Source organism: Allobosea sp. P4_H5, from assembly GCF_056400825.1.
Genome location: NZ_JBFUKM010000005.1, coordinates 337774 through 395444, shown reverse-complemented (window position 1 = coordinate 395444; position 57671 = coordinate 337774). Strand labels below are relative to the sequence as shown.

Sequence of the window (57671 nt, the reverse complement as noted above, 5' to 3'; positions counted from 1 at the left end):
GTTTGCTCGGCCGCCGCGAGAGCTTCGCCGACATCGCCGCAACGCTCGGAGATTGGCTGAAGCTTGGTGCGACCGGCCCCGGCCGCGCCTGGTAGTCGGAGCACTCCAATTTTGCGCCGAACCACGCCGTCATTCCGGGGCGGGCCGATAGGCCCGAGCCCGGAACCCACGAACACGGCAGCCCATCAAAGGACACCGGTCGGACGAGCCTTCCCGTCTGCTTTCCGTGTTCATGGGTTCCGGGCTCTTCGCTGACGCGAAGCCCCCGAATGACGGTGTGGGTCCGCCGAAACTCGCTGCGCCTCAGGCGGCCGCGACGCGCTCACAGAACTCGGCGACTTCGCGGCGGATGCGCTGGGCCTGCGTCGCCAGATCGCTGGAAGAGCTCTGCAGGCTGCCGGCGGCGGCGTAAGTGCGCTCCGTCACCGTCTCGAAGCTCTGCAGGCTCTGGGCACTGCGACTGACGCCGTCGGAGGAGATCTGGACCTCCTTGGCGATCTCCGCCGTGGCGCGATCCTGCTCGCCGACCGCATAGGCGATCGCGACCGAGACAGTCTCGACCTTGCCAATCGCCGCGACGATCTCGCGGATCGACTTGAGCGAGCGTTGCGAGGCGGTCTGGATCGCTTCGATCGAGCGCGCGACCTCGTCGGTTGCGCTCGCGGTCTGGGCCGAGAGCGTCTTCACCTCGCTGGCGACGACGGCAAAGCCCTTGCCCATAGCGCCGGCGCGGGCCGCCTCGATCGTCGCGTTCAGAGCCAGCATACTGGTCTGCGCTGCGATTCCGCGAATGATCTCGACGACAGCGCCGACGCTTTCGCCGGTGCGCGCCAGCGCCTCGATCTCGGTGCTGGCAGCACGCGCCAACCTTGCCGCCGACTGCGAGCTGTCGGCGGTCTGCGAGACGTTGCGGCCGATCTCAGCGATAGAAGAGGCGAGTTCCTGGCTGGCGGCCGCCGTCTGTTCGATACTGGTCGTCATCTCGTTCGAATTGCGCGAAACGGACGCGATCTGCTGCCGCGCCCGTTCGGACGCGCCAGTGAGACCGCGGGCATCGACCTGCATCGCCTCGGACGCCTTGTCGAGAATGGCCATGGCGCCATCCATCTCGTCGCGGAAGTTCTCGACCATGGCGCGCAGGCGCCGGGCCCGGGCCTCCGCATCGTCGGCAAGCGCCCGTTCGCGCTCGCCCGCCAGACGCTCGCGCTCGGCAACCTCCTCGGCGCGATGCAGGTTGGCCTCGGTCTGCGCGAAGATGCGCGCGGTCATCAACGCGATCACCGCGAGGAAGGCGGTCTCGACCACCACGATCACCGCGTGCAGCAGCACCCGCAGCAGATTGCCGCCCTGGTAGAAGACGGCGGCAGGCAGGACGAATTGCAGAACCAGGTGATGCGCCGCCGTGAGTGCAGCGCCGAGGATAATCGGCCGCCAATCGCAAAAGCCGGCGAGCAGCGCCAGCACGGCGAAGTAATACATATGCATGTCGGGCTGCCAGGGATGCCCGGAGAAGACCGCGACCAGGATCGAGACCTGGCCGATCAGGGCAATCGCGATGGCGAATTGCGCGATCAGCGCGGCCCCGGCACTGCGATAGGCGATCAGCGCCGCAAGCGCGAGCATCAGCGCGCTGAGCCCGGGTATCAGGCCGTCGCCGGTCTGGGCCAGAGACGCCAGTGCGAGCAGCGGGACATGGAGGAAGGCAAGGCCGAGGAGGCAGCGCGCAACCAGGTCCCGCAGACCGGGCAAAGTCAGTGTCATGAGCGGCTCGCTTCGGCCTCGGGTGAGATGATGCAGCCGGCAAGGCCGTCGAGGCGCAGCATCAGCAGGGCTCCGACGGGCCTTGCTATCGTCTCCGGCGCGAGAACGACGACGAAGGGGACAGCCCCCTGCCGCAGGATCCTGGCGCCGGTCGCCAGGCTGCGCGCCACGGCCTCCTCGCCCCCAACCCAGGGCGGAAAGATAGCAGCCAGCGGAGCGGGCGGCCCCGCGACGGGCCCGGGCAGGCTCGCGAGGGCCAAGAGGCCGGAGCAGAGCGCCAAACCTGCGATCAGGCCGATGTCACGCCATTGCCGGAGCCGAAAACGGGATGCGGTCGATATCGCGACGGGGCTCATCCTCGGCTCTCAGCATGGCTAACGCAACGTTGCCTTCAGCAATGTTCCTGATCTGCGTTTCTTAAATTTCTGTTAAGCGCCTGCGCTGGCTTCACAATCTGGAACGGGTCGAGAGTACAACTTTTACGTTTCGTCAATCGCTCATCTCTACAACTTATAGTTGTTAAAATGATGAGCAGCACGCCATGCGCCATGATCCTCTTGCGTTCGGAACCAACCAATCGGCCAGCACGGCGGTCGAGTTCGCCTTCATCGCTCCCATCCTGCTGATGCTGCTGTTCGGGATCATCGGCTACGGCCACGCCTTCGGCGTGTACCACGGCGTGCAGCAGCTTGCCGCGGAAGCAGCACGGGCTTCCGTCGCCGGCCTCGATGATGCCGAGCGCGAGCGGCTGGCCCGCTCCTTCATCACCCGCAACATCGGCTCCTACGCCTTCCTCGAACCGAGCAAGCTGACGGTCCGGACGACCGCCCTGGGCGCCCCGGCGCCAAGCTTCGAGGTCACGGTCGTCTACGACTACTCGGACAGCGTCTTCAACCGGCTGAGCTCGATGGTCGCGCTACCGATGCCGATCGTCGAGCGCCGCGCCGTCGTCCAGCGCGGCGGCTACTGATGCGATCCCCGAACCGACCGGACAGGAGGCCATCATGATCCGCTCGTTCCGGAAGCTCCTGGCCGACCGCCGCGGCCTCTCGACCATCGTCTTCGCCGGCACCTCCCTGGTCCTGTTCGGATTCGGTACCATGGCGGTCGATGTCGGGAGCCTCTTCTACCAGAAGCGCCGGCAGCAGACTGCCACAGACCTTGCGGCGCTCGCTGCTGCGGCCGATCTCGAACGTGCCACGAACGCGGCCCGGGCCAGCGCGAGCCGCAACGGCTTTCCGGCCGGCGCCGTCGGCACCGTCCAGACCGGCACCTATACGCCCGATGCGCGACTGGCTCCGACAACGCGCTTCCAACAAGGCTCGGGACCCGCGGCCAACGCGGCCCGGGTTGAGATGCGAGCGACCACGCCGTTGATCCTCGGCCGCGTCCTGGCCTCCAGCCTGGGCGGCGAGAGCGGCGAGGTCGCCATCGTGACACAAGCCATCGCCGCGCAGGATGCTCAGGCGGCCTTCGCCATCGGCTCGCGGCTGCTCCGCATTGAGAACGGCGCCCTCAACGGCCTGCTCGGCAGCCTGCTCGGCACGAGCCTGTCACTGTCGGTGATGGACTATGAGGGACTGGCGCGAGCGCGGATCGACCTGTTCGGCTTCGCCCGCCGGCTGGCGACGCGTGCCTCGATCTCCGCCTTGACCTTCGAGGAGGTCCTCCGCGCCAATGTCCGCATCGGCGACATCGTTCTGGCCGCCCAGGATGCGGCTCGCGATCAGGGAGCCGGCAGCGATGCGATCGCGGCGCTGGGGCGCCTCTCCAGCGCCCTCGGCAGCTCGGGCCAGCGCATCAACCTGCAGAGCCTCGTCTCGTTCGGCGTCTACGGTGGCCGGCAGCTGGGCGAAGAGGTGCCGCTCAAGGCCTCGCTGGCGGCGCTCGACCTGATCTCGGCCGCGGCCCAGATTGCCAATGGCTCGCGCCAGCTCGATCTCGGCCTCGCGGTCAACGTGCCCGGCCTCGCGGCAGTCTCGCTCAAGCTCGCCATCGGCGAACGGCCGGTAGGGACCAGCCTCGTCCGGATCGGCCGCGCCGGAGCGAGCGTCCACACCGCCCAGACACGTCTGCTGCTCACGCTCACCCTGGTCGGCAGCGGCCAGGCCTCGCTGGTGAAGCTGCCGCTCTATCTGGAGCTCGCTTCCGCGACCGCCCGACTGACCGCGATCTCCTGCGGCGCCGGCGAGGTCACCAGCTCGCGCGTGACGCTCGGCGTGACGCCGGCCGTCGTCGATGCCTGGATCGGGCAGGTCTCCAATGCCGAGTTCAGCAATTTCAGCACGCGGCCGAATCCACCGGCTGCAACGGTGCTCGACCTGCTCGGTCTGGCCAAGGTCACGGCTCGGGCGCATGTCACGATCAGCAACACCAGCGAGACCCCGGTTAGCTTCAGCTATGCCGAGATCCAGCGAGCCGACAAGAAGACGACCTCGACGCAGAACTTCGTCGCAAGCCTGCTGTCACGGCTGGTCGGGGATCTCGACCTGCGCGTCGAGCTGCTCGGGCTGGGTCTTCCCATACCCGGACTCGACGGCGCCGTTTCCGGCGTCATCGCCGGCGCCGCGGCCCCGCTCGACCAGGTGCTGACGAGCCTGCTCAACACGCTCGGCATCGGCCTCGGCCAGGCCGACAGCTGGGTCAGCGGCGTGCGCTGCGGCGGCGCGGTCCTGATCCAGTAGGGTTCAGGACCGCAGCCGCACCTTGATCCGCTGCATCAGCCCGTCGCGAACGGCGCGATAGGCGTCGAGCACCTGTTCGCGGGAGCCCTGGATGATGGTCGGGTCCGGGGTCGGCCAGTACTCGACCTCGGCGGCGAGGGTGCGGGTGAGTTCCAGCGCCTTGTGGTGCGCCTCGGGCGAGAGTGAGACGATCAGGTCGAAATTGAGCCCCTCCCATTCCTCCAGCTCCTCGACCGTCTTCGGCTTGTGCTTGTGCGCATCGATGCCGATCTCGTCGAGGACCGACAGTGCGAAAGGGTCGAGCTCGCCCTTGCGCTTGCCGGCGGCGGACTGGACATAGATCGACTTGCCGAAGAAGTGCTTGGCCAGCGCCTCCGCCATGGGCGAGCGCACCGCGTTGTAGGCGCACATGAACAGTACGCTCTGGAGCTTGCGCGGTACGGGCGACTCCAAGCGTTCAGCCCTTCCAGTGCAGCGCGTAAATCAGGGTGAACAGGCGCCGGGCCGTCTCGTTGTCGATCTCGACCTTGTTCGACAGCCGCTCGACCAGCAGAACCGCGGCCTCGTCGTGCAGGCCGCGACGGCCCATGTCGATCGCCTCGATCTGGGCAGGCGTCGCCGTGCGGATGGCGGCGTAATAGCTGTCGCAGACCAGCTCGTAGTCCTTGATGATGCGCTTGAACGGCGTCAGCGAAAGATGATGGGTGACGAGTGCCGCTCCCTCGGCGCTCCTGACCTCGAAGGCGAGGCGCCGCTCTACCAAAGCGAGATGGACGGCATAGGGACCGCCATCGAACTCCGGCAGGGCGAAGTGGTTGCGCTCGATCAGATCGTAGATCGCAACGGCCCGCTCATGCTCCTGGTCGGCGCTGCCGCGCCCGAGCGAGGCTTCGTCGAGCGTGACGGCGACCAGATGGCTGCGTTCCGACATATCCCCTCCGCCAGCTCCGTGCAGGCGCAGAATCGCCAGCCTGCCGTCAGCCGTTGAGTCGGATCGTCACGGAACGCGCATGCGCCTGCAAGCCCTCGGCTTCAGCGAGCTCCGTTGCGGCGCCGGCAAGCGCCCGCAACGACTCGGGATCGCATTTCAGCAGCGAGGTGCGCTTCATGAAATCGAGGACGCCGAGCCCGGAGGAGAAGCGGGCCGAGCGCGCTGTCGGCAGGACATGGTTCGAGCCGCCGACATAGTCGCCGATCGCCTCGGGCGTGTGCCCGCCGAGGAAGATCGCACCGGCATTGCGGATACGCCCCGCCAGCCCTTCAGCATCGGCGGCGATGATCTCGAGATGCTCCGGCGCCAGCCGGTCGACCAAAGAGATCGCGCTGACGAGCGCCTCGACCAGGATGACCGCACCGAAGTCGCGCCAGCTTGCGCCCGCGATCTCGGCCCGCGGCAGGGTGCGGAGCTGGCCTTCGACCGCGCGCTCGACCGCGTCCGCCAGCGCGGCGTCGTCGGTAATCAGGATCGACTGGGCGGCGGTGTCGTGCTCGGCCTGGGCGAGCAGGTCGGCGGCGATCCAGTCGGGATTGGCGTCGGCATCGGCCAGGACCAGCACCTCGGAGGGGCCGGCGATCATGTCGATGCCGACCGTGCCGAAGACACGACGCTTGGCCGCGGCGACATAGGCGTTGCCGGGGCCGACGATCTTGGCGACCGGCGCGATCGTCGCGGTGCCATAGGCGAGCCCGGCCACGGCCTGCGCCCCGCCGATCCTGTAGATCTCGTCGATGCCGGCGAGCTTCGCCGCGGCGAGCACCAGCGGATTGCCGTCGCCACGCGGAGTCGGCGCGACCATGACGAGGCGCTCGACCCCGGCGACCTTGGCTGGCACCGCGTTCATCAGCACGGAAGACGGATAGCTCGCCGTGCCGCCCGGTACGTAGAGGCCGACGGCCTCGACCGCGCTCCAGCGCCAGCCGCTCTCGACGCCAAGCGCATCGCGGGACCAGGAATCGGCCGGCTTCTGACGCAGGTGATAAGCCTCGATCCGGGCGCGCGCCGTCTCCAGCGCGGCGAGTTGCTCGCGCGTGCAGGCCGACTGCGCCGCCTCGATCTCGCTTTGCGTGACGCGCAGGGTCTGCGGCGTCAGGGAGAGCTTGTCGAAGCGCTCGGTGTAGTCGATCAGCGCCTCATCGCCACGGGCTCGGACATCGGCGATGATCGCGGCCGCGACCTGGTCGACATCCTCGGAAACCTCGCGCTTCATCGCGAGCAGGGCAGAGAACTCCCGCTCGAAATCGGCATCGCGTGCGTCAAGCCTGATCGGCATGGTGCTATCCTGACTGCAGATGTGGTTCAGCCGGCGTCCGGGTGGGCCGGCGTCGCGACGGCTTCCCAGATCGGGCCGAGATCCTTCATCTGCGCCTCGATGCACTCGACATCGAGGCGGATGGCGGCGCCGTCGGAGAAATGCAGGGTCACCTGCCCGGCAGGGCCGTCGGTCTCGGCGAAGGTAACGGCGAGCAGACTGAGCACCACATCGCCAGCCGCGACCTTGCTGCTGCGCGCGGCCGTCACGCGTTCGAAATGGAGAGCGGCGAGCCGCCGGCGCTTTTGCCCTTGCGCCGCGCCTTCCCAGTCGAAACGACGCAGCGCCAGGGCAAAACGCTTCTCGGCGGGCCTATAGGCGATGTCGCCGCGCTTCAGCACCGCGTCCTGCAGATGCGCCGAGATCACCGACAGATCGTCGGCGTCCAGGGCGATCAGTTTCAGCGGCTCGGCGGCGGGATCGGACATAGAGACTCTTGTCTTATCGCATTTTCTTCACGCGAACCGGTGTCCACTTCGCTCGAAAATGCTCTAGATCACGTTCTATGATTTTGGATCGAGCCGATCCAAAATCATAGAACGTGATCGATTCCAATAAACTAGAGCAGGATTCCTGCGAAAAACCGGTTCCCACTTTTTCGCATCCCGCTCTAGGCCCTATCTGGCGAGGCTGTCGCCTATCGTCAACCGCTGATGCGCTCGACCTGGGCGCCGCACCGACTGAGCTTGGCCTCGAGCGCCTCGAAACCGCGGTCGAGATGGTAGACGCGGTTGATCATGGTCTCGCCCTCGGCGACGAGGCCACCGATCACGAGCGAGACCGAGGCGCGCAGATCGGTCGCCATGACCGGGGCGCCAGTGAGCTTCTCGACGCCGTCGACATAAGCCGCATCGCCGTCGAGGCGGATCTTGGCGCCGAGCCGGGCGAGCTCCTGCACATGCATGAAGCGGTTCTCGAAGATGGTCTCGCGGATGCGCGAGGTGCCCTTGGCCTTGGTCATCAGCGCCATGAGCTGGGCCTGGAGATCGGTCGGGAAGCCCGGGAACGGATCGGTGGTGACGTCGACCGGCTCCAGCGCGGCGCCGTTGCGGCGGACGCGGATGCCCTCATTGGTCTCGGAGACGTCGACGCCGGCCTGGCTGATCACGTCCAGCGCCGCCTGCAGCAGATCGGCACGCGCGCCTTCGAGCAGGACGTCGCCGCCGGCCATCGCCACCGCCATGGCATAGGTGCCGGTCTCGATCCGATCCGGCAACACGGCATGATGCGCGCCGCCGAGGCGCGAGACACCGCGGATGGTGATGGTGGAGGTGCCGGCGCCCTCGATCTTGGCGCCCATCTTCTCGAGGCAGACGGCGAGATCGACCACCTCGGGCTCGCGCGCCGCGTTCTCGATCACCGTGGCGCCGTCGGCGAGGACAGCGGCCATCAGCGCGGTATGGGTGCCGCCGACCGTGACCTTCGGGAAGACGATCTCGGCGCCCTTGAGCCCCTTCGGAGCCCGCGCCAGCGCGTAGCCGCCCTCGATGGTGATGGTGGCGCCGAGGCGCTCCAGGGCCATCAGCAGGAGGTCGACCGGGCGCGTGCCGATGGCGCAGCCGCCGGGCAGCGAGACCTTGGCCTCGCCCATGCGGGCCAGGATCGGCGCGATCACCCAGAAGCTCGCCCGCATGGTCGAGACCAGCTCGTAGGGCGCGCAGGTGTCGACGATCTGGCGCGCGGTCAGCGCGACGGTCTGGCCGGTTTCGGCGCTCTGGCCGATGCGCTTGCCGGCGACCGAGCGGTCGACGCCCTGATTGGAGAGGATGCGCGAAAGCGCGCTGACGTCGGAGAGCCGCGGGACATTGGTCAATGTCAGCGTCTCGTCGGTGAGGAGGCTCGCGATCATCAGCGGCAGGGCTGCGTTCTTCGCGCCGGAAATCGGGATCACGCCATTGAGGCGCTGGCCGCCGGTGATGCGGATACGGTCCATCGGGCTCGTCCTGCAGGACGGCCGGCGGGAGGCGCCGGCCGGAAAGGGTGGGGATCAGGACCGGGGAGGTTCGGCCTGGGCGGGCGGTAGCATGTCCTCGGCCGCCGTGTCCGAGGCACGCCGGGCCCTTGCCTGCGCCTTGCGGCGCTTCAGGTTCTCGCGGAGGGCGGCGGCGAGGCGCGCCCTTCTCTCATCCTCGGCTTCGGTCTGGCGGCTCAAGGCGTCAGCTCGTCGGAATGCCCGCAACCTTGCGGCGGCGGGCGTTGGTTCATGGTTAGCCGCTCAACCCGGCCCGGACAAGACCAGAGCGGCGGCACAACATTCCTTGCACGGTCGATTGCGGCACAACTGCGGCGTCGCCGGTCTCCGGATGAAACAGCCCTGCTCCAAGGCGGCCTGCAGCCGCATCGGCCCACCCGATCGACAGGCTGCGCCGCTCCGGCCGGGAGAGGCCGCAAGGTCCTGCTGCGATTGGTAAAATTTTTATTATCTCGGCAACCCTGACCGACGAGTGTTATGCTGGCACGCCCATTGCGTGCATCGACGGCAACGACAGCGGCGACGGCAGGACAACCGATGGATGCGTTTCCAGACCGTGAGCCGACTTCGGCATTAACGAATAAAGCCTAACGAAATTAACCATTTCCGGCAGTTTGCGTTTACAGATTATTAACTTTCTCTACCCTCGGCGGCGTCGAGGGGTGCGGGACTAGGCGGAGACGACACGATGTTTCAGAGCTATGCACCGACGGTGGGCGGCCAGGCCGCTGCCGAGCTCGCCGACGGAGAGGTGATCGAGACGATCCGCCGTCACGCCGGCTTCCTGCCGGAGGTCCAGCTCGCCTATGAGCAGGAGCTGCGCCTGCTCTGGGTCACCATCAAGCCGGAGCTGAAGCCGGTCTTCACGCTGCAGCTGCTCGAGAGCCTCGGCAAGGTGCAGCAGGCGATCATCGATCTCTGGGGCGCGCCGGAGCAGTACCATAACGCGCCGGTGCGCTTCCTCGCCTTCCGCGGCACCGGGCCGTTCTTCACCCTCGGCGGCGATCTCGACTTCTATCTCGACTGCCTCGCCAAGAACGACCGCCCGGCCCTGGCGGAATATGCCCGGCTCTCGGTCGAGGGCGCGCTGCGCAATGCCAGCGGCCTCAACGGCATGGCCGTGACGCTGTCGACGATCCATGCCAAGGCGATCGGTGGCGGCATCGACGCGCCGCGCTCATGCAACGTCATGATCGCCGAGGAGCAGGCCTCGTTCGTCTACCCCGAGATCAAGTTCAACCATTTCCCGATCACCGCCGTCGGCGTGCTGTCGCGCCGGATGGGCCCGCGGGCCGCCGAGCACATGCTGCAATCGGGCGAGGAGATGAGCGCGGCCGAGTTCCTGGCGGCGGGCGGGCTGGAAGCGGTGGTGCCGACCGGCACGGGCGAGGACTGGATCCGCAAATACGCCTCCGACTCGCTGCCGATCCACGCAGCCCGCACCGCGCTGTTCTCGGCCTTCAACCGCCGCGCCGGCAATTTGCGCGAGGAGCTCGAATATCTCGGCCAGCTCTGGACCGACTGCATGCTGCGCCTGCACCCGAGCGCGATCTCCAAGCTGCAGCGCATCGCCCAGACGCAGGACCGCATGCTGGCCCGCGTCTACCAGCGCGGCCCCGAGGAGGCGTTCGCCCGCGCCGGCGCCGGCGCCGCCTGAGCAGACAGCGGAAAGCCCCGGCACGGTCGGCGTTCGCGTCGATCGTGCGACTCCGCCGCGTAACCCTCATGAAACTTTTACCTTTCCCTCTTAAAGCCGTTAGATGATGCGGCAAAGGAAGGGGTCGTACACCCGCCTCTCCAGTGACCGTCACAAGGCAGGAGTGGATGGCGGGAGTGGCGAACCGGTTGCATAGCGCCAGCGCCGATAGAGCGATCGCAGAGCAGCCGGCCGGACATGACGGCCGGAGCGCGGTCGATCTCGCCGATTATCGCCTGCTGGTCTCCTCGCTGTTCTCCTCGCCGGGCTCGATCATCCCAGGCGGCATCGCCGGCATTCTCACGCCTTTCCTGTGCTGGGTCTCGACGAGGGCCGAGCTGTTCATGGCGCTGACGATCTGCGTCGCGCTGGTCGTCGTCATGCGGATCATCACCGTGGTCCGCTATCGCCGGCTAGACCATGCCGAAGACACGCTCGCCCAGACCACGCGCTGGGACCGGGAGTATTTCTTCGGCGCGACCGTATTCAGCGCCGTTCTCGGCTTCAGCTGCTATGCCGCGCTGGCCTGGACGGACGACCCTGCCGCCCACATCACCTCGGTATCGTCGACGATCGCGCTTGCCTCCGGCTATGTCGCGCGCAATGCCGGGCGGCCGAAATTCGTCGCCGTCCAGTTGCTGACCTTCTGCGTGCCGATGGCGGTCGGCCTGATCCAGGCGCACAATCCCTACTACCAGTACATCGGCTATTTCGCCTTCCTCTATGTCGTCGCCAATATCGCGATCACCAACTCGCTGCACCGCAACCTGCTGGCGCTGAGCGACGCGATGAAGCAATCCAAAGCGCTGGCGACGGCCCTACGCTCGCAGAACCTGACGCTCGACGCCGCGCTCAACACGATGATCCATGGCCTGGCGATGTTCGACCGCAAGCTCGACCTCGCGGTCTCGAACGCGCCGCATGCAGCCCTTTACGGCATTCCCGAGACACTCGCCTTGCCAGGCACGCCGATCAGCGCGATCGCGCGTTTCCTGGTCGAGCGGCAAGTGATGACGCCGGAGCAGGTCCGCGACATCAAGGCGGCCCTCGACGGCGTCCAGGCGACGCAGCAGGCAGCCATCTACGAATTGCAGTCGCGTAACGGCCGCATGCTCGTCGTCACCATCGCGCCCGCGGCCGAGGGCGGCGTGCTGATGCTGACCGAGGATGCGACCGAGCGGAAGGCGACCGAGGCGCGGATCGAGCAGATGGCGCGCTTCGACGAGCTGACCGGACTCGCCAACCGCTTCGAGTTCAACTCGCATCTCGCCGAAGCTTTCCGCCGGCAGGAGCGGACCGGCGAGACCTTCGCGCTGCTCTATATCGACCTCGACGGCTTCAAGCAGGTCAACGACAATCTCGGCCACGACATCGGCGACCGGGTGCTGGTCCAGACGGCAGCGCGGCTGAAGAGCGCGATCCGCCACAACGACCTTCTCGCCCGCTTCGGCGGCGACGAGTTCGTCCTGATCCTGCCGGCGACCGATGTCGCGACGGTCAGGATGATCGCGCAGCGCATGATCGAGGCGATGGACCGCGCCTTCGAGCTGGAGACCAAGACCGTCTACGTCACGGCCAGCATCGGCATCGCGCTTGCCCCGGTGGACGGCGCGACCCCGGCCGACCTGCTGCGCCATGCCGACACCGCGCTCTACAAGGCCAAGGCAGCCGGCCGCAACACAGCGACCTTCTTCGACCCGGCCATGGCCGAGGAGATGCTCGAACGCCACGAGATCGAGGTCGACCTGCGTCAGGCGACCACCGAAGGCGCGCTGGAGCTTTACTATCAGCCGATAATCGACCTGCGCACGCAGGAGATCGTGACGCGCGAGGCGCTGATGCGCTGGCGGCACCCGACCCGCGGCATGGTGCCGCCCGGCGTCTTCATCCCGATCGCCGAGCAATCCGGCCTGATCGCCGGCATGGGCGACTGGGCCATCCGCCAGGCCTGCCGCGACGCGGCGAAATGGCCTGGCGGCATCGGCGTCTCCGTCAACATCTCGCCGCTGCAGTTCCGCGAGCCGCGCCGGATCGTCGAGACCGTCAAGAATGCGCTGCTGCTCGCCCATCTCGCGCCGGGCCGCCTGACGCTCGAAGTGACGGAATCGCTGCTGATCGAGGACAACAAGACGACGCTCGAAGTCATCAACGAGTTGCGCGCGATCGGCGTGAAGTTCGCGCTCGACGATTTCGGGACGGGCTATTCCTCCCTCGCCTATCTCTCGACCTACCCGTTCTCGCAGGTGAAGATCGATCAGAGCTTCAGCCGCGACGTCAACAGCGACGAGGCCTCCAAGGCGGTGATCGAGGCGGTCTGCCAGCTCGCCCGGCGCCTGTCGATGAACGTCGTCGTCGAGGGTATCGAGACCGAGGCGCAGCGCATGGCGGTGCAACTGCTCGGCGCCCAGCGCGCCCAGGGCTATCTGTTCGGCCGGCCGCAGCCGGTGTCGGAGTTCAGCAAGGGCGACGAACCGCGCAAGATCGCCTGAGCACGGCTCGACCATCGTCCCGCCCGAATTGACTGCTTCCACCCGGTTATCGCAGCAGCGAGCTTGATTCCGCCGCAACGGCAACGCATCTGCACGAGCAAGACAGCGACCGGGAGATGCGGCGTGAGCCAAACCGCCAGCCCTGCAGCCAGCAAGGAGCCGTTGACGCCGGATATCTGCGTCATCGGCGATACGCCCGGCGGGCTCGCAGTTGCGACCGCGGCCACTCTATTCGGCGTCCGGACGGTACTGGTCCGGCAGGGTGGGAATGCGTTTTCCCTCAACGAGGGCGCACGTGGCCAGGCTCTGCGGGCCGTGGCCCAGCGCGCACAGGCCATCGCGGATGCCGAGGCCTTCAGCCTCGTACGGGATGTCGGCGAGATCGATTACGGGCGCGTACGGGCCCATCTCGACCAGGTGTCAGAGAGACTGGCCGCAAACGACTCGGATGAACGCCTCGCCGCCTTGGGCGTGCTCGTGCTCAAGGGCGAGACGCGTTTCCAGAATCGCCGCCAGGTCGCCGTCGGCGAGAGCGTGATCAAGGCGCGGCGCTTCGTCGTCGCGACCGGCTCACTGCCGGCAATGCCTGAGCTTCCCGGCCTGGCCGAGCTGCCCTGCCTGACCGAGGACAGCATCTTCGAACTCGCGAAGCGACCGGAGCGGCTGATCGTGCTCGGCGGCACGGCGGCTGCCGTCGAGCTGGCGCAGGCGATGCGCGCGCTCGGCAGCGAGGTCGCGCTGATCGCGCGGGAAGGCCTGTTGCCCGACGAGGATCCGGAAGCGGTCGGGGTGCTCCGTCGCGCCCTGCTCGGCGACGGCATCGCGTTGCATGAGGGCCGACCGATCCTGCGGGCCGAGAGCCATCGCCAGCGCCCTCGCCTTGTCCTCGACGGCGAGATCAGGATCGACGGCACGCATCTGCTGGCCACGAACGGGCGTCGGCCGAACATCGCAGGCCTTGAGCTCGACCTCGCCGGTGTCCGCAGCGACGAGACCGGGATCGTCGTCGACGCCTCGCTGCGGACCGCCAATCGCAGCATCTACGCCATCGGCGATTGCGCCGGTGGAGCCGCGAGCGGGATGGCGTCCCGCCATGCCGCCCAGCATCAGGCCGGCCTCGTGCTCCGCAACGCCCTGTTTCGCCAGCCTGTCCGCTTCCGGCGCGAAGAGGTACCGCGCACCGTCCATGGCCGGCCGGAACTGGCGAGCGTCGGCCTGAGCGAGCCGCAAGCGCGCGCGCAAGGCGAGATCCGGGTGCTGCGCTTTCCCTTCGCCGAGAGCGGGCGCGCCCAGGCCGAGCGACAAACGGAGGGGCTGGTCAAGCTGCTGACCGACCGCAAGGGTGGCATTCTCGGCGTCGTCATCGCCGGGGCGCAGGCGTCCGAATTGATCGTGCCCTGGGGGCTCGCCATCCAGCAGCGGATGAACGTCAGGGAGATGGCCGGGCTGATCGCGCCAGCCCAGAGCCTGTCGGAGCTGTCGCAGAAGGCGGCGCTCTCCTTCCAGGCACCGCTTGCGGCAAAGCCGGGCATCCGCCGCCTCATCGGCTTCCTGCGCCGTTTCGGATAGACTGGCTGTTGATGTCAGTAAGACGGTTCGATCCCAACACTTTGTCGATCAGCGTAGCGCGCGGGCCGACGCAGCTCGGCCTGTCGGCCAAGCTGCTCGTGCTCACCATCCTGTTCGTGATGCTGGCGGAGGTGCTGATCTATCTGCCCTCGGTCGCGAACTTCCGGCGCAACTGGCTGAACGACAGGCTGGCGGCGGCTCAGATCGCCGTGCTCGTCCTGGAAAATGCCCCGGCCGAAGGCCTGCCCGAGGGCAGCGAGGAGCGGCTGCTGGCTGGCGTCGGCGCCTCCGCCATCGCTGCACGCGTCGGCGGTGCGCGCCGCCTGCTCAGCCTCGATTCGATGCCGCACGAGGTCGCCAGGACCGTCGACCTGCGCGATCAGAGCTGGATGCAGTCGATCGTCGAATCAGTGGCGACGCTGGTCAGCCCCTCGCATGAGATGCCGATCCGGGTTGTCGGGCAGGCGGTCGGCGCCGCCGACTTCGTCGAGATCGTCATCGACGAGCGGCCGCTGCACCGCGCCATGCTGAAATTCTCGGTCAACCTGACGCTGGTCACGCTGATCATCTCGATCCTGACCGCCGGGCTGGTCTATCTCTCGCTGAACTGGCTGATCGTGCAGCCGATCCGGCATCTCGCCGCCAATGTGATGGAGTTCGAGCACGATCCGGAGAATCCGCGCCGGATCATCGAACCGACGCAGCGCGCCGACGAGATCGGCGAGGCGCAGCGGGCGCTGGCACGCATGCAGGCGACGCTCGCCGACGACCTCAGGGCCAAGAAGCACCTCGCCGAACTCGGCCTCGCCGTCAGCAAGATCAATCACGACCTGCGCAACATGCTGGCGGCGGCGCAATTGATGTCGGACCGGCTGACCGAGACGCGCGATCCGAAGATCCGGCGCTTTGCGCCGCGGCTGATCGCGACGCTCGGGCGCGCCATCGATTTCTGCCAGGCGACGCTGGCCTATGGCCGCGCCACCGAGGCGACGCCGGCATTGCGCGATGTGGCGCTGCGCCAGCTCGTCGCCGAGCAGGCCGAACTGCTCGGCCTCGGCGAGAACGGCGCGATCGCCTTCGCCAACGAAATCCCGGCCGAGGTGATCGCCCCTTGCGATCCCGACCAGATGGCACGGGTGCTCTCCAACCTGATGCGCAATGCGATCCAGGCGCTCGACGGCATCATGGAAGCCGGCGAGCGCACCCCGATGCTCCGGATCAGCGCCGGCCAGCGCCATGAGGAGATCGTCCTGCGCATTGCCGACAATGGGCCGGGCGTGCCGCCACGGGCGCGCGACAACCTGTTCCAGGCCTTCCGCGGCTCGGTCAATCCCGGCGGAACCGGCCTCGGACTCGCCATCGCGGCCGAGCTGGTGCGGCTGCATGGCGGCATGATCGCGCTGGAACCGTCCGAGATCGGCGCGGTGTTCACGGTGTCGCTGCCGGCGCAGCGCACAGCTGCCTAGCACCTCGCAGCCTGCCGGAAACGAGTCGCCTACTGGCTCGCCCAGATCACCCGCGCCATGAAGGCGATCTCGGCGAGCGCTAGCACTCGGTCGGCATGCTCCGGATTGAGCGAGGCGAGCTCGACCGTCTTCGCCGTCTGGCGCCGGAGCTGCTTGGCCAGCACCTCGCCCTCGACGGTCTTGACCACGACCCGGTCGCCGCGGCGGATCGCAACACCAGGCGAGACGATGATGGTGTCACCGTCGCGATAGAGCGGCAGCATCGAATCGCCGGCGATCTCCAGCGCATAGGCCTTCTCGTCCTGCAGGCCGGGAAAGGCGACCTCGTCCCAGCCTGAGCCGACCGGAAAGCCGCCATCGTCGAAGAAGCCGCCGGACCCGGCCTGGGCGAAGCCGATCAGCGGAATCGTATGGGCCGGCGGCACGCCGCGGCGCAGCACGTTCATGAACTCATCGAAGGAGGCGCCGGTGGCGGAGAGGATCTTGGCGATCGATTCGGTCGAGGGCCAGCGCTCGCGCCCGTCGGCGCCAATGCGCTTCGAGCGGTTGAAGGTGGTGGCGTCGAGCCCGGCCTTGCGGGCGAGGCCCGACGGCGTCAGGCCATAACGCTGGGCGAGCGTGTCGATCGCGCTCCAGATCTGGTCATGGGACAGCATCGCGGAGAGGCCTCGTTCCTGATGGTGCCGGCGCGGCGCAAAGCGGGATCGAAATAGGAAATATCCCCTATTCGATAAGAATTCAATCTGATTCGCGTTTGCAATCGGCCGCTGACTGAAGAAATCCGGGAGCCGGCACGGTGCGGCACGGTTTCCGCTTTTGCCGACGGCCGTCAGGCGATATGTCCGGCACCATGCCGCTCATCTACAAGATCTGTCCCGAGGCGCTCTGGCGCGAAGCCGAGGCCGCAGGCCTCTTCCAGGGAGCGCCGGTCGACCTCGCCGACGGCTTCATCCATTTCTCGACCGGCGCGCAGGCCCGCGAGACCGCCACCAGGCATTTCGCCGGCCAGGATGGGCTGCTGCTGATCGCCATCGACGATGCCGTGCTTGGCGAAGCCTTGCGCTACGAGCCATCGCGCGGCGGGGCGCTGTTCCCGCATCTTTATGCCTCGTTCGACCCGAAGCAGGCGCGCTGGATCGCGCCGCTGCCTTCAGGCGAGAGCGGCCATGTCTTTCCAGAGGATATCTTCCCGGAGGATGTCGCGTGATCGGAGCGCTGTTCGGCCTGGCGCGGCCGCTGATCCACAAGCTCGACGCCGAGCAGGCTCACCGGCTGACGATCGCGGCGCTATCCGCCGCGCCGCCGCTGCGACCGGCGGCCGATCCGCCATCGCTGGCGGTCGAGGCCTTCGGCCTGCGCTTTGCCAATCCGGTCGGGCTCGCCGCCGGCTTCGACAAGCATGCCGAGGCGATCGACGGCGCGCTGGGCCTCGGCTTCGGCTTCGTCGAGGTCGGCGGGGTGACGCCGCTGCCGCAGCCGGGCAATCCGCGCCCGCGCGTCTTCCGCCTGCCGGAGGACGAGGCAGTGATCAACCGCTATGGCCTCAACAGCGAGGGCATGGAGGCGGTCGCCGCGAGGCTCGCCGCGCGGCGCAGGAAAGGCGGCATCGTCGGCGTCAACCTCGGCGCCAACAAGGACTCGGCCGATCGCAGCGCCGATTATGCGGTGCTGGCAGGAAGGCTCGCGCCGCTCGCCGATTTCCTCACCGTCAACGTCTCCTCGCCGAACACGCCCGGCCTGCGCGACCTGCAGGCCGAGAGCGCGCTCGACGACCTGATCGCGCGCACCCTCGCCGCCCGCGACGAAGCCGCCGCCGGTGGCAAGCCGACGCCGGTCCTGATCAAGATCGCGCCCGACCTCTCCATGGCCGAGCTCGACGGCATGGTCGCGGTCGCCCGCCGCCGCAAGGTCGACGGCATGATCGTCTCGAACACCACGATCGCGCGACCAGACAGCCTGCGCAGCGCAAGCAAGACCGAGACCGGCGGCCTCTCGGGCAAGCCGCTCTTCTCGGCCTCGACGCGGATCCTCGCCGAGACCTTCCTGCGAGTCGAACGCCAGTTCCCGCTGATCGGCGTCGGCGGCATCGATTCGGCGCAGACCGCCTTCGCCAAGGTCCGGGCCGGGGCGAGCCTGCTGCAGTTCTATTCGGCGATGGTGTTCAAGGGTCCGGGGCTGGTCGGCGAGGTCAAGCGCGGGCTCGACATGCAGATGCGCAAGGCCGGTCTGCCGCGGCTCGACGCGCTGGTCGGACGCGATGCGGAGGCGATTGCGCACGGCGAGATGGGCTGAAGCTGCACGTTCGGCTGACCGCAGTGGATCGTGAGCAGACTCAGTGGATCAACATAGCCTTTACCGCGGTGTCAGCGATCCGTGTACCAAGGCCACCACCTCCGGTGCGATCAAAGCGAAAGCAGGGCCGAAGGAATCGACCACATCGAAGTGATCCATGCCCTCGGGCTTCAGGAGCCGAACGACATCGCCGGACCGTTTCGCAGTTTCAGCGTAGGCACGGGTCATCTCGATCCGCCAATCATCCTCCAGCGTGCCCAGAATGAGAACCTGCGGAACGCCAAAGGGTAAGAGGCGCAGGGGCGAAGTCTCGTTAAAGAGCGAGGCTGCCTCTGTCGCCGAGGTCGCGCCTAGCAAGGTCAGAATGTCCGCTCGCCCCCCGAACTCGAGGGAGTGTTCGAGATCGTTGACGCCCCCAAGCGAAATGACGCCCTTCAGAGGCAGCGGATCGGGGACGAAGAGCGGGCTTTCGGGGCGTAAGTTGTGCCGGCCAGTGAGCCAGAGGGCGAGGTGACCGCCGGTGGAATGGCCCATCGCGACCACTCGATTGAGGTCGAGCGGGTAAGATCGCGCGACCTCGCGCAAATGGTCGGCTGCAAGACCGACATCTCGGAAAGTCTCGGGATAGCCGCCATTTCGGTTGCCCATGCGGCGGAACTCAAGGTCCCAGGTCGCGAGCCCGGCTCCGGTCAGGGCCTCGACAAAGGGTGCGGCATAGTCCTTCGTCCAGTCCGCGAGCCAGCCGCCCCCGTGCACGAAGACAGCGACCGGGAAGCCGCCAGGGGGCGGCGGCGTGCGTGGCAACCGGAGGTCCGCGAACTGAACGGGGCTCGCCTCCCCGTAGCGAATGCGAGCATCGGGAAGCGTCTTGGGCAGCGAAGCCGCCAAGGCATGCGGGTGCGGGTGGCGGGCCATTGGGGCGTTAGACATGCCTCACGATAGGGATAAGCCCTGAGGCGGTGCAATCTTGACCGCCGAGGAACTGCTACAGCTAGAAAGCCTGCGCCGGTCTCTGCTCCTGCCTCTACCGCTTCGAGGCGAACAGGCGGCTGAGCAGCCAGAGCGGTACGACGACCAGTGCGCCCGCGAGGGCCCAGCCGCCGACCTCGCGGACCGCGTCGAAGCCCATATCGGTGATCGAGCGGACGAAGCGCAGCGCCGAGTCGAAGAGGCCCCGCGGCGACAGGCCAAGAAAGGCCATGGCCGCGCCGACCAGGAGCGAGATGAAGAACAGGCGCACGAGGACGCTGAGGAGAGAACCGCCCAGGAAGCGCTCGGTGCCACCGCCATTGGCCATGGAAATTCCCTTCGGATCGACAGCGATAGACAAATCAGACCCTGCTTGAACCGGGCCTGAACGCCGCCGTCAACCGCCAAGCGTTCAGCTCGTCGCCGAAGCGCCCTGCGCCGCCCAGCCGGCGCCGGCGATCTTGGCGGCGGCGATCACGGCCTGGGTGCGGCTGTCGACGTTGAGCTTGGTCAGGATCGCCGAGACATGCGCCTTGACCGTCGCCTCGGAGACGCCGAGCTCATAGGCGATCTGCTTGTTGAGCAGCCCTTCCGACAGCATCATCAGCACGCGCACCTGCTGCGGCGTCAGCGTGGCGAGACGCCGGACCATGTCAGCGGTCTCATGGTCGACCGGGGCAGAGAGATCGACGCCCGGCGGGGTCCAGACGCCGCCGTCGAGCACGGCCTGGATCGCCTCGCCCATCTGCGCGACTTCGGCGGTCTTGGGCAGGAAGCCGAGCGCGCCGAACTCGATGCAGCGGCGGATCACGGCCGGATCGTCATTGGCCGAGACGACGATCACCGGGATCTCGGGATAGGATGCCCGCAGGAAGAGCAGGCCGGAAAAGCCCTGCACGCCCGGCATGGAGAGATCGAGCAGGATGAGGTCGATGTCCGAGGCTTCGGCGAGCGCCTGGCCGAGCGCCTCGAGCGAGCCGACCTCGCTGACCTCCGAGCCGGCGAGTGCATGCGAGACCGCCTGGCGCAATGCGCCGCGGAAGAGCGGATGATCGTCCGCGATCACGATCCGTGTCATCATGCCCTCCGCGCGCCAAAGCCCGGCAAGATGCCGCGCGATTCCCCCTTGAAAGTTCAAGCGCCGGGCATCCTGCGCTGTCAATCTCCAATCGCCGGGAGACACAGGCGATCGCTAGCTTGCCGGCAGCAGCGCCTCCAATGTCTCGATCCGGTCGGCCTCGCCCGGCGGCTTGTCCCAGCGGATTCGGTTGATGCGGGGAAAGCGCATGGCGACGCCGGATTTGTGCCGCGTCGAGCGCTGCAGCCCCTCGAACGCCACCTCGAAGACGAGACCTCTCGCGAGGGTATGCGTCACCTCGCGCACCGGGCCGAAGCGGTTCAGAGTGTTCTTGCGGACATAGCGGTCGATCTCGATCAGTTCCTCGTCGGTGAACCCGAAATAGGCCTTGCCGACCGGCACCAGCTCGTCCGCCCCCGCCTCCCCCACTCGCCAGACACCAAAGGTGTAGTCGGAATAGAAGGAGGAGCGTTTGCCGTGGCCGCGCTGGGCGTACATCAGCACGCAATCGACCAGCCGGGCATCGCGCTTCCATTTATACCAGTAGCCCTTGGGGCGGCCCGGCAAATAAGGCGAATCGAGCCGCTTCAGCATGCAGCCCTCGACCGCCTCGGCATCGGCCCCAGCCCCCGCAGAAGCCGGATCGGCACGGGCCTCGGTCAGTTCCTCCCAGCTCGAAAAGGCGATGCGCGGCGAGAGATCGAAACGGGCGCTGTCCAGCCGGGCGAGGAAGGCCTCAAGCCTGGCGCGCCGCTCGGTATAGGGATGGGCACGAAGATCATCGTCGGCTTCGGCCAGGAGATCGTAGGCGCGGATATGGGCCGGGAATTCGGCCAGCATCTTCGGCGTCACCTGCTTGCGGTTGAGCCGTTGCTGCAGCGTGTTGAAGCTCTGGACGATGCCGTCGCGCATCACCAGCAGCTCGCCGTCGATCGCACCGTCCTGCGTGAACGCCTCGGTGAGGTCGGGAAAAGCGGCGCCGATGTCCTCGCCGGTGCGGGAATAGAGTCGGACGGTCCGGCTGCCATCAGGGCGCGTGCCCGCGACGGCCTGGACGCGGATGCCGTCCCATTTCCATTCGGCGGCGAATTCGTCGGCGTTCAGCTTGCCGAAATCGCCGTCCTCGATCGCATGCGAGAGCATGACCGGGCGGAACGGCGCCGGATCGGTCGCCTCCGGCCGTGCGCCCGCGCCCTCCAGCCAGGCGAAGAGTGCGGTGTAAGGCGGCTCCAGCCCATGCCAGACCTGCTCGACCTCATCAGCTGGAATACCGCCGAGGCTCGCGGCTGCGGTCTTGGCGAGGCGGGCGGAGACGCCGATGCGCAGGGCGCCGGTGATCAGCTTGAGCAGGGCCCAGCGGCCAGTTTCGTCGAGTGCATCGAGCCAGGAGGCAATCAGGCGCGGCATCTCGGTCTTGCCGGACTTTTGCAGGCCGGCGACGACATCCGGCAGATGCGGCACGTCGTTCGCACCATGCCGGGCCGGCCACATCAGCGCGACCGTCTCGGAGAGGTCGCCGACATAGTCATAGGAGAGCGCGAACAGGACCGGGTCGGTGCGTTCGGCGATCAAGGCGCGGATCAGGCCGGGCTTGGCATTCTGGAACACCAGCCCGCCGGTCATCGCCGCCAGCGCATAGCCGCGGTCGGGATCGGGCGTGGTGCGCAGGTAATCGGCGATCAGCGCGAGCTTGCCGTTGCGGCGCGGCTCATAAGCGAGGCGGTCGAGCAGCCAGGCGAAGCGGTTCATGGCAACGCCTCAATCGATTTGGCCTCCGCCGGCTTTGCGTCCGGCTCGGCTTCGCCCTCGTCGCCATAGCCGACGAGGTGGAGCGGCATGCCCTTGAGGCCGACCGTACCGCACCAATGCGCCAGCGCCTCGGCCTCGCCATGGGTGATCCAGATCTCGTTCGCCTGGACCTCGCGGATCGTCGCCTGCAGGTCGTCCCAGTCGGCATGGTCGGAGATGATCAGCGGCAGCTCGACGCCCTTCTGGCGCGCTCGTGCCCTGACCCGCATCCAGCCCGAGGCGAAGGCCGTGACAGGATCGGGGAAGCGGCGCGACCAGAGGTCCTGGATCGCGCTCGGCGGGCAGATGACGATCTCGCCGGCAAATGCCTTGCGTTCCTCGGCCTTGCGCTCGCTTGGCTCGATCTTGCGGATCTCGCCGAGCGGGATGCCTTCAGCCTGATAGAGCTCGGTGATCTTCTCGACCGCGCCGTGGATGTAGAGCGGCCGCTCGTAGCCGGCCTCGCGGATCAGCGCCATCAATCGTTGCGCCTTCCCCAGCGAATAGGCGCCGACGATATGGGTGCGATCGGGGAAGAGCCGGACGGAATCGAGCAGCTTGTCCGTCTCGGCATGGGCCGGCGGATGGCGGAAGACCGGCAGGCCGAAGGTCGCCTCGGTGATGAAGACGTCGCAGGTCACCGGCTCGAAGGGCGCGCAGGTCGGATCGCGCTCGCGCTTGTAGTCGCCGGAGACGACGATGCGCAGACCCTTGTGCTCGACCACGATCTGGGCGGAGCCGAGGACATGGCCGGCCGGTACGAAGCGGAAATCGACCGCGCCGATGCGGACCACCTCACCGGGAGCGGCCACCTGCTGCGAGCCAGTGAAAGCCTCGCCATAGCGCAGCGCCATGATCGCCAGCGTCTCTGATGTCGCCAGCACGGCGCCATGGCCCGCACGCGCATGGTCGGAATGGCCATGGGTGATCAGCGCTCGCGCCACCGGACGGACCGGATCGATGTAGATATCGGCCGGTGGGCAATAGAGCCCGGCCGGCGTCGGCGTCAGCAGATCGGAAGGCTTCATCGTCTGGCCAGTGTCATTTGGCTCGGTTAAACCCGCAGCATGATCGAAAAGGGCAGCAGCGTGTACTCCGCCAGTTCCGGGGATGAGCGTCTCGACCGTCGCTACGCCTGGGCCGAGGCGGCGCTCAAGGATGGCGACCCGCAGGCGGCGATCGACATCCTCGATCAAACGCTCGCCGAGAACTACGGTTTCACCGCCGCCTGGCATCTCTACGGGCTGGCCCAGGAGGCACTCGGGCACAATGAGGAGGCCGCGACCGCCTGGCGGCAATGCCTCGACCTAGACCCGAACGACCATGTCGGCGCCAAGCTCGACCTCGCCCGCATCGGCGCGCTCGCGGCCGAACAGGCCACCTCGGAGAACTTTTCAGGCGCCCTGTTCGACGGCTATGCCGAGCGCTTCGACAGCCATCTGGTCGGGACGCTGCAGTACCAGGCGCCGGCGCTGCTGAAGGAGGCGCTGGCGAGGCATTGCGAACAAACCGGCCGCCCCTTCCATTTCGGGACGGCCCTCGATCTCGGCTGCGGTACGGGGCTGATGGGCGAGGCGATCCGCACCGAGGTGCAGTTCCTCGCCGGCTGCGATCTCTCGCCGCGCATGATCGCCAAGGCGCAGGCCAAGACGCGCGAGGACGGCGGGCCGCTCTACGACAAGCTCGCGACCGCCGGCCTCACGGCCTTTCTGGCGAGCCGGCCAGACGCCTCGGCCGATCTCGTCATCGCCGCCGACGTCTTCGTCTATCTCGGCGACCTCGCCCCCTGCTTCCATCAGAGCGCGCGGGTGCTCAAGGCGGGTGGGCTGCTCGCCTTCACCGTGCAGAGCCATGACGGCGAGGGCATCACCGTCGGGCAGGACCGGCGCTTCGCCCATGCCGAGAGCTGGATCAGGGACGCGCTCGCCGAAACCCGGCTGAGGCCAGCGCTGATCGAGCCACGGAGCACCCGCATCGACCGCGGCCAGCCGGTGCCGGGGCTGCTCGTGCTGGCGGAAAGCGGCTGAAGAACCAGACTGGCCTAAGCCGTCTCCGGACGTATATCTCCGGCATCGACCCCGTCCACGGCGCGCAAGGCCGGGATGGCGAAATCGGTGAAGGCGCGCACGACCGGGCGCATGAAGCGTACCGAGGGGAAGGTCCAGAAGGCCTCCGTCGGCTTGACCTCGTAGTCCGGCAGGATGCGGACGAGCCGACCTGAAGCGAGCTCATCCGCGACGAGAAGCTGCTGCACCGGTCCGGCGGCGCGTCCCGACAGCAGGGTCGCGACGATCGTCTCGGCGGCGTTCGTGCGCATGATCGGCCGCACCGGCACGTCGATGCTCTCGCCTCCTCGACGCAACGGCAGCACATCGCGCGGCGAGAGCAGCGTCGGCGTGGTCACGATATCGATCTCGGAGAGACGCGCCGGCGTCTCAACCGGACCCGAGCGCTCGAGGAAACTCGGCGCCGCCACCAGGATGCGGCGTACCAGGCCAAGGCGCCGGACAATCAGTTCCTGTCCGTCCGGACGGCCATATCGGAGCGCGAGATCGAAGCCCTCATGGATCAGGTCGACCGCGCGGTTCTCCAGCACCAGATCGATGGTCACGCCGGGATAGCGCTCCTGAAAGGCGAGCGCGATCGGATGGAGGTGCCTTGCGCCGATGCAGGACGGCGCGTGCACGCGCAGCAGCCCTTCGACCGCCCCCATCTCATGGCGCACGCCCTCAAGCGCCGCATCGATGGTGGAAAGCGCGTTCCGGCTGGCCTCGTAAAGCGCCTTGCCTTGCACGGTCGGCCGGACCATGCGGGCCGAGCGCTCCAGCAGACGGGCGCCGACATGCCGTTCGAGATTGCGCAAGTGCTTGGTGACGGCCGGTTGCGACACGGAGAGATCGCGCGCGGCGGCGGTGACCGATCCGCGCTCGACGGTGCGCACGAAAGCCCTCAGGGCAGCGGCGATATCCATGCATATCCATTGGTTATGATATCCATCACCTCATAACGGATCGACGCTATTCCAGCAAATTGCTCTATCGCCTCACCAATTCCGTTATGCGAGCCGATAGACCGAATGCCCATCGACAGACGCAGCCTGCTGCTCGGCAGCCCGTTCCTGCTATCCGGTTGCGTGACGAGACCCGCAGCCGAGCTTTCCGGCCAGTCGTTGGCCAAGCGCCTCGACATGTTCGAGGCCGACTACGCTTCGATCTACGCCGCCGCCGATGGCGAGCCCTTTCCGGTACCGGCCGTCGATCTCAGCGAGATCGAGCCCGAATTCCTACGGCGCGAGGTCGGCTATCGCACGGCCGAGCGGCCGGGAACCGTCGTCGTCGATCCCGGGGAACGCTATGCCTATCTGGTTAGCGAAGGCGGTCGCGCGATCCGCTACGGGATCGGCGTCGGTAAGGAAGAAGGCTTCAACTTCCGCGGTGCCGCGACGATCGCGCGCAAGGCGCAATGGCCGCGCTGGACGCCGACGCCGGACATGATCCGTCGCGAGCCGCAGCGCTATGGTCGCCATGCTGGCGGCCTCGCCGGCGGCTCCGGCAACCCGCTCGGTCCGCGCGCGCTCTATCTCTATCGCGACGGGCGCGACACGCTCTACCGGCTGCATGGCACCGTCGAGCCCTGGACGATCGGGACAATGGTCTCGTCCGGCTGCATCCGCCTGCTCAACCAGGACATCATGGACCTCTATCGGCGCGTGCCTGTCGGCAGCAAGGTCGTCGTGCTGGGATCGAGCGCCGGCTCGTCCGTGTGAAAGAGGCAAACCCGCCGTTCCCTTTTCGTTCGGCAGAGCCTATCTCTGTCGGTCGATGGATGCGCCCTCGCCTCTTCCCCTCGCCTTCTCCGCCTGGTTCGCCAGCCGCGGCTGGAGTGTGCGGACGCATCAGCTCGCTCTGCTGGAAGAGGCCCGGGCCGGACGTTCAACTTTGCTGGTCGCGCCGACCGGCGCCGGCAAGACGCTCGCTGGCTTCCTGCCCTCGCTGGTCGAACTGACCCAGCGCGGCGGCGAACGCGACGGGCTGCACACGCTCTATGTCTCGCCGCTGAAGGCGCTCGCCGTCGATATCGCCCGCAATCTTGAGACGCCGATCCGCGAAATGGCGCTCTCCGTCAAGGTCGAGACCCGCACCGGCGACACCTCCCCCGCCAAGCGCGCCCGCCAGATCGAGCGCCCGCCGGACATCCTTTTGACGACGCCGGAGCAGCTCGCGCTGCTGGTCTCGCATCGCGATGCCAAGCCGTTCTTCGCAAACCTACGCCGCGTCGTGCTTGACGAATTGCACGCGCTCGTCACCTCCAAGCGCGGCGACCTGCTCTCGCTTGACCTCGCGCGCCTGCGTGAGCTCGCTCCTGATATGAGCGCGGTCGGCCTCTCGGCGACGGTGCGCGAGCCGGCCGATCTGCAGGCCTATCTCGGAGGCGCCGGCACGCCGTCCGGCCTCGTGACCGTCAAGGGCGGGGCGAAGGCTGAGATCGGCATCATGGCGACCAGCCGCCGGCTGCCGCTGGCGGGGCATATCACAGCCCATGCCGTCGACGACATCTATGCCGCGATCCGGGCGCACAAGCTGACGCTGGTTTTCGTGAACACCCGCATGCAGGCCGAGTTCATGTTCCAGGCGCTGTGGAGCGTGAACGAGGAGACCCTGCCGATCGCGCTGCATCACGGCTCGCTCGATGTCAGCCAGCGCCGCAAGGTCGAGGCGGCGATGGCTGCGGGCAAGCTCAAGGCCGTCGTCTGCACCGCGACGCTCGATCTCGGCATCGACTGGGGCGATGTCGATCTCGTCATCAATGTCGGCGCGCCCAAGGGCGCGAGCCGCCTGATGCAGCGTATTGGCCGCTCCAACCACCGCATGGACGAGCCCTCGCAGGCGCTCCTGGTGCCGTCGAACCGCTTCGAATTGCTCGAATGCCGGGCCGCGCTCGATGCGGTGGCGGAGGCGGCGCAGGACACCCCGCCACCTCGGTTAGGGGCGCTCGACGTGCTCGCCCAGCATGTGCTGGGGGTCGCCTGCTCGGACGGTTTCGAGCCCGATGCGCTCTATGAGGAGGTCCTGACGGCCTCGCCCTATGCCGGCCTCGCGCGCGCCGATTTCGATGCTGTGGTCGATTTCGTCGCCACCGGCGGCTATGCGCTGAAAAGCTATGAGCGCTTCGCCAAGCTTCGGCAGAGCAAGGACGGCATCTATCGCGCCAGCAATGCCCGCGTGATCCAGCAATACCGGATGAATGTCGGCACCATCGTCGAGTCGACCATGCTCAAGGTCCGGCTTGGCCGCTCGCGACCGGCCCGCCCCGGCGGCCAGAAGATGCTCAGCCGCGGCGGGCGCATGCTCGGCGAGCTGGAGGAATATTTCGCCGAGACGATGACGCCGGGCGACACTTTCATTTTCGCCGGCGAGGTGCTGCGCTTCGAGGGCATCGTCGAGAACGAGGTGGTCTGCTCGCGTACCGCTGCCGGCACCGACCCGAAAATTCCGTCCTATAACGGCGGCAAGTTCCCGCTCTCGACCTTCCTTGCCGCGCGGGTGCGCGCCATCCTGGCGACGCCGAAGGAATGGGCGAAGCTGCCCGACGAGGTCTCGTCCTGGCTGCATGCGCAGCGCCTGAAATCGCGCCTGCCCAAGCCCGGCGAGCTCCTGGTCGAGACCTTTCCGCGCGCCGGACGTTTCTTCCTCGTCGCCTATCCATTCGAGGGCCGCCTCGCCCACCAGACGCTCGGCATGTTGCTGACGCGCCGGCTGGAGCGGGCACGAATGAAGCCGCTCGGCTTCGTCTGCAACGATTATGGCCTTGGCGTCTGGACGCTCGGCGACATGGCAGCGGCAATCGCGCGCGGGGCGCTCTCGCTCGACGAGCTCTTCGCGCAAGACATGCTCGGCGACGATCTCGAGGAATGGCTGGCGGAATCGGCGCTGATGAAGCGCACCTTCCGCTCCTGCGCCGTGATCGGCGGCCTGATCGAGCGCCGCTTCCCCGGCCAGGAGAAGAGCGGGCGGCAGGTGACGATCTCGACCGACCTCGTCTACGACGTGTTGCGCCGGCACCAGCCCGACCATGTGCTCCTGCGCGCCGCCCGCGCCGATGCGGCGACGGGCTTGCTCGATATCGGCCGCCTGGGTCAGATGCTGACACGGATCAGCGGGCGAATCGTGCATCAGCCGCTCGATCACGTCTCGCCGCTCTCGGTCTCGGTCATGCTGGAGATCGGACGCGAGGCGGTCCATGGCGAAGCGGCCGACGAGATCCTGGCCGAGGCGGAAGCGCAGATGCTCGAAGAGGCGATGGCGTGAACCTGGCGGCAAAGGAAACGAACGAAGTAGCTGCCGAGGCGTTCATGCTCGGCCGGCTGGCTGTCGTGCCCGACCTTTCCGGCGCGCTCTATCTGCCGGACGAGCGCACGCTCGTCGTCGCCGATCTGCATCTGGAGAAAGGCTCGGCCTATGCCGCCCGTGGCGTGCTGCTGCCGCCCTATGATTCCGCTGCGACGCTGCGGCTGCTCGGCGCCGCGATCCTGCGCTACCAGCCGGCACGCGTGATCGCGCTCGGCGATTCCTTCCATGATCGCGGCGCCGAGGCGCGGATCGACGAGAGTTGCCTTGCGACACTGCGGGCCTTCCAGGCCGGCCGCGACTGGCTCTGGGTCAGCGGCAACCACGATCCTGCGATCTCGGCCGCGATGGGCGGCACCGTAGCCGACGAACTCGATCTGCGCGGCGTCAGGCTGCGGCACGAGCCGAGCCCTGCCGGTGCGCTGCCCGAGATCGCCGGGCATCTGCATCCTGCCGCCAAGGTCCGCATGCGCGGCCGGGCGCTCCGCCGACGCTGCTTTGCGCTGTCGGCGAGCCGCTGCGTCATGCCGGCGATGGGCGCCTATGCCGGCGGCCTCAATGTCCGCGACGCCGCCTTCCGACCCCTTTTCGGCTTGGGCTTCTCAGCCCAGCTTCTTGGCGACGGCAGGCTCTTCCGCATCGACCAGCGCCTGCTGCTGCCGGATTGAAAGCAGACAGGGGTCGCACCTGTGACCCCTCCCGTGTGAAGGGAGCGCTCAGGCGTCCTTCATTTTCATGTGCAGGGATATGTGCGTAACAGGTTGCGTCGAGGCGGGGCTTGTGGCATCAGGACGCCGCTTCGGAACGGCGCGGCGCCTTCCGGGTCCTCAAGTGACCTGAAACGCCAGCATATCCCGGTCCTGCTGCGGTAGCTCAGTGGTAGAGCACTCCATTGGTAATGGAGAGGTCGAGAGTTCAATCCTCTCTCGCAGCACCAGCCTTTCTCCTTGAAATCGTTGAAGAGCTTGACCCGGCGGGGCTTCCGTCCATCCTGACGTTACAAAACTCGTAACAATCAGGTGGCGAGGCATGGCCGGGAAGGTCCAGTATCTCCTCAATCGGGACGGCCGCTTTTACCTCCAGCTTGTGACCCACTGGTACAACATGGCGAAAGGGACGCGCAGCGATGCACAAATGCGCGAGTTGCTTCGGCTCCATACAACAGCCCGGAGGGCTAGCTGTGGTCACGGAGACTGATGCAAAGCGGAGCGCCTTGATGTCCCGAATTCGATCGGGAAATACCCGACCAGAGATTGCCGTTCGGAAGCAGCTGCATGCCCTCGGCTACCGATTCCGGCTCCACCGCCGCGATCTTCCTGGAAACCCTGACATTGTCCTGCCGCGCCACAAAATCGCGATCTTCGTACACGGGTGCTTCTGGCATCAGCATGAGGGGTGCAAGCTCGCTTCGAAGCCAAAAAACGCGGCAGGACTATTGGACTCCAAAACTTGCTAGAAACATCGAACGCGATCGCCTGGCACAATCAGCACTCGCCGAACTCGGCTGGCGCGTAGAAATTGTTTGGGAATGCGAAGCGCGAAAGCCGGATGAACTCAAACGGAAAGTCTCGGCCGCAGTGTCTCCAACGGGGGAGCGGTAAGGGCGGACGAGTGCGCGATGTCGCGGCACTCCTTCATTTTGGTACCTCGGGTCCGACTTGGCCGACACGCAAGAGCATAGCCGCTTACCGCCTAGGAAGATCAACAGCCCACGCTCCTGCGGAACCCAACAAAGCGGATATTGCTTCCGCGAACTCGAACAAAATCTCGGTCGCCACATCGTTACAATATTCTATTTAAGCTATTGATTATATTCAGATATAAGCCAGTTCAATCCTTTGTCGCAGCACGAGCCCATCACGCCGCTAGCAAGCGCAGCACCGCTCAGCAGGAAGCGCCTTTCTCGCATTTGATCGCCAGTGAGGTATTCACATCGTCTTCGGCATTGTAGTCGGGCATCTCGTTGTAAGGCCGCTGGCCACAGCAGCCGAAAGCGCGCCGTGCGTGAATGATCCAGAATCGCTTTAGTTTTCCTGATGCGACCTGCCCCTTGGCTCTGTCCTCATCATCTTTTGACCAAGGCAATGATAGCTTCGAATCGTCTGGTTCAACCAACACAAGCGAGAAAATATCGGGAGATCGTTCAATCCGGGCGACGCATTGCTGACCACGATCCAGCAAGGCTACAAGCCGCGCCGGATAAGGTACGGCGGCCAAGCGGGCTTTCTTCTGCTGCAGGAGCGCCGGGATACGGCCGTCATTGGTGCAGAAGTCCGGACCGCAGGTGCAGGCATTCTGGGCAGTTGCGCCCCTCGGCAGCAGCAGGACGGCAATGGCGAGGATTGGCAAGAGCAGTGTGTGCATCATCGTGACCTTTCATGCGATTATCGGGTTTTCGCGCTAGGCGACCCGGCCTGAGCCGGCGGCGACAGCGTGACACGTGCGGCGAAACGGGGACCGGACACCACCAGCGCCTCGTTCTCCGGGGACCGCGTATCCTCCGGCACGAACGGTTCGGAGAGGTACGTCGCTGGCTGGGTTGCTTCGACCTCCTCGACGAGCACGGAGTAGACGACACCAGCTCCAGCCCCGAGGGGCTCCTCGTCGAGATCGAACGCGGTCGTCCACGTCAACTCGCCATTGTCTGCAGCGGCCGTCGGTGAAATCGCAGCATGAGGAATGGGGCGCTCGGGGTCCGCGCAAGCCTCTTTACGTTTGAGCTCGAGTCTGCCGGTCAGCTCGGCTTGATCGCGCGGGATCCAGGTGCGTTCCGCAAATGGGCTGAACCCCTCCGCGGCTCCGTCGCAACCCTGCCCAAGCCGGGCAACCTCCTCGACGCCATTCTCGTGCCGGCGCAGAATCGAGATCTTCATAAGCGGCCGATGAAGCCAGCTGTCGATCCGCAGCGTATCGTGGCCCCGCGCACCGCGCGCCGAGAACCGCTTTGCCGCGCCGGACACGATCACCTGGACTCTTTTTTTCGCATTCTTGTCGAGCCGCACGGTGACGGTGCGGGCGTTTAGTATCTGCGCCCACTCGACGACCGGCTGCGAGACCCTGAGCTCGGCCGGGGCATTGGGCTGGTAGCGTACCAAGCCGAGCCGCACGAACGGATCCGGCGTCGCACCGGGCTTGATCGCGACGTCGACAAACCATGTTTCACTGTCGATGTCGAAACGTGGAACATAGGTCAGCAATGCGACCGTCAGCCGATCCGGCTCGCCGCCGTCGACCGCGCCCCGGTCCACCGGCAGAGGCAACGGCATGCTCGCCCGCGGAACATATACATGCTCGATCGCATCGGCGTCCGCAGCAAGAACGTCGAATGCCTCCGCGCCACTGGGCGGTGCGTCGGCATGGAACGCCGCGCCCTGCAGATCGGCGAAAGCCGATAGCGGCATGATCCATTCCAGCCCCCGGATTCCGCCCTTGGTCGGATCGGCGCCCCAGCGGCTGACATAGGCGCCGCCAGGTCCGAGATCGAGATCGGACCAGCCGCCAAGATCAATGTCGGGCTGTTCGCCGAACATCGCGACGTCATAGCCGCGCGAGACCGTTCGGCCCGATGGATCAACGCTGCAGGCGTGAAGGTCGGGCGGCCACAGCACGATGCCGAGGCGCTCCCCCGCACCGGAGCTGAACCAAGGCCGCCGCATGCGAAGCCGCAGCTTGGCGATCCGCTGGACCACGAAAACACCGGCCTCCTCGGACGGCGACTCGGTCAGCGCGAAGGCGGGCAGGATCGTCAGCGGCTCAACGCGCGAGGGCTCCTTCGCCGCTTCGAGCGCCACCCGGACCGGCTGAGTCGTCAGGACGCTTTCCACATTGTCGCCATTGGGCACGCTCTCCTCGCCGACCGGCCGGCTCGCTCGCTTGAGGACGTCCCCTTTCGCATTCCGGAAGCACCATCCCGTCCGCCCCCCAGCGCGAACCTGCAGCGTCACAATGCGCGCCCGCGTGTCCGCGATGCGAAAGGGACGGCTGGCGCGCGCGATATTGGCATCGTCGGGCTTGGCTTCGTCGGATGCGGCCTGAATCCGTGACAGGTCGCGCGGCGCCGGCGCTTCATCGGGTGAAGGGACATCTTCGTCAACACGAAGAAGGATCGCGCGCTCCTCATCGAAGCGCACTCTCCCGTCGCTGCACACGTTGAAGCCATAAATATCCTTGGCATCGACTCTCCCGTTGGAAATCGGACTCCGCGGCCAAAGCCCGCGCGCGACTTCGTCTGTCGAGCGGCGGCGCCTTTCATCGTCGAAGCTTCCCGACATCAGCCCGATGCCGCTGGCCTCGACCTCCAAAAAGCCGGTCGTCCAGCGATCCACGCCGACGGTCCCGCTGACAAACACGCCGCTGGTAGCGGTCGGTCCAGCAGGCGACTCCCCTCCGGGCGTCGCGGGCCCGGCCTTGACGGCCTCGACCGCCTTGGCGGCGGCTGCCTCTCCCCTCGTCAGCGCGCGACGCTCCAGTCTCAGCGTCGGCCGAGGCGTGGGTGCTCCGGCCTCCATCACGAGTTCTGGCGCCCTGGCCGGCCTCAAGATGGCGTGGACAGCCTGGATGGTGGTACGCCCCGCGATCTCCGGCGTAACACGCTTGCGAGCAAGCTTGTGAATGTGTTCTCCCATGAGCGTCAAAGCGTCGACCGTCAGCCGCTGCTGGCCTTCGCAGCAAATCGTCCCCTTTGCAGTGCTCGAAGCGCCGCGGAGTTTTGCGAGCAGGTCACCCGCCTTCACATCAAGGGTCTTGGGGTCGATTGACTTGAGCCGGTCGGCGAACGCGCCGTGCTCCGTGCAGGCGAGGCCGGTTTTGGCGTCGAGCGCGACGACGAGCGTGGCGGATTGAACCACATCGAACCAGCGAACGAGATCGGCCTGCGTGGGCAAGCACCAGAGGTCGATCTCGAAACCTTCGCCGGGTGCGAGCGCCACTTCGACGCGGGTCGCCGCGATCCGGCCTGTCCGCTGCTCGGCGTGAATCCCATCGGCATCGAGCCAGACCGTGGCGGGCTGAGCAGCACTGGACAAGATATTGTCATCCCGAGACAAGGCAACGCCTTTGCCCATGTCGAGCCCGAGAATATTGTTCTGGCGTGGGGCAGCGGCGAGCGCATCGGCGGCGCAGAAATCCAGAACTATCGGCCTGACCTCCGGAAAGGCGATCTTGCCGGGCCGCAAGGGAACGACCAGTGGCTTGCCGGGCAGCAGGTGCCCGGCCATATCGCGCGCGGCAATGACGACGTAGCTCGCGGCGGGATCGGGATAATAGGGAGCCGGCCGCTCGCTGGTGTTCGAGGCTGCCTTGGGCTGAAAGACGGCGTCACCACTTTCCGACGAAACCCCATCGGCGAAGGCGCCGTTGCTGCTCATCGTCCGACCCCAGACCGGAAATCCCCCGGCTGCGGGACGATCATAATCGACGTCCCGGAGACCGCCGGGAGGGCCGCTCCAACGGGGCCCCTTGTTCGTCCCGGCATAGCTTTCCAGTTTTGTCACACCAGCGAAGCATCGGTGCCGATCGGCGAACTGGGCCGAAACCGCGGGGGGAACGACAACGCGATGTGTCCTGCTCCGAGGCGAATAGCGAACTTGATCAGGCGTGTCCGGAGACTTGGCGGCCTCCTTCTTGAACGCATCCTTAGGCTTGAACACTTCGGGCTTCGCCCCGGGCTCCGAGCGGAAGACCGCCAGCCGCGACGATTCTCGCAAGCCATCCGAAAGACCATCGAAGTTTCGCTTGAGGATCGCGAGTGGCGTCGTCAACAGCGGCGCCGCGATCGACTCGTGGCGCAAGAAGCGTCGGGGTCCCGCGCTCTTCGGCGGGAGCACGACGCGCTCCTCATTGGCTTTAATATAGCATGTGCCCGCTGGATCTAGACGGCGGACGATCCCTCCTGCGAGGCTCGGCGCCAAGCCAACGCTATAGCCATGCGAAAAGCAGAGCTGCGGAATCCGCCATGCATCCTGCATCGTTTTTCCGGCTTCCTGGCTCAGACTGTAGAGCTGGCTCAAGCGTAGAGCCGAGGGGGCCGACAAGGCGATCGCACCACTCTCCGGATCGACTCCGATCGGCGGGCCCTGCCATTGGCCGACGATGTCCTCGACATCCGCAGTCTTACCTTCTTCCGGCTTTCCATTCGCACCGAGGCGGTCAGACACGCGTGTCGGCATCAGAAGGAGTGCCCCGTCATAGGCGGCGCGATCGTCACGGGAGGGGATCAGCCGGCTGAGCAGGGCTTCGAGTTCGCGCCAACCGACGACGCCATCGACGCAACCCGCCTCATCACCGAAGCGGATCGAGCGATTGCACAGCGAACGCCAGATGAAATTGCCCTGGCCACCAGGCCGCACGGCGACATCGAGGCGATAGCCGACCGTCAAATCCTCCGCATCGATTACGATCGCTTCCAATACGGCACCCTCGCGGATACGGCTGCGGACCGCTTGGCCTATGGCAGCGCCTTGGCGCCAGCGGTCGATCAATGCCAACCCCGCCGTCCTCAGCGTGAGCAGATCGCGCCCATCGGCTGCCGTGCTGCGGTTCTCGGTCGCCGCAACCACATCTAACGTGATCAGATCAAAACGCGGGTTCACGCCGCCGGTCGCAGCGGATCCAACGCCGAGATCGACAACACCGTCGACTTGCGGCAACGCCCCCTGAGCGATGAGCTCGTTTCGCTCGCTGATGTTGTCTGACAGGGCCGTGAAGAGATCGATCTCGGCGCGAGAACAAGCCCAGATATCTTCGGCGGACACATCTAGCCGGAACTTCGTGGCGGTCCAGACCCGCCGCTGCGCCTGCAGTTTCGGAAGTGCCGCCGCTAGGAAGCCGAAGTGCGAATAGCCGGTGACACCAAGGCGCTCTGGAAAGGCGTGCCATTGCTCGCCGGGGATGAGAAACTGTTCTAAGGGAACGAGGATATCGACGGTCAGGTTGAACAACCGCGCGAGGCTCGGCTGACTTTGAATAGCCTGCAGCCGGTCGAGGAGCGCCTTGTCGACATCGTTGAGTTTCGCGCGCTCCCTTTCGAAGGCAGCATTCTTGGCAACTTCCTTCGATTTGTCGGTTGGGTCGAGATCGGCGTTGGTTAGGCGATTGGGATCCGACGAAGCCAGAGCGTGGCGGTTCTTAGCCTGCTCGATATCGCGGGCAATCTCCGCTTCTTTAGCTGCAGCTTCTTTGGCGTCGGCGACCTTTTTGAGACAGCTATTCGCACTCTGAAGCGGTGTCAGGCACTCCAGCATGTCGCGATAGGCTTTCGCAAGCTCGGACCTGCTGGTGGTCGTGTTACGTTTCCCTTCGCGCTCCGCGATACCCTGGGCGACCTTGCGCTGCGCCTCGCGCGTCTCCTGCTGCTGTTTTTGCTGCTTCTCGATATCGGCGGCCGCCTGCTCGTCCGCGGACTTGCTGTAGTCCGGCAGCGGCACGTTTTTCTCCCGCGCCACCAGATTGCACTCGTCACTGCGATGGCCACAGCCGCCTCTGGCGAGGGCGCTGACACGCTTGACCAGCCCGAGCCCACGTTCGAGAGACAGCAGCATCGCCGCTTCGCCGCGGCCGACCCCGGCAATGTCGAGTGCGTTCTTGTCATCGCCCAGCTGATAGCGCTGCTGGACCGCATCATCGCCGCGCTGCGCCAAGAGCTCGACAAGACGCTCCCAGTCCGACCTTTCACCCGGTGCGACGAGTTCGCGCCATAGTCCGTCGATACGACCGGTATCGTGCAACCGTTGCTTCTGCCACTCAGCAAATATCAGCGGTTTGGCTGAGACCGTTCGATGATCATAGAAAAGAGCGCGGTGAGCCCATAACGACTTGGCAGAAGCAGGCTCAGGAGCAGCGCGAGGAGCATCGATATTATCATCGACTCGCGTCAGAAGCAGTTGAATGGGCGTTTTTGTACTTGAACCCGGAGCCGGTGTGTCACTGGCGCGCAACAAATTCTCGATATCCGCCGGCCAGTTCGCCAGATCGACAGTCAAGCCGCAGCTAGCGGCTCTTTTTCCCGCCACCGGCGACAACTGCAGGGCAGCACGCATGGCGCGCCAGGATTTTCCCTGCCCATCCTTGACCGTGACGACTCCAGCAGGAACGATCCGGATGGCCACCCCGACCGGGATCGGGTTTGCTTCATGAGGCAATATTGGTCGGTAGTGCGATTGCCCGGCGGGCCCTGGTGCGTCGAACATGACCGGCACTCCGTTCAGCAGAAGCTCTCATTCGTCAGTTTCGGATCGAAGTAGCCGGCATAGCCGAGCCAATCCTGTGTTTGCCTGGGCCCGTCGACGCAGATTGCTGGGCCCCCGTTTTTGCACTGGCACAGGGGCGCCGAAAGCGTTGCCGGACCCAAGGCAGCGTATTCGGCCGCAGGCAGGATTCCCGCAAAACCCGTCGCCCCATCGCCGAGCAGCGCTCGTTGTCCGGCTGGCGCGGGCGCCTGCTGATCCGCTCCGGAGGCATCCTTGGTGCCCATCCGAGCACCCTGATTGCAGTAAACGTCGACCCGGAACTCGATGTCGTCGAAGCCGAGCGAGAACGAAAACGTGTAGGTCGCGACGCCCTGCATCTGGCCGCCGCGATAGGTCAATCTCACCATCAGCGAGGTTGAGAAGCCGAAGCAGGCGATATGGACGGCGCCGCGAGCCATGAAGTTGACGCCGACCTCGGGCTGGCTGCCACGCTGGGCCCGCAAATAGACGCCGAACGTGATCTGCAACGTGCCGGACAGCGGGCCGAAGCCGAGCGTGGCGACACCGCCATAGTCGAAGCTGCATTCGAGCCCGATGAAGCCCTTCGCATTGGCGATCAGCGCCAGATAGCCGCCTCCGCCGAAGATGGTCGAGGAGATCAGGAAAGGCGCGTCCGACCGCCCGATCGAGACTACGAACTCGGCCTCGCTGTCGCTGAACGGGAGGCGGGCGGCGGCATTCAGCGTGACGTTCGAGAAGCTGAGCGCGCCGACGCCGAAGCAGCCGAGATTGACCCCGTAGCCGGCCTCGAGCCCGGGCTTGTCAGACAGCAGCTTGACATAGGGCCCATCGCCTGACGGAGACAGGAAGGACTGCAGCTGTTTCAGATACTCCGCCTGCGGCCCGATCACGACATTGGTGAACCTGACGTCGAACTTGGTCGGCTGGCCGGTGCCAGAGGTGAAGTCGAGCCCGCTGAAGTTGATCGTGACGACGTGGAAGCTGCCGAAGAGCTGGATGCCGAACGGCCCCATATGGGCGGCGACCTTGATCTCGGGCGTCCGGAGCGGCCGGAGCAGGTCGACGACGGTGCGTGTCGCGATCTCGAGGCGTGTCTCGCGTTCGGGAATGAAGATGCCGCCAACGGCGTTCATCTGGGTGGACAGGTCATAGGACAGCGTCTGCTTGCTCGGAACGAGCTCCCTGATCAGGGTCTCGATCTCTCGGCGGAAACCGCGCAGATCGAGCGCCTCGACCACGACCACCTTGAGGAAGGTGGCATCGACGGCGCCGAAGCGCTCGAAGAGCCGAGCCAGAGCGGGCTTGCCGTCCCAGATCCTGACGAGTTCATCGAGATGCGGGACGGCCTTGGTCGGGTCGCCGGCCAGGCTGCCCACGACGGCATCGACGAGCTCCCTTTCTCGCCTGAGCAGTTCATTCGGTCCCTGCGGCCCGGGCCAGGGCACATCGAGCAGGCCGTATTGCTCGGACAACCCGAACTGCGTGCGTATGACGGCGAGCAAGCGCCGGATCAGCAGATTGCTCTCGCCAGCGGCCTTGACGCTCGCATTGATCGTATCGCGGAGCTTCTGCAGGTCGGCATACAGGCCCGCAAGCAGCTTGAACGGAGACTGCGCCCCAGCGCCGATCAGCGAGATCAGCTTGCCGAAGATTGACGTGAAGGTAGCCCGGGCGAGGTCGAGCAATTCCAGCCCCGCTCGTGCGAGGCGCCCCTCGATCTCGGCGAGAACCTTGTTGCCGATCTCGTCAATGAGCTGCCGCGCCTGCACCAACTCCTTCCTGACGGCATCCTTCAGCTCGGCCTGGGCTGTCGTCGGCAGATTCTGAGCACGATCTGTCAGCGTCTTGACCGCCCCCCCGATTGCCTGTGGCTGGCCTTCGAGCGCCTTTGGCAGTTTCTCGACTTGCCCGGCGATGTCCCTCAGCGCGGCGGCCGTCCCCCCAAGCGGATTCTCTATCTCTGCAGCGACAGCCTTCAGTCCGGAGGCGAGCGTGCCGCATCCGGCTCCGATCTGGGCGCTGGTGCGAGAGAGGAGCGTCAGCGGAACGACCCGCCCCGTCGCGTCCGCTACGAGGGAGAGAAGCTTCTGTGCCGCCTCGCGTTTTACCGTGTTGCCCAGTTCGTCCAGCAGCTCCGGCAGAACGGCCTCGACCTCCGTGCCGATCCTCGCGAAGTCCACGAGCACCGCCTTGTGGAACTGCACGGCAGCACGCAGCAGGAAAGCAACCTCCTTCTTCGGAAGTTCGCACGCACCGGGTGGCGTCGCCGTCAGGAGTTCCAGCGAGACCAGAACCTCGTGGAGATTGAGGAGCGCCTTCTCGGTTGCGGCGAGTGGTCCCTCGAGCCGCGTCTTGTGCTCGTTCGCGAGACCCTGACTCCCCCTGATTTCTCCGGCGAGCTTCGCGAAATCTTTGCGTGCCTGGTCCACCACAGCCGCAACTGGCAGCAACAGCCGGATGGCATCACGCAGGCCGGCCATCAGCGCGTCGCAGACGCCGGCGGCCCTGGCGAAGGCAGCCTTGGCAGCTTCGCCGGCGCCGACACGGCCTAGCAGCCGCAGGGCCGGCGCGCTCATTTTCAGGATCCGCGCGAAGTTCGCAGCGTGATCCTTGGACGCCCCCTCCAGTTCCCGGATCAGTTTCCTACCATCGGCATAGGCCGAGAGCACCGGCTCCAGCTCATCGGACAGCAGCAGCCGCAGCGCCGCCCCGGTGTCGCCGACAATACTCTCCAGCAGAGCGGCGATCTGCGCGACACGTTTCTTTTCGGCGGCTGTCAGGGAGTGCTTCTTGCCCCCCTCGATCTCGAACTCGAACTCCTTGCCGTCCGCATCCTTCTTCTCGGTCAACTCCTTCAGCTTCGCGGCGAACCTGGTCGGAAGTTCCTTGAGCCGCGCTCCGACATGGGGGTCATCCATGATCGCAGCGTCGACGACCTCCTTAGCCGCTTGGCGCGCGACCGCCTCGACAGCTGCCCGCTCTTTCTCGGACGCCAGCGCGACGACGGCCGCCACCAGCCTCTCCCTCACGCTCGCGGCCGCGGCCTCCTTGATCTCGTCAAGGATCAATCTGGGCAGGTTGTCGAGATTGGCGATGGTCTTGACGGCATCGCGAATATCTTCAGCCTTGTTGCGCAGGTCCCGCAAAGCGGTGAGCTGGGCGCCCGACATGGCGGCGAGAGGATCGCGGCCGATGCGCTCGATCGTCCGCACCAGGCGGCGCCCTGCCTCGTGAATCAATGAAAGCGATGCGAAGAACACCGCGTCGGCCTTGATGGGGTCGGCAGCTTCATCGAGCGCCTTGCGCAGGCTCGCGAGATCGACTCCAAGTTGCGGGTAGGCCTTGCCCAGGGACAAGTCCTGCCCATTCAGATTCACCTCGCGCCGCGCGATCTCGCGCCAGGCTGCATCGAGCCGATCCGCCGCCGCCATGGCCGGCGTGATGACGGTGTCGACCAGCACCGTCCGGACTTCCCCCCCAGCCTCCTTCAGCGTCGCCGAGCCGTAGTCGACCGCTTCCTTCAGCACGGGGTAGTTGCTGAAGAGTCCAGCCGCCTCGGTGGCGATCTTGACCACCTGCTTAAGCTCCACGATGCCGAGCAGCTTCGCCGAGGCCGGAAAGACTTCCTTCGGGTCGCCGCTCGGCTGCTTGGCCGGCACGGCCCTGGCATAGTCTTCGGCCTTTTCTTCTTTCGGCTTAGGTATTGCTTCTTTCGATTGATCCTTTGCCTGGTTTGGCAGCTCTGCTCTGCTGTTGTCTTCAAGTGGCGGCACCGTCTGCAACGGCGTTCCTGCCGCCTGCTCGGCCTTGGTGCTGAGCGGTCCCAACGTGCCGGAAATGCCGATGATGTTCATCTCCGGCCGTACCATGGCGCCAGCCTGGTCGCCCTTGGCGCCGAATGTCAGCCCGAGCGACTTGCTGTGGACACCGAGATAGATGTCAGAGGGATTGTCCTTCGACTTCTGGCCTCCTCCACCAGCCACGAGGTCGGGCTCGTCGCCGAAACCATGGGCGACATAGTCGCCATCAAAGAAGACCTCGCCCCAGAGCGGCCCCTGCTGGCCCGTGAAGCGTTCGACCTGCACCAGCCGGCAATTGGCTCGCTCGACAAACGGATAGAAGGGAGGCTGGTCGAGCCCCTCCATGAAGCTGTCGCGGGTGAAGAGCCTGTTGTCGAGAGTGCGCGCTCCGTTGTCCGCGACAGTGAACGATCGTGCCTCACGCCCTTCTGCCTTGATGATCCACCAATCGGTTTCATAGCTGGTGTCGCCGGGCTTGCGCTCGGGCGCCATTACCACCGGCTGGCCGAGGCGGCCGAGCCTTCTCGTCGGCGAAACACCGGCTGAATTGGGGACCAGATCATTGTAGTACTCCGCCAGCCCCGCCATGGTCGCCGGATCATTGGCGGCAGTGTTGTCAACGAAGATCAGCGGCAACTTGACCGCAACCGCCTCCGTTCCCATCCGCATCTCGAACCAGACCTCGGCCCCCCTCCGCTTTGCAGTGCGCGGCCAGAAGCAAAGCCCCGTGCCATTGCGGGGGTCGCCCTTGTCCTGCGGGAGGTTGCTGAGCCAGATGCGGCCATTCGGCTCGGTGTGGGCGCTTGCATTGCCAAAAACCTGCTCCTGCTTTGTATCCGTCGGATCGACCAAATCCGGCGTCCTCCGCGTCAGGATCGTCACCTTGTCGCTCGGGAAGCGACGGCCGCGATTGGGCTGGCCATGGGCGGGGAACGTCTTCTCCGGCTCGCCAATCCGCAGGAACATGCGCTGGGTCAGGACCGCGACAGGCGGGCCATTGGGGGTCACCGCCTCGAAGCGCCGCTCGGTCAGCTTGACCAGGCTGGCGCGGTGGCCGATCGGAAACAGGAAGCCCTTGTAGACGACCTCGACGACGACATCGCGGCCGAGCACCGTCCGTTGGCGCCAGCGCTCGATCGACAGCGCGTCGAACAAATTCTCCACCGTCGATCCGCGCTTGCGCCGGGCCGAGGCCGGCGGGACGAACGCGGTGTCGACATCGAGGTTGCCACCCAGCGCGCTGAGCGACAGCTCGCTGACCGTCAGGGGCTTCGGGCGATAGATCGCGCTGAGATCGACGTTTTTGCCGCCTACGTTGTCGGGTTCGATATCGCTCAGCCAGAATCCGGGCGGCGGGTCGAGCTGGCTGCCCTGCGGGTCGATCGCCCCGCTCGCCTGGCGGCGGCCGAGAACGGGCAAGCCATGAACCGAGCTCAGCGCCACGAGTTCGTGGCGATCATAGGCGTCCAGCCCCGTACGGAAACGCGGAATGCCGAGGATGTCGCCCGAGCCGCTGCGGATGCCCGCAGAACGCGGAATCGCCCAGGGCGCGAAGGGGCCACGGGGCGGCGCGGCCGGCTCATCCGTCGAGAGCAGCGCCTCCGGCCTGAAATCCGGTGACCACACGGCCCTGACGCCGCCGGCTTCGCCATCGCCGAGCAACCGCGCGGTCCAGAGTTCGCGCATGGCCTGGCCGGAGCCCTCTCCCTGGCATACGCCGCCAAGCTGGACGAGATCGCGCCAGATACCGGCCGACGGCGTCTTCCAGGTCGCGTCCTGGGCCGGCGAGAGAAACAGGCGGAAGGGCAACTCCAGAGCGGTCTCGAACGGATCCGGGGCTCGATTTGCCGATGCATGCACCTCCGCCAGGCGCTGGGCTGCCGAGAGGCGGCTCGTGCGTGGCGCCTTTGGCTGCGGGTCCTTGATCCAGCCCTTCTGCTCCCGGTCGGCCGCGCGGGTGCTGTGGTCGCTGGAGGACAGGCCCTGGAAACGCAGAATCTCGGCATCGTCGAGCGAGGCACGACGTTGCCAGCGCGCCGGCAGCCTCCCTCCCTGCGACGGAGTGCCCTGCCAGGATGGCGCCTGCATCAGGCGCTCGGCCCGGCGGACCACGGCCATGTCCATGCCGCCCCAGTTGGTCAGCCCTTCGACCGAGAACGGAATCCGGCCACCAGCACGCTCCGGCTCGAAATCGTCGCAGTTGATCCGGAAGGCGATGCGGCTCGGGCCGGACAAGCGCGCTTCCGTGACCTCCTCGAACTTTTCCTCGCCGTCGTCCTGCAGCTTGCGCCACTCGTCGACGAATTTTACCAGCTCGGGATTGAGCTTGCTCTTTACGCCTCCGAACCAGTTCTTACCGCGATATTCGCCCGCCTCCTGTTGTCCGGCTCCCGGCGGATTCAGCTTGGCCTTGGCGGCGAAGCTCAACCGGAAATAGGCATAATCCGCATCGCGCCGATCCTTGGCTCGCTCGATCTCGGCGATCGCCTCAGCGGATTGGGTATAGTGTTCCGGCTTGTCCGGCCAAACCACGTCGAGCGGGGGGAGCGGATCGGTCTTCTTCTGGTACCGTGCCAGGATGGCATTACGCACCTGCGGGTCGATCTCGACATCCGGCACGTCGGGTTCGGAAGCGCCGGCCCTTTCGTTCCGCGCCTTGGCCTCCTCCATCGCCCGAAGGATGTCGATCGCGATCCGACGCGCATCGGGGTCGAGGAATTCAGCACCGACAAAGATCCTCTGTTCCTTCGGCAGGCGCGCATTCTTGGTAGTGGTGAAGAAGCGGTTGTCGAAGCCCGTATTCCAATCGTCGTTGGGCGAAGCTGCGGGACGCTCGGCAACCGACGCATCCGGCCAACCGATCGCGGCTTGGCGCATAGCCAAGCGCGCCTTCAACCGGTCTGCGGCGCTCGTCGATGCCTGAGGAACGCCGGCCGACCGCGCCGCCAAGCCGAGCAACCGCCGCGCCGATGCGCCAGAGCCGTCGCGCTGACGCCATTGCTTCGGGCGCCTCAATATCTGCAGCGCCTCGTCGAACGCGTCCTTCTTGGTCGGCTCGGCGGTGAGCCGCGGCAGATCCGGCGGCAGCCTCAGCTGCCTGAAATAGGCGCGCTCGGCGACATGCTGCGGCGGGAACTCCACAACGAGCATCGGCCGCTCGTCGCGCGCCGGCACGGACCCAGGCGCGCTTCCAGCGGCGGGCGCGCGGCAGGCACGCCGCTCTCCCGCGGGCGCCAGGAAAGCGGCGCGGCCCTTTTGGGGCGGCCAAGGAACCGTCAGAACTAAGTCAGCGAAGCGGAATTTCAGCGACAGCAGATCGCTGGGCCTCAGCAAGGTCAGGCGGGCCCGGTCCAAATGAAATTCAGCCGCAGCAACACCGGCGTAGATATCACGCGCCCGCCTCGCGAGCGGCGGTGACGGAGCAGGCCCAAGCGGCATGACGACATCGGCGGCTCCGAGCGCAGCTAGGGCGGGAAGCTTGTCCGACAAGGCAGGCACCAGCATGAGGACCTCGGCCTCGTTGAACTCGAGCCGAGATACATGCGTGCCGGGGACGGCGACGAAATTGGGTTCAGGGGTCTGCAGCGTGCCGGGGACGGCGGCCGAAGTGAGCTTCGGCCCGTGCGGTGCGCCGGACATGCCGGCCGCCGGCGCCGGCTCGAGACGCTCGGGCACGTCGATCGCCGCGCTGTGCAAGGCAAGCCTCGCCCGGAAATCGCTGAGCACCCGACGCTGCTTGTCACTCTCGTCGAATGCCTCGATCTCGATGCCCGGTTTGCGCAAGGCCTGGCCGGGCTTGCCAGCGGAAGCAGGCAGTGCCGAGACGATCAGGCTGCCGAGACTGCTCCGAAACGCATGTTCCTTACTTGCCGGCTCAAGGGAAAAGCGGCTCAGTACGCGCTTCTGCACCAACTGCCGCGTAAATCGCAGCACAGAGACATCAAATGGCCCTTCACTCTTGCCTGCGAGGCCATCGCGCAGCCAGAGTCGGCCCATCGGCCGGCTCTGTTCGATTGACAACTCGCAGCCGGCAATGGCCCGGCTCGGGTCACCTTGATGCTGTAGGGCTGCCACCAGCCGCGGCATTGATCCGTTGGCCAAATCAAGATCGAGCGCGGCAACGAGGGACCACCCCTTGTCGGTGCGGGTGGCGAGGTCGAAAGAGCTCAATACCACTCGCCGGCCGGCCTTGTTCTCGCCGGTGAAGCCGACGATACCGCGCACTTCCCCATGCAGGCCATCGGTCACGCCTTCTTTGCCGCCGGCGTCCATGGCAGGCAGCTCCGCGTCGAAATGAAGCGGAAGGGGCCTGATCTGTACGGCCGCGCCGGTCTCGCCGGCGCCAGGCTGCCCCGCCTTGGCGGCGCCGGAAGCCGCGAAACGCGCGTCATCGCGCCAACCTTGATCGGAGCGGAGTCGGCGCAGTTTGAGCTCGCCGAACTCCAGAGGAATATCAAGGATGTATAGCTTACGCGCGATATCATTCGGCGAGCTGGCCTTATAGGCTGACAGGATGCTCCAGCCGAAATCCCGGTCGATCGACAGGTTGACCGCTGTGTCTGCCTGGATGCGCAGCCCGAACAGGCTCTTCAGGAGCCCTTCCGTCTGCGCAGCCGGCACCGGCACGATAAGAGCCTCGCCCTTGCCTGAGCCGTCCGCAGATTGAATGAAATCGTTGAGCTTGACCGCCGCCGAGCTCAACTGACTCGCCCGGGCCCACCACGGCCCGATCGTGACGGCAACCGTCCAAGGCGCGGTCACGTCAGGTCGCTTGAAGGTCACGACGATCTGAAAGAGGCGGTTCTCCTTGCCGGGGAAGGACGCGCTGTCGATCGTCAATCCCCATCGCAGTGGCAGGCGCTCCGAGCTTTGCGCGTCCGGCGACGCCCCCTGGCTTTGGTGCTGAAAATGCTGGTGGTCGATCAGGAACGAGGCGCGGGGACCAAAGTCTCGACGGCGCCAACGCAGCCGAACAGGACTGGGTGTGCAGTTTGCGCTCGACGGCTCGGCTTTGCCTTCCCGCGGCGGCTCCGGGCATCTCGCGACTTCCACGAGTTCGACCGTGTCGCGCAGCGCGTCGTCGACAAAGCGAAGCACATAGTGCTCGGTTGGAGGGTTCTGCGCTCTGGCAACGGCTTGAGCGGCGACGAATGTCCCGCCGCCGATGAGAACACTCCTTCTTGTCGGGGTCAGGCGCGATGGCCGGCCCGCTTCTGACTTCGTCGAGATCGTCATGCCCCCCCACCACCCAATCACATCGAATGCGCGCTTGGTTTTGAACAGCGAAAAAGCACTCAACTCAGTTTATTTCGCATTATTCTTAGACAACTACCTCCAAAAATTCCATACTTACATTTATTAGCCAGAGAATCTAAGATAAAAATAAGAATCCATTCTTCCTATTATTAAACATAGATCCACTATTACTAGTTTCGCTATCATCCTAGGGAGCCTTCGAATAGGCACAACCTCTCATATATCTCGCGCATAATATGATATTATGCAATTTCAGGATGTTTTTTACTACCTAAGCGTGCGCACCGGGATAGCATCGTCAGCCGTCTCAACCCCTGACCTGCAGTAGTTGACTTTGCGTCATATTTTGTCAAATACTATCTTTTGGCTGACGCAGCATCGCCGAAGGCGCGCGGCGTTTCTAATTCTGCTGGGACGTATTGATCTCTTAAAATTTTTAATATTCAAGAACATATTTTGATACCTATATTTAGATACTTCAACTTGTTGCAAAAGCCAGCTACATTTGAATATAAAATTCAGACTATAGTATATAATTTTGGACTGCATTTTAGCCAATCCCTAATGTAGGACAGTAATACGAAACAGAACTCGAGAGGGATGATTTATGTTGAGGAGAACATTTTTGAGCGGTTCTCTGCTGGCGATGGGCGCGCCTGTAGCTGTATCCGCTCAAGGGGTCTGCAGGGCGGATGGTCCTACGCCGGAAGAGATTTTGGCAGATTTGCTGAGGCCAGCATCTGAAAAGCCCCGACTAAAAACCTTTAACATCGAGGTGAAACGGGGCTCGGTGACGCGCTTCACCGGGAAACGCGCAGACGGCTCGGAGGCCAGCGAGGATGGAGTTTCCGGACAGCTACTTCTGAATGGACAGATGATCGGGGATACGCTGGAAAATGACAAACTCAAGATTAAATCAGGAAAATACCCAGGCTTCATGCGTTATGTATCAAGCAGAAATTTCGTTCAGGGGCCTTTTGGCGTGATGGCAAATGTCGGTGATTTCCTGCTGGCCGTAGGCAAGACCGAACCTCGAACAAACATTCTCTTCCATGGCGGGACGAAGCCCTGGCATTCGACAGGATGCATCCTTCTCGGAGCCATTAAATCGAAGAAGGACGATAAGGGGAATGTGACGCGCTGGGTCGAAGAAACAAGCGCGCTTCGGACTCTCAGAACGTCGTTTTATGGCGCCGAAACCCCAAGCGCGTGCCCAAACTTGCCGATCTGGATCGAGATTGGTTAATCGCCGGAAGGACCCTCCAACCGGCAAACAGGAGCGTCAAGAGTCTGTACGCCCATCGGCATGGCTCCTGCCGATGTTGCAGGCGGAATTGCCGGTGCTGCTCGCGGCTTCGGCTACCGATGCAGTGGTGTCCTTCGCATTCCCGGTGTTAACGGGCCATGCAGACGGTCGTTACATCGTTACAAGATCTCCCATAAACTATTGTTTTTATTGATTAACAAGCCAGTTCAATCCTCTCTCGCAGCACCAGCCCTTCCGGCCTTCGCTTTATTATCCAGATTATCCAGGCAGATGCAGCGGCTTATCCAGCCGCTCAGACCCTCTCGTCGCGAGCCAGCCGCCAGAGGAGATAAATCCCGCCCAGGAGCCCGGTCATCAGGCCGATAGGCAGGTTGAGGCCGGACGGGACGCGCTGGCTGACCAGGTCCGCAGCCAGCAGCAGGACTGCCCCCATCGCCGCGCCGGGCAGCAGCGGCACATCCGGCGCGCGGCACAGGCGTCGCGCGAGCTGTGGGCCGGCCAAAGCGATGAAGGCGATCGGCCCGGCCGCGGCCGTTGCCATCGCGGTCAGGCCGACGGCCGTCATCACCATGGCAAGCCGCGTGCGTTCGACGGGGACGCCGAGCTGGCTGGCGGCATCGTCACCCATTTCGAGCAGTGCGAGGCGCCGGGCATTCAGGAGCGCGACCGGCACGATCAGCACCAGGCCGAGAGCGGCCGGGGCGGCATGGGACCAGCTGCGCGCCGCCAGTGAGCCCGCCAGCCAGATCTGGGCGGAGATCGAGCGATCAAGGTCGCTCGCCACAAGCAGGATCGTATTGACGCCGGACAGGGTCGCGCCGACGCCGATGCCGACCAGCACGAGCCGGTAGCCGCCGGTGACGCGCCCCTTCAACGCGAGCAGGAAGACGAGCGCTGCGGTCGACATGCCCGACAGCACCGCCGCCAGCGCGACAGCGAAAGGATCGGCACCGAACAGAATGATCTGCACGATCGCGCCCGTCGCCGCTCCGGTGGTGAAGCCGATGATATCGGGCGAGCCGAGGGCGTTGCGCGAGATCGACTGGAAGATCGCGCCGGCCATGCCGAGCGCCGCCCCGACGCAAGCCGCGGTGACGACACGCGGCAGACGCAGGCTCCATACGACCCGCTCAGCCATCGGGTTGTCGCCCCTACCGAACAAGGCTGCGACGACCTCGGCCGGCGTGAAGGCGAGCGTACCCGTACCGAGCAGGACGACGGCGAGGGCAAGAGCTGTTCCGGCAAGCGCCGCGCAGACCAGCGCAGTGCGCGGCCGCCAGCGCAGCGAGAACGAACCGACCCTGAACGTTGAGGACGCGCTCACGGCCGGCTCACCCGGAAACGGCGCACGGCCATGATGAAAAAGGGGCCGCCGAGCAGCGTCGCGACAATGCCGGCGGCGATCTCGGACGGGGCGGCGACCACACGCCCGATCACATCGGCGCCGAGCAGGAGCAGCGCGGCAAAGAGCGCCGAGCAAGGCAGGATCCAGCGATGATCCGGGCCGACGAGCGAGCGCGCCAGATGCGGCGCGATCAGGCCGACGAAGCCGATCGGCCCGGCCGCGGCGGTGGCGGCGCCGGCCAGCAGCATCACCGCGAGGCAGGCCGACAGCCAGATCGTACGCGGCGCAGCTCCGAGCGCCTTGCCGAGTTCCTGCCCCAGCGCCAGGACGTTGAGACCACCGACGATCGACAAGGCGACGCCAAAGCCTGCCGCGACGCCGACAGCCAGCACGACGGCGGCTTCGAAGCTCGCCCCCTCGACCGAGCCGGCGGCCCAATGGCGGAAATTGTCGAAGGCGATGGGCGAAGCGTTGATCACCATGATGCCGGTGATCGCACCGAGCACGATCGAGAGCCCGGCGCCGGCTAGGACGAGCCGGACGGGATTGGTCCCGGTCTCGTGCGCCCGCCCGAGCAGGAACACGACGGCACCGGCAAGGCCGGCTCCGAGCGCGGCGAGCCAGACATAATGGATCGGCCGCGTCAGACCGAGCAGGGTCACCCCGAGCACGACGGCGACGGCAGCGCCGGCATTGATGCCGAGCAGGCCCGGCTCGGCCAGGGCATTGCGGGTGACAGCCTGCATGATCGCCCCAGCGAGGCCGAGCGCCGCGCCGGCGAGAACGGCCGTGATCAGCCGCGGCACCCGCAACTGCCAGACGACCAGATGCAGATCATTGCCGGGATCATAGGCCCGCAGCGCGGCGAGAACAGTGGCGGGCTCGATCGGCCGCGAGCCGATCGCCAGGCTCGCCAGCGCCAGCGCGGCGAGCGCGATGAGGCCGATGGCGAGCCACCACCGGCGCCTATGCCATCTCATCGCTTGGCGAAGCTCTCGCGCAGCCGCTCGATGATCTGGTGCCCGGAATAGGGATCGATGCGGAAGGAGGTCAGCCCCAGCGGATAGACCCGCTTGCCGGCGACCGCCGGGTGATTGGCGAGCACCGGCTCGGCCAGGAAGGCTTCGACGTCCTTCTGCGTCGCGCGCAGAAGGAGGACAGTGTCAGCGGCGATCGCGGCCGAGAGGTTCTCGCGCGAGAAGAACTCGAAATCCGAGGGACGCGCCGAATTCGGCTTCAGCTCCGGCGGCAGGCCGACGACCTCGAAGCCCAGCGCCGAGGCGAGCTTGGAAACCGGGCTCGCGGTCCGTGCCACCGAATAGCTGCCGGCGATGTTGTAGCCGACGATGCTGGCCTTCGTGCCCTTCGCGGCGATGGCGGCCGCTGCGGCGGCGAGATCGGCATCGAAGCGGGCGATCGCGGCCGCCGCTTCCCTTTCTAGGCCCGTCGCCGCGCCAAGCTCAGTTGCGAGTTCCTGCCAACTCCGGCTCGAGTAATCGACCACCAGGGTCGGCACGCCGAGCGCTTCCAGCTCCGCCCGATGCTGGAGGATGCTGTCGGCGCCGGTGGTCGAGGCGATCACCAGGTCCGGTTTCCAGCCGAGCACCGCCTCGATGTCGAATTTCAGGTTGGGATAGAGCACCTTGACGCCACGCTTGTCGGCATCGGCAGCCCATTGCGAGAAGAAGCCCTTGGCGTCGGTGAGCGGGCTCGGCGTCGTCGCCGTGCTCGCCAGCAGGGGCGCCTCGATCGCCAGCAGGATGCCGGTGACGCTCGGTGTGGTCGAGACGATGCGCAGCGGCTTGCTGGCAAGCGTCAATTCGCCGGCGACATGCCGGATGGTACGGGGCCAGCCAGCCTCCTGGCTCCGGGCCGGCTGGCCAATCCCGCTCAGGGCAGCCGCGATGGTGATGATGGCGATGAAGAGCTTGATGAGGGGCATCGTCGATATCTTGGCGGTGTCGGCCTGCGGATCGGGAGCCTGGCCCGACCACGACACCACGTGTCAGCGCACAGGCATGTCATTCCTCATGACGGATCGTATCCCGCCATGCAATATGGACGTGGATCAGGGAGTCAGTTATCGAACGTAAAGCCGCTGGCGGTGACTGCTTTACCACAACTAGAGCCGAAAGGGATGCCGTCGAAAGCCACGATTCCGACGACATCGACTGTAGATTGGAAGAATTGAAAAGTACTTCGCGACCCGATCCCCGCCTTCACGCCGATGCGCTGACGCTCCGCTACGAGGCGCGCACGATCTCGACCGGCCTCTCGGTCGCGATCGCCGATGGCTCGTTCACCGTGATCGTCGGACCCAATGCCTGCGGCAAGTCGACCCTGCTGCGGGCCCTGTCGCGCTTGCTCACGCCGGCCGCCGGCCAGGTGATCCTCGACGGACGGCAGATCGGCGAGCGGCCGGCCAAGGAGGTTGCGCGGCGCCTCGGCCTCCTGCCGCAGAGCGCGATCGCGCCTGACGGCATCAGCGTCGCCGACCTCGTCGCCCGCGGCCGCTATCCGCATCAGTCCTTCCTGCGGCAATGGTCGAGGGCGGATGAAGCGGCGGTCGCCGCCGCGATGCGGGCAACGCGCGTCGACACGCTTTCGACGCGGCCGGTCGACGAGCTTTCCGGCGGCCAACGCCAGCGGGTCTGGATCGCGATGGTGCTGGCGCAGGAGACGCCGATCCTGCTGCTCGACGAGCCCACGACCTTCCTCGACATCGCCCACCAGATCGAACTGCTCGACCTGCTCGCCGAGCTCAATGCGCAGGGGCGGACGATCGTCGCGGTGCTGCACGACCTCAACCAGGCCTGCCGCTACGCCTCGCATCTCGTCGCGATGAAGGACGGCGCGATCGTCGCCGAGGGCGGCCCGGCGGGCATCGTCACGGCCGAGCTGATCGAAGAGGTCTTCGGCCTGCCCTGCATCGTCATCCCCGATCCGATCGCGGGAACCCCGCTCATCGTACCCAGGGGACAAGGGCGAGCAGCGCACTCCAGCGACCGGTCGAACTGACCATGGCAAAGCAGCTTCACATCGGATTGAGCCTGACGCCGACCTGGCTGAAAGGCAGGACGGCGGATGATCCGGACGCTCGGCCGGCCCGCGATCCCGTCGCGTTCAACCTCGCGCTGACCCGGATGGCGGAACAGGCCAAGCTCGATTTTGTCTTCAAGCCCGACTACCTCCTGCTGCACCCGGGCGCCGCCGGCAGCGGCTTCGTCGGCCTCGACCCGACGCTGCTGCTGTCCGCACTCGCTTACCAGACCGACAGGATCGGCCTCGTCACCACCGTCTCGACCAGCTTCAACCCGCCTTTCGTGGTGGCGCGCCAGATCCAGTCGCTGCACTGGATCAGCCGGGGGCGGGTCGGCCTCAACATCGTCACCTCGATCGAGGGCGCGGAGAATTTCGGCGATGCACCGATGCCGCCGCCGGAGGTCCGCTACCGCAAGGCCGCCGAGTTCACTGAAGTTATGCGCAAGCTCTGGCAGAGCTATCCACATGAGGCGCTGACGGGCACGGCACTGAGCGCCGCGATCGACCACCGCGGCGAGTTTTTCAGCGTGAAAGGGCCGCTCAACGTGCCCGGCCACGCGGCGGGGCTACCGCCCCTGTTCCAGGCCGGCGCCTCCGATGTCGGGCGCGACTTCGCCTCCTCGATCGCCGACGCGACCTTCGCCGCCATGCCCGACCGCGAGGCCGGCATCGAATTGCGCGGCGACCTGCGCCGGCGCGCGCAGGGGCATGGCCGCAGCCCGGATTCAGTGCGGGTGCTGCCGGGCTTGCATTTCTTCCTCGCCGAGACACGCGAAGAGGCTTGGGCGCTGCATGCGCGGGCGCACGCTCATCTCTCAGCAGAGCAGCGCCGCAAAATGGTGAAGTCCGTCCTCGGGCTCGACCTTGGCGACCTGCCGCCCGAGGCGCGGGTGACGCCGGAGCTGCTGCCGCCCCTCGATACGCCGGTGCGCAGCCGCACCCATGCCGAGCTGCTGCGCCGCTTCATCGAAACGAACGAGCCGACCGTGGCGGAGGTGCTGGCGCGGCCGGAAGTCGTCGGCTCGGCCCATTGGGTCTGCGTCGGAAGCGTCGACGACGTCCTCGCCGAGATCACCGACTGGTTCAAGGCGGGGGCGATCGACGGCTTCATCGCGATCCCCGGCGGCTCCATGCAATCGCTGCGCCTGTTCATGGAGGAGCTGGTGCCGGCGCTGGCGCGACGGGGCCTGTTCCGCAGCGACTATGAGGGCACGACGCTGCGCCAGCATCTGCGGATCGACGCGGAGCAGTGATGCGGCTCAGGCGCCGCCCGAATCCCGCGTCGCCGACCGTGCTGCGGCGAACAGCGCCTCGCGATGCCCCTCGGCTTCGGCCGTCTTGACGAAGGAGACGGTGGTGACGACGCAGGCGATCTCGCCGAGCGCATTGAAGACCGGCGCCGCCTTGCCAGTCAGCAGCGAGAACAGGTGTTCGTTCAGCTCCGCGCCCCCGTCACGCCTGACGGTATCGAGCATCTCGGCCGGCGGGCGGCTGCCGCGGAAGGAGGCCGGCTGCAGCTTGCGCGCAGCGGCGATCGCCTCCTTCGGCAGATGCGCCTGGAAGACGAAGCCGCAGGCGGTGTTGTCGACAGGCAGGACGTCGCCCAGCGTCACCGTGCTGAGCGCGAAATCGGTGTTGCGATACCAGCGCACGATGGTCGGGCCGCGCTCCGTCCAGATCGCCACGCCGCAGCTGGCGGCGATATCGGACGCCAGCGTCTTCATCGCCCGGGCCGCGACCTCGACGGCATCGATACGCCTGAGCGCGCGGACCCCGATGCTGAGTGCGACCGGGCCGAGATCGTAATGGCCGGTGACGTCGTCCTGCGCCGCCAGCCCCTCCCGCACCAGGCTTTGCATATAGCGATGGGCGGTGGACGAGCCGGTACGCGCCCGCCGGGCGATCTCGCCCAGCACCAGAGGCCCGTCCGCCTTGGCCAGGATGTCGAGGAAGCGGGCGGCGATCGAGACCGACTGGATCGTCGGCGAGCGTTTGGTGCTGAGGCTGGTCGTCATGCGAATCGCGGCAGGAAAGCGCGGCAGATGCCGGCCCACGCTTTGTGACACCGGGAGCCTGCCCGGGACAAGCACCGCCCTCATTCGAGCGCTTCCAAACATCGCGCCACGCCAGCCCCAGAACTGCGACCGGAAAAGCACAGCGGGACGGCAATACGGCGATCTTGTGCTCGCCTCGTGTTGACATGCGGAATGCATCCCGCACTGTAGGATCATTCAGTGTGACCCTCGCGAGCCACGGCCTTGTCCCCAGCCAGCGAGATTTGATCGGGTGGTGGGGAACATCATGTCGTCCAAGCTTGTCCTGACGCGCAGCGTGAGCTTCGTGTCGCTGATCGCCGTCGCGGCGGCGATGCCGGCCTTCGCGCAGAGCAATCCGGCCCCGACGGCCGGAACGATCGAGCTCGATGCGATCACGGTCACCGGCGAGAAGGTCGAGCGCGATCTGAAGAACACGGCGTCGTCGGTCTCGGTCATCACCGACAAGGACATCGCCCGGGCGAACACCGGAAATGCAACCGTGTCCGAGATCCTCGTCGGCACGCCCAACGTGACCTATAGCGATACCGTCAGCGCTCCGATCATCCGCGGCCTGGACACGCAAGGCCCGCTCACCGGCCAGAACTCGTTCTGGGGCGGCACGGTGCCGCGCGCCACGATCAATGTCGACGGCCACTATCTCAGCTACAACGAGTTCTATTTCGGCGCGACCTCGCCCTGGGACGTCAAGAGCATCGAGGTCTTCCGCGGGCCGCAGACGACATCGCAGGGTGCCAACGCCATCGCCGGCGCGATCATCGTCAACACCAAGGACCCGACCTTCACGCGCGAAGCGGGCTTCCTGACCGAATTCGGCAGCTATGCGACGCGCCGCGCGGCGCTGATGCTGTCGGGGCCGATCATCAAGGACCAGCTCGCCGGGCGCATCACGCTCGATTATTCTGGCCGCGACACCTTCATCGACTACATCAGCCCGAACTTCCAGACGCGCTATGCCGACCAGGACTTCCGAAACCTGAACCTGCGGGCCAAGCTGCTCTGGCGCCCGACGGAATTGCCCGGCTTCGAGGCGAAGCTCACCTATTCGCGCAATGAGAGCAACCGGCCGAGCCAGGAGGCGGCGTCGGCCCCGTTCGACCGGTTGAAGCACGTCACCACGACGATGCCGAGCTTCAAGCAGAACAGCAACACCGGCATCCTCGACCTCAGCTATGATTTCGGCAACCGCCTCAAGCTGTCCAACCAGACGCAGTTCACCGACCTCTCGGTGAGCCGCAAGACCGGCCTACTCGGCAATGGCGACGCCTATATCACCCAGCGGAACATCTCGAACGAGCTCCGGCTGAACTATGGCGAGCAGAACGACGTCCTCAGCGGCGTCGCCGGCGTCTATTACGCCCACACCAAGACGGACGAGATCCTCTACCTCACCGGCCAGTCGACCTTCGACGATACCAAGCGCAATCTCGGCATCTTCGGCGAGGTCAGCTATCGCCTGACCGATCGCTGGACCTTCACCGGCTCGCTTCGCTTCCAGCAGGACCAGATCGAGCGCGAAGGCCGTACCGTCTTTGCGCGGCAAGGCGTCGATTTCGACAAGACCTTCCAGGCCGTGCTGCCGAAGGCCTCGATCGCCTATGCGGTGACGCCGGACTGGACGGTCGGCGCGCTGGTCAACCGCGGCTACAATCCCGGCGGCGTCTCGCTCAACCTCACCGCCGGCCGCTGGCAGCCATTCCAGGAGGAGACGTCGTGGAACTATGAGCTGTTCACCCGCGCCAGCCTGCTGAACAACCGGCTGAACGTCAGCGGCAACCTGTTCTACACCGACTTCCAGAACGCCCAGTACTTCATCCCGGTCGTGCTATCGACGGGCGTGGTGCAGTCCTATGCGATCAATGCCGAGAAGGCCCATGCCTACGGGCTCGAGGTCAATGCCGATTATCGCCTGCTCGACAATCTGACGCTGAAGGCCGGCGCCGGCCTGCTGCGGACCGAGATCGACAAGATCTCCGCCAATGCCGGCTACAAGGGCAACGAATTCGCGAAATCGCCGGGCTACATGGTGAGCTTTGGCGCGAGCTGGGACGTCACCAGCAAGCTCAACCTCACCGCCCAGCTCCGTCACACCGACGGCTACTATTCCGACGTCGCCAATACGCGTCTCTACCTGATCAAGCCCTATACGATCGCCGACATACGCGCGAGCTATCAGATCACCGACAATCTGCAGGTCTATGGCTACGTCAAGAACATCTTCGACGAGCGCAAGCCGACCTATATGCAGCAGAATCGCGGCATCGGCGGCACCGAGGCGAGCATGACCGAGCCGCGCATGTTCGGCGCCGGCATCAAGGGCACGTTCTGAACGAGCGCACGCAGCGCGCCTGACAAAGGCGGCGCAGCGGCGAGCGATTGCGCCCGCCGCGCCCTGCCCGCCCCCACCATCCTGCAAGGAGGTTCGCATGAACGACCTGTCGCGCCCGGCTGCGCCACCGCCCGGCCCGCCTTTGCGCCTGCTTCAGCAGATCGCCGCCTATCGCACCTCCCATTGCATCCGCACCGCGGTCGAGCTCGGCATCCCCGCCTTGCTGCAGGAGGGGCCGCAGACCGCCGGCGAACTCGCCCAGCGCATCGGCGGCAAGGCCGAGCTGCTGACAAGGCTGCTCGGCCATCTCGTCAATGAGGAGATCATCGGTCGCGATGATGCAGGCTGCTTTGTCGCCCTGCCGACGACGCGCGCCCTCGTGCCCGGCCACCCCCATTCGCTGGTGCCCTGGGTTCGCTTCGAGCTCGATCCGCTGCACGGACGCGCCTGGGAGCGGCTCGGCGAGCAGATCCGAGGCGGCACGCCTGCCTTCGAACTCGCCCATGGCAGCCCGTTCTTCAGCTGGCTCGGCCAGGACGAGGCGGCGCAGGAGCGCTTCGACATCCAGATGCGCGCGATCGCGACGGCGCTGATCGGCGTCGCGGTACGCCACGTCCAGTTCGCGACCGGCGAGACGATCGTCGATGTCGGTGGCGGCGACGGCTCGCTGCTGGCCGAATTGCTCGGCCGCAATCCCGGCACCAGCGGCGTGCTCTATGAGTTGCCGCGAGCGACCGAGGCGCTCAATCCGCGCTTCACCGAGCTGGTGCAGGCCGGACGCGCCCGGGTGCAGCATGGCTCGTTCTTCGAGGAGATCCCGTCCGGTGGCGATGCCTATGTCTTCAGCCGGATCCTGCACGACTTCGACGACGCAGCCGCCGGCCGGATCCTCGCCAACGCCAAGGCCGCGACCATGGGGCAAGAGCGCTTCGTCGTGGTCGACATCATGGTCGATCCCGCCCGAGCCAGGCCGAACGAGACCTCGCAGGACCTGCTGATGATGGTGCTGATGGGCGGGCAGGAGCGCAGCGCCGGCGAGTTCTCGCAGCTGCTGGCCGCGAGCGGCTTCGAGACCGCCTCAATCACGCCGACCGCCTCGCCCTTCCATATCCTGGAATTCCGCCACCCGCGCTGAGGCGGGTGGCGCGCCGGCTCCGTCAAGCCAGGACCAGCACGCGCGTCAGCAGCAGATCGCCGAGGCGTGCGAAGCGGGTTTCGATCTCGCGGCCGGCCGGCAACTCGGGCGAAAGCTCCTCGACGAGGCGCAGGTGCGCCGTGCCCTGGCCGTCCCAGGCCACCAGCTCGGAGAGCTGGAAGGACATCGGGCGGCGCAGCAGCGGGTGCAGCGCCTTGAACAGGCTCTCCTTGGCCGAGAACGCCAGCGTCACCGAGAAGGGGTCGTTCGCGAGATAACGGCCCTCCCGAGGCGTCAATGCCTCGGATGCGATCTCGATCGCAGCCTGCCCGTCCATGATCCGCTCGATGTCGATTCCGATGCCGAGGCAGCTGCCTGCGCGGGCAGTGATCGCGATGGCCAGGTCGCCGCTATGCGAGATGGAGCCGAGGGTGCCGTCAGGCCAGAGCGGCGAACGATCAGACGCCATGCCGGGACAGGCGCCCTGCCCGGTCAGCAACCGCAGGGCCTCGCTGGCACAGTGCCGGCCGGCCAGCCACTCGGCGCGGCGCCGGGGTGCGGCCCGCGCGATGCGATCCGGCAAGATGACATCGGAATCTGCCGGACCGAGCTCGCGCGGAAACCGCATCGCGACGCAGCGATAGTCGACGGGCTCGTCCTGCCAGGGATGGAGCAGCTCCGGCCCGCTCTCCACTAGCGCCCGGCTCAAGCCGCCAGGCGGCGCTGCTCGATCAGCGACCACCAGCCGTTCAGCGTCGGCACGCGGGCGAGGTCATCAAAGCCGACGATGACGCCGCGTTCCTTCAGTTCGCTGGC

General features: G+C 66.1%; 43 protein-coding genes and 1 tRNA gene (2 of these 44 only partly in view). 20 read left to right on the top strand and 24 right to left on the bottom strand.

Going from position 1 to position 57671, the window contains the following annotated elements:
• A protein-coding gene (locus AC1DS0_RS13130) for a phosphopentomutase (protein ID WP_476814772.1) crosses the window boundary here: on the top strand, positions 1-95 show its end. It extends 1123 nt beyond the left edge of the window; only the last 95 of its 1218 coding nucleotides appear in the window; its start codon lies beyond the left edge, outside the window; the stop codon is at positions 93-95.
• 208 nt (positions 96-303) lie between these two features.
• Here the strand turns inward: AC1DS0_RS13130 and AC1DS0_RS13125 are convergent, their stop codons facing one another.
• Both AC1DS0_RS13125 and AC1DS0_RS13120 read right to left on the bottom strand, forming a co-directional pair.
• Positions 304-1761 carry a methyl-accepting chemotaxis protein gene (locus tag AC1DS0_RS13125; RefSeq protein ID WP_476814771.1) on the bottom strand — a complete coding sequence of 486 codons (1458 nt, stop codon included), beginning with the start codon at positions 1759-1761 and terminating at the stop codon, positions 304-306.
• Positions 1758-1931 (bottom strand): hypothetical protein, encoded by a 174-nt coding sequence (locus AC1DS0_RS13120; protein WP_476814770.1) that lies wholly within the window; start codon positions 1929-1931, stop codon positions 1758-1760. The genes AC1DS0_RS13125 and AC1DS0_RS13120 overlap by 4 nt, the downstream gene beginning before the upstream one ends.
• Before the next feature lie 371 nt (positions 1932-2302).
• Here AC1DS0_RS13120 and AC1DS0_RS13115 point away from each other — a divergent pair, with 371 nt between their 5' ends.
• The gene (locus AC1DS0_RS13115; protein WP_476814769.1) at positions 2303-2731 is read left to right on the top strand and encodes a TadE/TadG family type IV pilus assembly protein; all 429 of its coding nucleotides are present in this window, start codon (positions 2303-2305) and stop codon (positions 2729-2731) included.
• A gap of 34 nt (positions 2732-2765) precedes the next feature.
• Positions 2766-4445, top strand: coding sequence for a pilus assembly protein TadG-related protein (locus tag AC1DS0_RS13110; RefSeq protein WP_476814768.1), 1680 nt, complete (start codon positions 2766-2768; stop codon positions 4443-4445).
• A 3-nt stretch (positions 4446-4448) separates the two neighbouring features.
• Here AC1DS0_RS13110 and AC1DS0_RS13105 read toward each other — a convergent pair whose 3' ends face one another.
• The 6 genes from AC1DS0_RS13105 to AC1DS0_RS13080 all read right to left on the bottom strand — a co-directional run bounded on the left by AC1DS0_RS13105 (position 4449) and on the right by AC1DS0_RS13080 (position 8906).
• Positions 4449-4856, bottom strand: coding sequence for an arsenate reductase/protein-tyrosine-phosphatase family protein (locus AC1DS0_RS13105; RefSeq protein ID WP_152016647.1), 408 nt, complete (start codon positions 4854-4856; stop codon positions 4449-4451).
• Positions 4857-4902: 46 nt separating this feature from the next.
• Complete coding sequence (locus tag AC1DS0_RS13100) at positions 4903-5376, bottom strand: UPF0262 family protein (protein ID WP_152016646.1); 474 nt, start codon at positions 5374-5376, stop codon at positions 4903-4905.
• Positions 5377-5422: 46 nt separating this feature from the next.
• Positions 5423-6715, bottom strand: coding sequence for a histidinol dehydrogenase (hisD, locus tag AC1DS0_RS13095; RefSeq protein ID WP_476814767.1), 1293 nt, complete (start codon positions 6713-6715; stop codon positions 5423-5425).
• Between the two features lie 26 nt (positions 6716-6741).
• Positions 6742-7182, bottom strand: coding sequence for a DUF2948 family protein (locus tag AC1DS0_RS13090; RefSeq protein WP_476814766.1), 441 nt, complete (start codon positions 7180-7182; stop codon positions 6742-6744).
• Between the two features lie 215 nt (positions 7183-7397).
• The gene (murA, locus tag AC1DS0_RS13085; protein WP_476814765.1) at positions 7398-8687 is read right to left on the bottom strand and encodes a UDP-N-acetylglucosamine 1-carboxyvinyltransferase; all 1290 of its coding nucleotides are present in this window, start codon (positions 8685-8687) and stop codon (positions 7398-7400) included.
• A gap of 54 nt (positions 8688-8741) precedes the next feature.
• Positions 8742-8906, bottom strand: a complete 165-nt coding sequence (locus tag AC1DS0_RS13080; RefSeq protein WP_476814764.1) for a hypothetical protein — start codon at positions 8904-8906, stop codon at positions 8742-8744.
• 508 nt (positions 8907-9414) lie between these two features.
• Between AC1DS0_RS13080 and AC1DS0_RS13075 the strand changes: the two genes are divergently transcribed.
• The 4 genes from AC1DS0_RS13075 (at position 9415) to AC1DS0_RS13060 (ending at position 15946) form a co-directional block, all read left to right on the top strand.
• On the top strand, positions 9415-10383 hold the full coding sequence (locus AC1DS0_RS13075) for an enoyl-CoA hydratase-related protein (protein WP_476814763.1): 969 nt from the start codon (positions 9415-9417) through the stop codon (positions 10381-10383).
• Between the two features lie 176 nt (positions 10384-10559).
• Positions 10560-12911, top strand: a complete 2352-nt coding sequence (locus AC1DS0_RS13070) for a putative bifunctional diguanylate cyclase/phosphodiesterase (RefSeq protein WP_476814762.1) — start codon at positions 10560-10562, stop codon at positions 12909-12911.
• 123 nt (positions 12912-13034) lie between these two features.
• Positions 13035-14480 carry a dihydrolipoyl dehydrogenase family protein gene (locus AC1DS0_RS13065; RefSeq protein ID WP_476814761.1) on the top strand — a complete coding sequence of 482 codons (1446 nt, stop codon included), beginning with the start codon at positions 13035-13037 and terminating at the stop codon, positions 14478-14480.
• 11 nt (positions 14481-14491) lie between these two features.
• Positions 14492-15946, top strand: coding sequence for a sensor histidine kinase (locus tag AC1DS0_RS13060; protein ID WP_476814760.1), 1455 nt, complete (start codon positions 14492-14494; stop codon positions 15944-15946).
• A 29-nt stretch (positions 15947-15975) separates the two neighbouring features.
• Here the strand turns inward: AC1DS0_RS13060 and AC1DS0_RS13055 are convergent, their stop codons facing one another.
• The gene (locus AC1DS0_RS13055; RefSeq protein WP_476814759.1) at positions 15976-16602 is read right to left on the bottom strand and encodes a S24 family peptidase; all 627 of its coding nucleotides are present in this window, start codon (positions 16600-16602) and stop codon (positions 15976-15978) included.
• 194 nt (positions 16603-16796) lie between these two features.
• Between AC1DS0_RS13055 and AC1DS0_RS13050 the strand changes: the two genes are divergently transcribed.
• Both AC1DS0_RS13050 and AC1DS0_RS13045 read left to right on the top strand, forming a co-directional pair.
• Complete coding sequence (locus AC1DS0_RS13050) at positions 16797-17153, top strand: DUF952 domain-containing protein (RefSeq protein WP_476814758.1); 357 nt, start codon at positions 16797-16799, stop codon at positions 17151-17153.
• Positions 17150-18238 carry a quinone-dependent dihydroorotate dehydrogenase gene (locus tag AC1DS0_RS13045; protein ID WP_476814757.1) on the top strand — a complete coding sequence of 363 codons (1089 nt, stop codon included), beginning with the start codon at positions 17150-17152 and terminating at the stop codon, positions 18236-18238. The genes AC1DS0_RS13050 and AC1DS0_RS13045 overlap by 4 nt, the downstream gene beginning before the upstream one ends.
• Before the next feature lie 60 nt (positions 18239-18298).
• Here the strand turns inward: AC1DS0_RS13045 and AC1DS0_RS13040 are convergent, their stop codons facing one another.
• The 5 genes from AC1DS0_RS13040 to AC1DS0_RS13020 all read right to left on the bottom strand — a co-directional run bounded on the left by AC1DS0_RS13040 (position 18299) and on the right by AC1DS0_RS13020 (position 23101).
• Positions 18299-19126: an alpha/beta hydrolase gene (locus tag AC1DS0_RS13040; RefSeq protein WP_476814756.1), complete on the bottom strand. Its 828-nt coding sequence runs from the start codon at positions 19124-19126 to the stop codon at positions 18299-18301.
• Positions 19127-19262: 136 nt separating this feature from the next.
• Positions 19263-19535 (bottom strand): DUF6460 domain-containing protein, encoded by a 273-nt coding sequence (locus tag AC1DS0_RS13035; RefSeq protein ID WP_152016635.1) that lies wholly within the window; start codon positions 19533-19535, stop codon positions 19263-19265.
• A gap of 84 nt (positions 19536-19619) precedes the next feature.
• The gene (locus tag AC1DS0_RS13030) at positions 19620-20285 is read right to left on the bottom strand and encodes a response regulator (RefSeq protein WP_425285432.1); all 666 of its coding nucleotides are present in this window, start codon (positions 20283-20285) and stop codon (positions 19620-19622) included.
• 114 nt (positions 20286-20399) lie between these two features.
• On the bottom strand, positions 20400-22034 hold the full coding sequence (locus tag AC1DS0_RS13025) for a cisplatin damage response ATP-dependent DNA ligase (RefSeq protein WP_476814755.1): 1635 nt from the start codon (positions 22032-22034) through the stop codon (positions 20400-20402).
• The gene (locus AC1DS0_RS13020) at positions 22031-23101 is read right to left on the bottom strand and encodes a ligase-associated DNA damage response exonuclease (protein ID WP_476814754.1); all 1071 of its coding nucleotides are present in this window, start codon (positions 23099-23101) and stop codon (positions 22031-22033) included. The genes AC1DS0_RS13025 and AC1DS0_RS13020 overlap by 4 nt, the downstream gene beginning before the upstream one ends.
• 60 nt (positions 23102-23161) lie before the next feature.
• Between AC1DS0_RS13020 and AC1DS0_RS13015 the strand changes: the two genes are divergently transcribed.
• Positions 23162-24100 (top strand): class I SAM-dependent methyltransferase, encoded by a 939-nt coding sequence (locus tag AC1DS0_RS13015; protein ID WP_476814753.1) that lies wholly within the window; start codon positions 23162-23164, stop codon positions 24098-24100.
• A 14-nt stretch (positions 24101-24114) separates the two neighbouring features.
• On the opposite strand, the gene AC1DS0_RS13010 is transcribed toward AC1DS0_RS13015, so the two are convergent.
• Positions 24115-25044, bottom strand: coding sequence for a LysR family transcriptional regulator (locus AC1DS0_RS13010; protein WP_476814752.1), 930 nt, complete (start codon positions 25042-25044; stop codon positions 24115-24117).
• Positions 25045-25149: 105 nt separating this feature from the next.
• Here AC1DS0_RS13010 and AC1DS0_RS13005 point away from each other — a divergent pair, with 105 nt between their 5' ends.
• From AC1DS0_RS13005 to AC1DS0_RS12985, 5 genes are all read left to right on the top strand, one after another.
• Positions 25150-25839 carry a L,D-transpeptidase gene (locus AC1DS0_RS13005; RefSeq protein WP_476814751.1) on the top strand — a complete coding sequence of 230 codons (690 nt, stop codon included), beginning with the start codon at positions 25150-25152 and terminating at the stop codon, positions 25837-25839.
• A 55-nt stretch (positions 25840-25894) separates the two neighbouring features.
• A complete protein-coding gene (locus tag AC1DS0_RS13000; RefSeq protein ID WP_476814750.1) occupies positions 25895-28381 on the top strand; it encodes a ligase-associated DNA damage response DEXH box helicase in 2487 nt (828 codons plus the stop codon).
• Positions 28382-28425: 44 nt separating this feature from the next.
• Positions 28426-29088 (top strand): ligase-associated DNA damage response endonuclease PdeM, encoded by a 663-nt coding sequence (pdeM, locus tag AC1DS0_RS12995; RefSeq protein ID WP_476814834.1) that lies wholly within the window; start codon positions 28426-28428, stop codon positions 29086-29088.
• Positions 29089-29282: 194 nt separating this feature from the next.
• Positions 29283-29357, top strand: a tRNA-Thr gene (locus tag AC1DS0_RS12990).
• A 189-nt stretch (positions 29358-29546) separates the two neighbouring features.
• A complete protein-coding gene (locus AC1DS0_RS12985) occupies positions 29547-29876 on the top strand; it encodes a very short patch repair endonuclease (RefSeq protein WP_476814749.1) in 330 nt (109 codons plus the stop codon).
• Positions 29877-30304: 428 nt separating this feature from the next.
• On the opposite strand, the gene AC1DS0_RS12980 is transcribed toward AC1DS0_RS12985, so the two are convergent.
• From AC1DS0_RS12980 to AC1DS0_RS12970, 3 genes are read right to left on the bottom strand one after another with little or no spacing between them, the layout of a single operon-like run.
• Entirely contained in the window at positions 30305-30787 is a 483-nt protein-coding gene (locus AC1DS0_RS12980; RefSeq protein WP_476814748.1) for a hypothetical protein, read from the bottom strand.
• Positions 30788-30804: 17 nt separating this feature from the next.
• Positions 30805-36606 carry a hypothetical protein gene (locus tag AC1DS0_RS12975; RefSeq protein WP_476814747.1) on the bottom strand — a complete coding sequence of 1934 codons (5802 nt, stop codon included), beginning with the start codon at positions 36604-36606 and terminating at the stop codon, positions 30805-30807.
• A 14-nt stretch (positions 36607-36620) separates the two neighbouring features.
• Positions 36621-45662 carry a hypothetical protein gene (locus AC1DS0_RS12970; protein ID WP_476814746.1) on the bottom strand — a complete coding sequence of 3014 codons (9042 nt, stop codon included), beginning with the start codon at positions 45660-45662 and terminating at the stop codon, positions 36621-36623.
• A gap of 646 nt (positions 45663-46308) precedes the next feature.
• On the opposite strand from AC1DS0_RS12970, the gene AC1DS0_RS12965 reads away from it, so the two are divergent.
• Complete coding sequence (locus AC1DS0_RS12965; RefSeq protein WP_476814745.1) at positions 46309-46929, top strand: DUF5675 family protein; 621 nt, start codon at positions 46309-46311, stop codon at positions 46927-46929.
• 313 nt (positions 46930-47242) lie between these two features.
• Here AC1DS0_RS12965 and AC1DS0_RS12960 read toward each other — a convergent pair whose 3' ends face one another.
• From AC1DS0_RS12960 to fepB, 3 genes are read right to left on the bottom strand one after another with little or no spacing between them, the layout of a single operon-like run.
• Positions 47243-48274, bottom strand: coding sequence for a FecCD family ABC transporter permease (locus AC1DS0_RS12960; RefSeq protein WP_476814744.1), 1032 nt, complete (start codon positions 48272-48274; stop codon positions 47243-47245).
• On the bottom strand, positions 48271-49275 hold the full coding sequence (locus AC1DS0_RS12955) for a FecCD family ABC transporter permease (protein ID WP_476814743.1): 1005 nt from the start codon (positions 49273-49275) through the stop codon (positions 48271-48273). Before AC1DS0_RS12955 ends, AC1DS0_RS12960 begins: the two co-directional genes overlap by 4 nt.
• Entirely contained in the window at positions 49272-50237 is a 966-nt protein-coding gene (gene fepB / locus AC1DS0_RS12950) for a Fe2+-enterobactin ABC transporter substrate-binding protein (RefSeq protein WP_476814742.1), read from the bottom strand. The genes AC1DS0_RS12955 and fepB overlap by 4 nt, the downstream gene beginning before the upstream one ends.
• Positions 50238-50473: 236 nt before the next feature.
• Between fepB and AC1DS0_RS12945 the strand changes: the two genes are divergently transcribed.
• Together AC1DS0_RS12945 and AC1DS0_RS12940 are read left to right on the top strand one after the other, a co-directional pair.
• Positions 50474-51313: an ABC transporter ATP-binding protein gene (locus AC1DS0_RS12945; protein WP_476814741.1), complete on the top strand. Its 840-nt coding sequence runs from the start codon at positions 50474-50476 to the stop codon at positions 51311-51313.
• Positions 51310-52590, top strand: a complete 1281-nt coding sequence (locus AC1DS0_RS12940) for an NtaA/DmoA family FMN-dependent monooxygenase (protein WP_476814833.1) — start codon at positions 51310-51312, stop codon at positions 52588-52590. Before AC1DS0_RS12945 ends, AC1DS0_RS12940 begins: the two co-directional genes overlap by 4 nt.
• A gap of 6 nt (positions 52591-52596) precedes the next feature.
• Here AC1DS0_RS12940 and AC1DS0_RS12935 read toward each other — a convergent pair whose 3' ends face one another.
• Positions 52597-53352 carry an IclR family transcriptional regulator gene (locus AC1DS0_RS12935; RefSeq protein ID WP_476814740.1) on the bottom strand — a complete coding sequence of 252 codons (756 nt, stop codon included), beginning with the start codon at positions 53350-53352 and terminating at the stop codon, positions 52597-52599.
• Positions 53353-53638: 286 nt separating this feature from the next.
• Here AC1DS0_RS12935 and AC1DS0_RS12930 point away from each other — a divergent pair, with 286 nt between their 5' ends.
• Positions 53639-55720, top strand: a complete 2082-nt coding sequence (locus AC1DS0_RS12930) for a TonB-dependent receptor (protein ID WP_476814739.1) — start codon at positions 53639-53641, stop codon at positions 55718-55720.
• A gap of 97 nt (positions 55721-55817) precedes the next feature.
• A complete protein-coding gene (locus AC1DS0_RS12925) occupies positions 55818-56855 on the top strand; it encodes a methyltransferase (RefSeq protein ID WP_476814738.1) in 1038 nt (345 codons plus the stop codon).
• Between the two features lie 22 nt (positions 56856-56877).
• On the opposite strand, the gene AC1DS0_RS12920 is transcribed toward AC1DS0_RS12925, so the two are convergent.
• Positions 56878-57597, bottom strand: a complete 720-nt coding sequence (locus AC1DS0_RS12920) for a 4'-phosphopantetheinyl transferase family protein (protein ID WP_476814737.1) — start codon at positions 57595-57597, stop codon at positions 56878-56880.
• A protein-coding gene (locus AC1DS0_RS12915; protein ID WP_476814736.1) for an isochorismatase crosses the window boundary here: on the bottom strand, positions 57561-57671 show its end. It continues 762 nt past the right edge of the window; 111 of the gene's 873 nt are visible here — the last part of the coding sequence; its start codon lies beyond the right edge, outside the window; it ends in the stop codon at positions 57561-57563. Before AC1DS0_RS12915 ends, AC1DS0_RS12920 begins: the two co-directional genes overlap by 37 nt.

What these genes read in the sequence shown, in the direction of transcription:
- AC1DS0_RS13125 (WP_476814771.1), bottom strand. Translation starts at nt 1,761, where the DNA reads ATGACACTGACTTTGCCCGGTCTGCGGGACCTGGTTGCGCGCTGCCTC.
- AC1DS0_RS13115 (WP_476814769.1), top strand. Translation starts at nt 2,303, where the DNA reads ATGCGCCATGATCCTCTTGCGTTCGGAACCAACCAATCGGCCAGCACG.
- AC1DS0_RS13110 (WP_476814768.1), top strand. Translation starts at nt 2,766, where the DNA reads ATGATCCGCTCGTTCCGGAAGCTCCTGGCCGACCGCCGCGGCCTCTCG.
- AC1DS0_RS13105 (WP_152016647.1), bottom strand. Translation starts at nt 4,856, where the DNA reads ATGTGCGCCTACAACGCGGTGCGCTCGCCCATGGCGGAGGCGCTGGCC.
- AC1DS0_RS13100 (WP_152016646.1), bottom strand. Translation starts at nt 5,376, where the DNA reads ATGTCGGAACGCAGCCATCTGGTCGCCGTCACGCTCGACGAAGCCTCG.
- hisD (WP_476814767.1), bottom strand. Translation starts at nt 6,715, where the DNA reads ATGCCGATCAGGCTTGACGCACGCGATGCCGATTTCGAGCGGGAGTTC.
- AC1DS0_RS13090 (WP_476814766.1), bottom strand. Translation starts at nt 7,182, where the DNA reads ATGTCCGATCCCGCCGCCGAGCCGCTGAAACTGATCGCCCTGGACGCC.
- murA (WP_476814765.1), bottom strand. Translation starts at nt 8,687, where the DNA reads ATGGACCGTATCCGCATCACCGGCGGCCAGCGCCTCAATGGCGTGATC.
- AC1DS0_RS13075 (WP_476814763.1), top strand. Translation starts at nt 9,415, where the DNA reads ATGTTTCAGAGCTATGCACCGACGGTGGGCGGCCAGGCCGCTGCCGAG.
- AC1DS0_RS13060 (WP_476814760.1), top strand. Translation starts at nt 14,492, where the DNA reads ATGTCAGTAAGACGGTTCGATCCCAACACTTTGTCGATCAGCGTAGCG.
- AC1DS0_RS13055 (WP_476814759.1), bottom strand. Translation starts at nt 16,602, where the DNA reads ATGCTGTCCCATGACCAGATCTGGAGCGCGATCGACACGCTCGCCCAG.
- AC1DS0_RS13050 (WP_476814758.1), top strand. Translation starts at nt 16,797, where the DNA reads ATGCCGCTCATCTACAAGATCTGTCCCGAGGCGCTCTGGCGCGAAGCC.
- AC1DS0_RS13035 (WP_152016635.1), bottom strand. Translation starts at nt 19,535, where the DNA reads ATGGCCAATGGCGGTGGCACCGAGCGCTTCCTGGGCGGTTCTCTCCTC.
- AC1DS0_RS13030 (WP_425285432.1), bottom strand. Translation starts at nt 20,285, where the DNA reads ATGACACGGATCGTGATCGCGGACGATCATCCGCTCTTCCGCGGCGCA.
- AC1DS0_RS13025 (WP_476814755.1), bottom strand. Translation starts at nt 22,034, where the DNA reads ATGAACCGCTTCGCCTGGCTGCTCGACCGCCTCGCTTATGAGCCGCGC.
- AC1DS0_RS13020 (WP_476814754.1), bottom strand. Translation starts at nt 23,101, where the DNA reads ATGAAGCCTTCCGATCTGCTGACGCCGACGCCGGCCGGGCTCTATTGC.
- AC1DS0_RS13010 (WP_476814752.1), bottom strand. Translation starts at nt 25,044, where the DNA reads ATGGATATCGCCGCTGCCCTGAGGGCTTTCGTGCGCACCGTCGAGCGC.
- AC1DS0_RS13005 (WP_476814751.1), top strand. Translation starts at nt 25,150, where the DNA reads ATGCCCATCGACAGACGCAGCCTGCTGCTCGGCAGCCCGTTCCTGCTA.
- AC1DS0_RS13000 (WP_476814750.1), top strand. Translation starts at nt 25,895, where the DNA reads ATGGATGCGCCCTCGCCTCTTCCCCTCGCCTTCTCCGCCTGGTTCGCC.
- pdeM (WP_476814834.1), top strand. Translation starts at nt 28,426, where the DNA reads ATGCTCGGCCGGCTGGCTGTCGTGCCCGACCTTTCCGGCGCGCTCTAT.
- AC1DS0_RS12985 (WP_476814749.1), top strand. Translation starts at nt 29,547, where the DNA reads ATGCACAAATGCGCGAGTTGCTTCGGCTCCATACAACAGCCCGGAGGG.
- AC1DS0_RS12980 (WP_476814748.1), bottom strand. Translation starts at nt 30,787, where the DNA reads ATGATGCACACACTGCTCTTGCCAATCCTCGCCATTGCCGTCCTGCTG.
- AC1DS0_RS12975 (WP_476814747.1), bottom strand. Translation starts at nt 36,606, where the DNA reads ATGTTCGACGCACCAGGGCCCGCCGGGCAATCGCACTACCGACCAATA.
- AC1DS0_RS12970 (WP_476814746.1), bottom strand. Translation starts at nt 45,662, where the DNA reads ATGACGATCTCGACGAAGTCAGAAGCGGGCCGGCCATCGCGCCTGACC.
- AC1DS0_RS12955 (WP_476814743.1), bottom strand. Translation starts at nt 49,275, where the DNA reads ATGAGATGGCATAGGCGCCGGTGGTGGCTCGCCATCGGCCTCATCGCG.
- fepB (WP_476814742.1), bottom strand. Translation starts at nt 50,237, where the DNA reads ATGCCCCTCATCAAGCTCTTCATCGCCATCATCACCATCGCGGCTGCC.
- AC1DS0_RS12935 (WP_476814740.1), bottom strand. Translation starts at nt 53,352, where the DNA reads ATGACGACCAGCCTCAGCACCAAACGCTCGCCGACGATCCAGTCGGTC.
- AC1DS0_RS12930 (WP_476814739.1), top strand. Translation starts at nt 53,639, where the DNA reads ATGTCGTCCAAGCTTGTCCTGACGCGCAGCGTGAGCTTCGTGTCGCTG.
- AC1DS0_RS12925 (WP_476814738.1), top strand. Translation starts at nt 55,818, where the DNA reads ATGAACGACCTGTCGCGCCCGGCTGCGCCACCGCCCGGCCCGCCTTTG.